Genomic DNA, 55,277 nt, shown 5'->3' with positions numbered 1-55,277 from the left:
GACGACAGTCTGGGATAGGAACCGCGAAAGCGCGCCTCAAACCACAGATGCACCCGCGCCTGGTTGCGCACTTCGACCGGCAGCGTCAGTCCTTCGAACTGCTTCGCCGCCCGGCGGATGACCGTGTCCTCGGCTTCATAGGACAGATCGCTCTCATCGAAATAGAACAGGTCGACATCCCGGATGCCGTACCCCGAGGGCTTTCCGGTCAGGTGATTCCAGACGCTGTTGTAAAGCGCGCCGGAGACGACCAGCCAGTCCGGCAGGCCTAGCGCCCGTACCCGCGACAGCGTCTCGGCAATCAGCGGATCGGCCGAGACGATATCGAGAAAGACTGCACGCTGTTTCTCGAAAGACAGCCCGCAATAGCGCAAATGGTCCATCGCCCTTTGGACGGCGATTCGTCACCTGCCGGCAACCCCTCTAGGTCCTCAGCGCGCCATGGGTTGTGCAATTATCGGAAAGGGCGTCGTGACGCCCATTTCTGCAGGCTAGTTTCCCTCCCGCCCAAGGCTCATTGTTCGGTCGGTCTCGGACCAGAAGACTGGCTCCTCGATTGACCGCCATTCTTCGCCATACACAAAGCCTTCGATCGCATCTAGCTTTCCTTCAATCTCATCGAAGAACAGCACCATGCCGCAAAGAAGCTGGTCAGGTCCAACGCACGCTACCCGAAGCGAACTGAACACTCGACTCTCAAAGCGCAATTCCGGGGGAACCGATGAGGCAACAATTGTGGTCATGAACCCTACAGGATCGCGGCTGCGTTCGTTGACTTTCAGCGCACGCATCATGTCAGGAGAAACGCCGGCGGAACGGCAGAACTCCTTGACGAAAAACACTTCCAGCGGGGTCAGGTGCGTTTAGCTCAGCGGCAGAACGGACAGCGTTTCATTGGCGCTTGTACATCACGTCCGTTCGGATGACGTACTTGCGCCCCGACAGCACCTCGTCGCCGCGATGCTCGATCGGATGGTAGAACGCCAGTGCCATTCCTTTCTTCGGCTTCACCAGAAGACTGCTACCGGCATAGCCCGGCATCTCGCCGCGAAACGAGGTTCCTCCCCCTTCAAATCCATCTGATAGATAAATCATGAACGTGAACTGACTGCGCTCCAAGGAGTGGCGCTCGAAATAGCCGTCATGGTGCCAATCGAACTTCTGGCCCGGCCCATAGCGATAGAAACGGAAACGCTCATTCAGCCCGGTCAAGCGCCAGTCGCCGAGACCACGATAGAGCAGAGGCCGCGCCCGTGCGAAGAGCAAATCCGCAAGGTCCTCGTCATCGAAGACAACCCGGTCGTTATTGCGAAGCTCCTTCAGGACGGTGGCGCCGCCGGCGCTGTTTACCTTGGCTGCCTCAAAACCACGCCGTTCGCTGTCGGCGATCAGATCGGCGCATTCCTGGTCATCCAAGAAGCCGTCGATCGTCCCGATGTGAGTTGCCAGCCAGGTGATGGAGAGTTTGCTGGTGTGAACCATCATCGCATCCGTTCTAGGTTCTGAGCACGCCGCCGGTCTGCTTGCCGACATTCTCGACGATGCGCTTGGCCAGCGCCTCGAAATCCTCGTCGGTCAGCGTCTTTTCGACCGGCTGGATCGACACTTCGATGGCGATCGATTTCTTCGCCGCGCCGAGCGCTGCACCCTCGAAAACATCGAACACCGAGACGCCGGAAATCAGCTTTCGGTCGGCGGCAAGGGCGGCGCGAACGAGTGTGCCGGCTTCGACCGCCTTGTCGACGACGAAGGCGAAATCGCGCTTGACTGCCTGGAAGGCGGACAGATCCAGTCTCGGCTTTGTCCGCGTCGGCTTGGTCTTCGGCTCAGGCACGGCATCGATGAACACTTCGAAGCCGCAAAGCGGACCGGAGACGTCAAGCCCCTCCAGCGTCTTCGGGTGGAACTCGCCAAACGTGCCAAGGATTACCTTCGGCCCGAGCTTGATCGTGCCGGAGCGGCCGGGGTGATACCAGGCCGGGCCGCCGGCCTCGATCTGCAGCCGCTCGACCGGCGCGCCGCAGGCTTCGAGTGCTGCGATCGCGTCCGCCTTGGCATCGAAGACGCCGACGGCGCCGGCGTTGCCGGCCCAATGGCGGCCGGAGCCTTCGAGCTTGGCGGTGCCGCGCCGCACGCCGGCGGCAACACGCCGCTGCTGGTCGGCGCCGTCGCCTTCATAGGTGCCCGACACTTCGAACAGCGCGACATCGCCGATGCCCTTGTCGGCATTGCGTTGCGCTGCCGCGATCAGCCCCGGCAGCAGCGACGGCCGCATGTCCGACATATCGGCGGCGATCGGGTTGGCAAGCTTCAGCGCCTGCTGGCCGCCGCCGAACAATTCGGCGTGTTTTGCCGGAATGAACGACCAGGTGACGGCCTCCATCATGCCGCGCACGGCAAGTGCCCGCTTGGCGGCGCGGGTGCGGATCTGCAGCACAGTCAGGATCCTGGCGTTGACCGCATCGTGCGAACCGAGCGGCTGCGGCGCGATGTTGTCGACGCCGTGGATGCGCATGACCTCCTCGACCAGGTCGGCCTTGCCGTCGACATCCGGCCGCCAGGACGGGACCGCCACATTGACGACATCGCCCGTGCCCTCCGGCCTGAAGCCGAGGCGGGCAAGAATGTCGAGGCTTGTCGAGCGCGGCACTTCGATGCCGGTCAGCCGCTTCACTTCCGACAATGGGAACGAGACGATCTTCGGCTGATGGCCGGCATAGCCGACGACTTCGGTTTGCGCCGGCGTACCGCCGCAGAAGTCGAGTACCAGCTTCGTTGCCAGCTCCAAGCCGGGAACCATCATTTCCGGGTCGACGCCGCGCTCGAAGCGGTAGCGTGCATCCGTAATGATGCCGAGCGTGCGGCCGGTGCGGGCGGTGGTGATCGGGTCCCAAAGCGCCGACTCGATCAGCACGTCGGTGGTGTTCTCGTCGCAGCCGGAATGCTCGCCGCCCATGATGCCGGCAATCGATTCGATGCCGTCCTGGTCGGCGATGACGCACATCTCCGGCGTCAGCGTGTATTCGCGGCCGTCGAGCGACAGCACCTTTTCGCCATCACGCGCCCGGCGCACGGCGAGATTGCCGGTGACCTTCGCAGCGTCGAAGACATGCAGCGGCCGGCCGCGGTCGAAGGTGACGTAATTGGTGATATCGACGAGCGCGCTGATCGGCCTCAAGCCGATGGCGAGAAGCCTTTGCTGCAGCCATTTCGGCGACGGTCCGTTCTTGACGCCGCGCACCAGGCGCAGCGCAAAGCCGGGACAGAGCTCCGGCGCTTCGATCGTCACCTTGACCGGCGTCTCGCCCTTGCCGGGGATCGGCTCTATCGGCGCGCTCTTCAGCCTGCCGAGCCCGCTCGCCGCCAGATCGCGGGCGATGCCATGGACACTGGTCGCATCCGGCCGGTTCGGCGTCAGATTGATCTCGATCAGCGGGTCGTCGAGATGGGCATAGGCGGCGAAGCTGGTACCGACCGGCGCATCGGCCGGAAGGTCGATGATGCCGTCATGCTCCTCGGACAATTCGAGCTCGCGCTCGGAGCACATCATGCCGTGGCTTTCAACGCCGCGGATCTTGCCGACGGTCAGCGTCACGTCGATGCCGGGAATATAGGTGCCCGGTGCTGCAAAGGCGCCGATCAGGCCCGCGCGGGCGTTCGGCGCTCCACACACGACCTGCACCGGCGGCTTGCCGTCGCCGCTGTCGACGGTCAGCACGCGAAGCCGGTCGGCGTCGGGATGCTGGACCGCCGTCAGCACCTTGGCGATGACGAAGGGAGCCAGGCTCGCCCGGTCGTCGACATGCTCGACCTCGAGGCCGATCGAGGTGAGACGCTCGACGATTTCCGCCAGCGAGGCGTCGGTCTCGAGATGATCCTTGAGCCAGGAGAGGGTGAGTTTCATGACTGTGTTCCGTCTGGTCTGGGCACGCTGCACTTGAAGCTATGCGGCCGCGCGTCGGACATGTGCAGGAAGGCGAGCTGCCCGCGGATTTGCTGCGGCCCGGTCGTCACGCGCTCAAGCCCCCGAACAGCGTCGGCATGTCAAGCGGCCTAAAACCGTAATGCGACAGCCAGCGCACATCGGCGTCGAAGAAGGCGCGCAGATCCGGCATGCCGTATTTCAACATGGCGATGCGGTCGATGCCCATGCCCCAGGCGAAGCCCTGGTATTCGTCGGGATCGAGCCCGCCGTAACGGAGCACATTGGGGTGGACCATGCCGCAGCCGAGGATCTCCATCCAGTCCGAGCCCTCGCCGAAGCGCACCTCGCCGGGCCGCGAACGGTCGCACTGGATGTCGACCTCGAGGCTGGGCTCGGTGAACGGGAAGAAGGACGGCCGGAAGCGCATCTTGACGCTCGGCACTTCGAAGAAGGCCTTGCAGAACTCCTCCAGCACCCATTTCATGTTGGCGACGTTGGCCGATTTGTCGATCACCAGCCCCTCGACCTGATGGAACATCGGCGAGTGGGTGGCATCGGAATCCTGCCGGTAGGTCTTGCCGGGAATGACGATGCGGATCGGCGGCTTCTGCATCTCCATGGTGCGGATCTGCACCGGCGAGGTGTGGGTGCGCAAAAGCTTGCGCTCCCCCTGCTCGTCCGGCTGGAAGAAGAACGTGTCGTGCATCTCGCGCGCCGGGTGGCCTTCCGGGAAGTTCAGCGAGGTGAAATTGTAATAGTCGGTCTCGACGTCCGGACCTTCGGCGATGGCAAAGCCGAGATCGCCGAAAATCGCCGCGATCTCGTCGATGACCTGGCTGATCGGATGGATGCGGCCGCGCTCGGCCGGCGATTGCCTGACCGGCAAGCTGACGTCGACCTTCTCGGCGGCAAGCCGTGCCGTGATCGCCACATCTTTCAGCTCGGCGCGGCGCGCCGAAAGTGCCTCGGTGACGCGGTTCTTGAGGCCGTTGATCGCCGGGCCCTTGACCTGGCGCTCCTCGGCGCTCATCGAGCCGAGCGTCTTCAGCATCTCGGAAACCGAGCCCTTCTTGCCGAGGGCCGAGACACGCACCGCCTCGATCGCCTGCTCGTCGGCGGCCGAGGCGATCTCGGCCATCAGGGAATTTTCGAGAGTTTCCATGTCACTCATGTTCCAGATCCGATTGGAAGCAAAGAAAAACCCGCGCCAGCCCTGCCAGCGCGGGTTTCCCAAATCAAGTGTCGAATAGCTTGGGAAGCGCTGGTCTTAAGCGACAGCGCTTTCAAAAGCATTCGGCGTGGTATTCTTCAGGTATTCGAGCGCGACCTTGGCCTTGGCCACGAGTGCGGCGAAGGCCTGCGGCTCGTGGATGGCCATGTCCGACAGGATCTTGCGATCGATCTCGATCCCGGCCTTGTTGAGACCGTCGATGAAACGGCCATAGGTCAGGCCATGCTCATGCGTCGCCGCATTGATGCGCTGGATCCACAGCGCGCGGAACGAGCGCTTGCGGTTCTTGCGGTCGCGATAGGCGTACTGCAGCGACTTTTCCACCGCCTGCTTGGCGATGCGGATGGTGTTCTTGCGACGGCCGTAAAAACCCTTGGCGGCTTTCAGGACCTTCTTGTGCTTGGCGTGCGAGGTGACGCCTCTCTTTACGCGTGCCATGTCATGATCTCCTTAAAAGCAATTCCAAGAAAAGTGCCTGGCGGTTTTCCGTTCGGAATTGCGTAAAACAAATGCGTGTCCAGACCGAATGCCCTTATTTTGGCGCATGATGTTTTCCAAAAAGTCTGCAACTTTTTGGCATCATGCCCTAGAGGCCGTTCGGCAGAAAATTCTTGATGACCTTCTTGCCATCCGGTTCAGCCAGAACCATCGTGCCGCGGGCATTTCGAATGAACTTGTTGGAACGCTTGATCATGCCGTGACGCTTGCCGGCCGCAGCCGACAGAACTTTACCCGTACCTGTGATCTTGAACCGCTTCTTGGCGGCCGATTTGGTCTTCATCTTGGGCATTTTGCTACTCCGTTTATATGCGCACCAATGCGCTCTTTGTTCGCTTCAGGCCGACCAAAGCCCGAAAAGCAAATGAAACCGCCACGGCATGCCCTGCCGGGCGGTTTTTTTGGAACGCCGGTCGTATACGTCAAAGCGAGGGCGCGCGCAACACCCAGTGCTCAGCAACCTTGCAGTGCTCAGGGGAAACGGAACAGCACCGGCAATATGCCGGACTGCTGGGCGCCGTCGATCAGTTCGAAAGCCGGCAAGGCAACGAGGAACACCAGCCCGTCCAGCAGCGTGGTTCGCAGCAGGCGCGGCTTGAAGCTGCCGGTGTCGCCTTCCTGATACAGCGACAGTTTCGGGAAGAAGCGCGGCACTTTCGCCAGGTAGGCCTGGTATTGCGCGCCGAGAGCCTGCTTGAGGAATTTCTCCTCGCGCAGGATAACGATGTAAAAGGCACCCGCGCAGAGCGCTCCAAAGCCGATCGTGGCGGTGATGGAGCCGATCTGTGCGCCGACACCGGCGGCAGCTAAAGTAGAGAAGACATAGAGCGGGTTGCGGGTGATCGAATAGGGTCCGCCGGTCACCACTTCGGAGGATTTGCGACCGCCGATATAGAGCGTCGACCACAAGCGTCCGACGATGCCGAGAAAGATCAGCACGACGCCGACCATTTCGATCGTTTCATGCACAGGCGTATCGGGCGGAAAAACCGACTGCCCGAACAAAAGCATCGCGAACAGGACGACGACGACGACGGCAAGCACCATCCTGCGCGTGTGCTGGTAGCTGCCCAGCCCATATTTGGCTTCCGAATGCTTGACGTCATTGACCATGTCGGGAATCCGATCGTCGAGGGAACCAGAGCGTCTTTGCTCTCGCCGGCGATCGCAGCGTCTGGCCAAGAAAACAGGCGCCCCGCCGATCGCCGGGACGCCTTGCAACATGATTCAGGCGGATTTTATGCACGTCGCCCAAAAGTGCGCAGCGGTTTTGCGACAACGACATGCACAAAACAGAACTAAAGCGCAACGCGCTTTAGCGGGGCGCCAGCACCATCATCATCTGACGGCCTTCGAGCTTCGGTTCGGCTTCGACCTTGGCGATGGGCGCCACTTCCTCGCGAACCTTGTTCAGAAGCTGCATGCCGAGTTCCATATGCGCCATCTCGCGACCGCGGAAGCGCAATGTCAGCTTGACCTTGTCGCCTTCCTCGAAAAAGCGCCGGACGGCCTTCATCTTGGTCTCATAGTCGTGGCTGTCGATGTTCGGGCGCATCTTGATCTCCTTGATCTCGATGACCTTCTGGTTCTTGCGCGCCTCGGCCGCCTTCTTCTGGTTGGCGTATTTCAGCTTGCCGAGATCGAGGATTTTTACGACGGGCGGCACTGCATTGGGCGATATCTCGACCAGATCGAGCCCCGCCTCTTCGGCGAGCAGCAATGCATCGTTGATGGAGACATCGCCGCGGTTCTGGCCTTCGGCGTCGATTAGCTGGACCCGGGGAACCCGGATGTCACGGTTGGAGCGCGGGCCTTCCTTGGTGGGCGCCGCTGCTTTGAAAGGTCTGCGAATGGTCGTGGTCTCCTTGAGCCGTTTCGTTAAGGGGTTCTTCAGTTCAGAATTGCGAACGCGCAATGTGGTGAGCGCGCGGTCGGAGTCAATAGCACAGCATTCTCAGGAAATCACCTGCTCGATGGAATGCTCCTCTGCACCAAGCGAAGAAAGTGGCGGAGCACTTTTCGTTGAATGCCTTGCTGTGTCAAAAGACCGGCGTGAGGGAATACATCATGACCACCACCCCGATCTTTCTGGACGTCGACGGGACGAGCATCGCCGTCAGGCATGCGACAGGTGCCGAGCCCGGCATCGTCTGGCTCGGCGGCTACAAATCGGACATGCTGGGCACCAAGGCCGAAACGTTGTCGGAATGGGCGCGCAAAGAAGGTCGCGCCTTTCTGCGCCACGATTATTCCGGCCACGGCGAATCGGGTGGCGCCTTTGCCGACGGCACCATCTCGAAATGGCTGGGCGAGAGCCTGGCGGTTTTCCGCCGTTTCACCCAGGGCAGGCAAATCCTGGTCGGCTCGTCGATGGGCGCCTGGATCGCACTGCGCATAGTGCAGGAGTTGCGCAAGGCGGGCGAGAACAGCGTCGCCGGCCTTGTGCTGCTGGCGCCGGCGCCCGATTTCACGTTCGAACTGGTGGAGCCGGTGCTGACCGGGGCGCAGAAGCGCGACCTCAGGAAAAAGGGCTTTTTCGAAGAGCCGTCGGACTATTCCGCCGAACCGTACATCTACACGCGCGCACTGATCGAGGACGGCCGCAACAACCGGGTGATGACCGGGCCGATCGACACGCACTGTCCGGTCCACATCCTGCAAGGCCTGGCCGATCCCGACGTGCCATCGAACCATGCGCTGAAGCTGGTCGCCCTGCTGCCGGCCGACGACGTCACGCTGTCGCTCATTCCGGACGGCGACCACCGCCTGTCGCGGCCTCAAGATCTCGACATGCTGGTGCGGGCAGTGGACGCGATGGTGCGGCAGGCGGGGTAGATTCAGCCGTTGCGGAACGCATAAGCATATCCGTTGATGGCCGGAGCGCCGCCAAGGTGGGCGTAGAGCACTTTCGATCCCTTGGGAAAATAACCCTTGCTCACGAGATCGATCATGCCCTGCATGGATTTTCCCTCATAGACCGGATCCGTGATCATGCCTTCAAGACGCGCGCAGAGACGGATTGCTTCCTTCGTCTCCTGCGAGGGGACGCCGTAGACCGGATAGGCATAATCTTCGATCAGGACGACATCGTTCTCATCGAGCTCCTTGCCGAGTTCGACCAGCGTCGCGGTGCTCTGCGCGATCTTGAGCACTTGCGCCTTGGTCTGCGCCGGGGTGCAGGATGCGTCGATGCCGATCACCTTGCGCTCGCGGCCGTCCTTGGCGAAGCCGACCAGCATGCCGGCGTGAGTCGAACCGGTGACGGTACAAACGACGATGTAGTCGAAGGCAAAGCCGAGCTCCTTCTCCTGCGCGCGGACCTCCTCGGCAAAGCCGACATAGCCCAGGCCGCCATATTTGTGTACCGAAGCCCCGGCCGGAATTGGATAGGGTTTGCCACCCTTGGCCTTCACATCCGCGATTGCCTGTTCCCAGCTTTCCCTAATCCCGATGTCGAAACCCTCATCGACCATCTGGACATCAGCGCCCATGATCCGGCTCAAAAGGATATTGCCGACGCGATCGTAGACGGCGTCCTCGTGGGGCACCCAGCTTTCCTGCACGAGGCGGCACTTCATGCCGATCTTCGCCGCGACGGCCGCCACCATGCGCGTATGGTTGGATTGGACGCCACCGATCGACACCAGCGTATCGGCGTTTGAGGCGATCGCGTCCGGGACGATGTATTCGAGCTTGCGCAGTTTATTGCCACCGAAGGCAAGGCCGGAATTGCAATCCTCCCGCTTGGCATAGAGATCGACCTTCCCGCCGAGATGGCCACCAAGCCGCTCCAGTTTCTCGATATGGGTCGGCCCGAATGTGAGCGGATAACGTTCGAATTTCTCGAGCATGAGAGTGCCCTCGCTTGTTCCATTCATTGCGGTGTGGTGCGATGAACACTATCAGCTCTGCCTTGAAATGTGCTCTCAAAGATCGAGCCCACAATATCCAAAATATCGCTTCATGGCATTGAAATGTCATATATATTCGAGTCTTAATCTGAATAACGGAAGAATCTTTCATGCGCGCAGCGCTCGACCGGATCGACCTGAAAATGTTGCGCCTGCTCCAGGGCAATGGGCGACTGACCAACGCGGAGTTGGCGCAGTCGGTCGCTGTTAGCCCGGCGACGTGCCACCGCCGGACGCAACGCCTGTTCGATGAAGGCTACATCAGCCATGTCAGGGCGATGGTGACCCCGCAGAAGGTCGACAGAGGCGCGTTGGTGATGGTTGGCGTCGTACTCGACCGTTCGACCCCGGAGAGTTTCGCGGAATTCGAAAAGGCCGTCGCCAAACTGAAATTCATCCTCGACTGCCATCTGGTGGCAGGCGACTTCGATTATTTTCTGAAGATCAGGGTTGGTGACATGGCGGATTTCAACCGAATCCACGGGGACCAATTGATCGCACTGCCCGGCGTTCGCCAGACGAGAACCTTCTTCGTGATGAAAGAGGTCGTCGACAATGCGCCTCTGGATTTTTGAACGGACGGCTTCGAAGCGTCAAACCATTGCACTCAGCCAGCAGACGCGATCGGCGCTGGATTTTCACTGCAGAACCGTCGGCGGCATTGCCCCCTTACGGGGCCTAGCTGCTCTTTTCCTCGAAAAGCTCAAAAAGCGATAATCATTTCAGCCGCTTGTCCGGTTTTGGCGGCTGCTGTCTTGAATCGCCGTTTTCTTCATCCCATTTCGATTCCACGCAGCCGGATTTGGCTGTCTCCAACTGAAGGATTGGAAGAAATGAACACATCTGCATTGATCCGTCCGGCCTGGACGCCGGCGACCATCGCGTTGATGGTGATCGGGTTCATGGTGTTCTGGCCGCTCGGCTTAGCCATGCTCGCCTACATCATCTGGGGCGATCGGCTCGAGGGCTTCAAGCGCGACGTCAACCGCGCCACCGACGGCATCTTCGCCGGTTGCCGCCGCGGTTCCGACAGGGCCGCGCGCTGGGGCCATGGCTCTGCACGCACCGGCAACGTCGCTTTCGACGACTGGCGCGAAAAGGAACTCGAGCGGCTTGCCGAGGAACGCCGCAAGCTCGACGAGATGCTGAGCGAGTTCGATGAATATGCCCGCGAATTGCGCCGCGCCAAGGACCAGGAAGAGTTCGATCGCTTCATGGCCAACCGCAACAAGTCGAAGTCGCCCACGACGGGTGGGTCAACCGGCTCGACGACGAACAACAAACGCGGCGGCAACTCCACGCCAGGCCTGCTCGACGAGTAAGGTCCCGTGCCCAGATAGATAATCCAACGGCGTCGCGTCAGCGGCGCCGTTTCTTTTTTGTTCTAGTCGTTTCCCTCGAATCACGTATCGTCCCGGAATGTCCTTCGGCTTCTTCCGCACCCCGACGAAACCCAAGCCCACGCCCGTCGTGGAGCGCGAGCATTGCGTTGCCGGCCGCACGCTGCCGCTCAAGATCGTCGAGAACGACCGGGCGCGGCGCCTGACGCTGCGCATCGATTCCGGCGGCCGCGGTTTGCGCATCACCGTGCCGCCGGGGCTGCGCCGCGGCGAGGTGGAAAAATTCCTCGACCGCCATCAGGACTGGCTGGAGCAAAGGCTGGCCAAGGTACCCAACCGGCCGCAGGTGCGGCCCGGCATCAAGGTACCGGTGCGCGGCGTGCCGCATCGCATCGTCCATGAACCGTCGAAACGCGGAACCGTCACGCTGTCGCGCGACGAGCGCGGGCCGCTGATGATCGTGCATGGCGAACGCGTGCATCTGCCGCGCCGCATCGCCGATTTCCTCAAGCGCGAAGCCAAGCGCGAGATCGAAGCGCTGGTGACCAAGCACAGTGCGGCGGTCGGCAAGCGCGCCAAGGCGATCCGCTTCAAGGATACGTCGAGCCGCTGGGGATCGTGCACGTCGGACGGCAATCTGTCGTTTTCCTGGCGCATCATGATGGCGCCGCGGCCGGTGATAAACTACCTCGTCGCGCATGAGGTGGCGCATCTCAAGGAGATGAACCACGGCCCGAAATTCTGGAAATTATGCGAGCAGCTTTGCCCGGATACCGAGCGCTGCAAGGACTGGCTCAAGCGCAATGGCGGCGCGCTGCAGGCGATCGCGTTCGAGTGATTGATGCCTGCGCGGATCGAATACCGGCTGATTGGAGCGGGCTGGGCGATGTGCGATGTCACGGTCGGGGACCTTCAGGCGACCGTGGCGGCGTCTTATCTGGGCGATGCCCTCAACGAGCTGCTTGGCGCTACGCTGAACGCGCTGAAAGGCACCAGGTATTCGGTCGCACGCTTCTGTGATGAACCCGGTGAGTATCGCTTCGTACTGGTGCCGGAAGGCGCTTTTGTCAGAGTGCAGATACTGGAATTTTCAGAAATCTGGTCTGACGAGCCAGACGACTTCGGCGAGGTGAAACTTGAAGCCACATGCGGGCTGCGAGAGTTCGCAGAAGCAGTTCTCAGTGCCGCGCGTGAGGTTTTGAACACACATGGCCTCGAAGGTTACAAGGAAAACTGGCGCAAACATGACTTTCCGTTGGAGGCCATGAACAACCTAAGTCGCGCGTTGAGAGGAGGAACACTCCATTGACAGTGTGCGCTTTTGATCAGGGCTCAATTGCTCAATCGTCATTCGCCGCGTTCAACTCCTCCGGCCGCAACCCCTCATCGACATGGCGCGGCCAGGGCAAGAAATCCTTCTCGAAGCCATCGTTGCTGAAATAAGCCAGCGCCCGGTGCGCCTCGGCGCCGTTGAAGGCTGCCTTGTCCATCAAATGAGCGATGACCTCATGGGCCTGCGCCAGCTTTTGCCTGAGTTCCGCGACGGTCTTTTCCGGCATGATCTTTGTTCTCCCGCCTTTGTGCCTGAGCAAGGTAGCGCGTTGCGCTCTTATATTAGCAAGGTAGCGCGTTCCGCGCTTACATTAGCAAGGTAGCGCGTTCCGCGCTGGCGGCAAACGGGATGCTTTTTCTCGACTCTTTGGCCGTTTCGTGCCAATCCCGCGCCATGGCGCTAGACATCAAGATATGCGGGTTGAAGACCGACAAGGCACTGGCCGCGGCATTGGCCGGCGGCGCCAGCCATGTCGGCTTCATTTTCTTTGCCAAAAGCCCGCGTTATATCGAGCCGGCGGAAGCCGGCCGCCTGCGCGAAGCGGCGCGCGGCAGGGCCAAGGCGGTTGCGGTGACGGTCGACGCCGGCGACGCGTTTCTGGATGAGATCGTCGAAAAAATGCAGCCCGACATGCTGCAGCTTCACGGCGCCGAAACCCCTGAGCGGGTGGCCGAGGTGAAGGCCCGCTACGGCTTGCCGGTGATGAAGGCGCTGCCGGTCAGCGAGGCCGCCGATCTCGGGCGGGTCAAACCCTTCATCGGCATTGCCGACCGCTTCCTGTTCGATGCCAAGCCGCCTAAGGGTTCGGAATTGCCGGGCGGCAACGGTCTTGCCTTCGACTGGCGCATTCTGGCTGGCCTTGACGCCGGCGTTGATTACATGCTTTCCGGTGGGCTCAATGCCGGCAATATCGGCGACGCCCTTCGGCTGGCGAACCCGCCCGGAATAGATGTTTCCTCGGGCGTGGAGAGCGCGCCGGGCGTCAAGGAACCGGCGCTGATCGAACAATTTTTCCGGGCCGTCGGGGCAGCACGCGACAACCGCGCCGCCTGACCGCGTTTCAAACCACAGACCAGGAGATCGGCGATGGATAAGCCGGCGATACCGAATTCCTTCCGCACCGGCCCCGACGAGCAGGGCATGTTCGGCATTTTTGGCGGTCGTTTCGTTGCCGAAACGCTGATGCCGCTGATCCTCGAGCTGGAGCGGCACTGGAACGAGGTCAAGAACGATCCGGATTTCAAGGCCGAACTGACCGATCTCTCGACGCATTACGCCGGGCGGCCGTCGAAGCTCTATTTCGCCGAAGGCCTGACCCGGCATCTTCGCGGGGTTTCCGCGGCTAAGGGCCTCGGGGGCGGCGCAAAAGTCTATTTCAAGCGCGAGGACCTGAACCACACCGGCTCGCACAAGATCAACAACTGCCTCGGCCAGATCCTGCTCGCCAAGCGCATGGGCAAGACGAGGATCATCGCGGAGACCGGCGCCGGCCAGCATGGCGTCGCGTCCGCTACAGTGGCGGCGCGCTTCGGCCTTCCTTGTATCGTCTATATGGGTGCAACCGACGTCGCCCGGCAAAGCCCCAACGTCTTTCGCATGAAGCTTCTGGGCGCCGAGGTGCGGCCGGTGACCGCCGGCCACGGCACGCTGAAGGACGCCATGAACGAGGCGCTGCGCGATTGGGTGACCAATGTCGAGGATACCTATTACCTGATCGGCACCGCCGCCGGCCCGCACCCCTATCCGGAGCTGGTGCGCGACTTCCAGTCGGTGATCGGCACCGAGGCGCGTGCCCAGATCCTCGAGCAGGAAGGCCGGCTGCCGGACACCATCATCGCTTGTGTCGGCGGCGGCTCGAACGCCATCGGCCTGTTCCATCCCTTCCTGGATGACAGGCAGGTGCGCATCATCGGCGTCGAAGCCGGCGGCCGCGGGCTCGACGGCATCGAGCATTGCGCCTCGATGAGTGCCGGCGCGCCCGGCGTGCTGCATGGCAACCGCACCTACCTCCTGCAGAACGCCGACGGCCAGATCATGGACGGCCACTCGATCTCGGCCGGCCTCGACTATCCCGGCGTCGGGCCGGAGCACTCATGGCTGCGCGATTCCGGCCGCGTCGACTATGTGCCGATCCTCGACGACGAGGCGCTGGAGGCGTTCCAGCTGACGACACGCGTCGAGGGCATCATTCCGGCGCTGGAATCGGCCCATGCCATCGCGCAGGCGGTGAAGATCGTGCCTGATATGGACAAGGACCAGATCGTCATCGTCAACCTGTCCGGCCGTGGCGACAAGGACGTGCACACAGTGGCCAATATGCTGGGCATGGAGATCTGATCATGGCCACTCGCATCGATCGCCGCATGGCAAAGCTGAAGGCCGAAGGCCGACCGGCGCTCGTCACCTATTTCATGGGCGGCGACCCCGACTACGACACGTCCCTGTCGATCATGAAGGCGCTGCCTGGCGCCGGCAGCGACATCATCGAGCTCGGCATGCCGTTTTCCGATCCAATGGCCGACGGTCCGGCGATCCAGGCGGCCGGCCTGCGGGCACTGAAGGGCGGCCAGACTCTCGTCAAGACGCTGAAGATGGCCTCGGAATTCCGCGCCGGCGACAATGAGACGCCGATCGTCTTGATGGGCTATTACAATCCGATCTACATCTACGGCGTCGAGCGCTTCCTGAGCGACGCGCTGGCCAGCGGTATAGACGGGCTGATCGTCGTCGACCTGCCGCCTGAGATGGACGAGGAGCTTTGCATCCCGGCGCTCAAGGCCGGCATCAATTTCATCCGGCTGGCGACGCCGACCACCGACGACAAGCGCCTGCCCAAGGTGCTGCAGAACACGTCGGGTTTCGTCTACTACGTCTCGATGACCGGCATTACCGGTTCGGCGCTGGCCGATACCGGCAAGGTGGCGGCAGCGGTCAAGCGCATCAAGAGCCATACCGACCTGCCGGTCTGCGTCGGCTTCGGCGTCAAGACCGCCGAGCAGGCGCGCATCATCGGCGCGTCGGCCGACGGCGTCGTCGTCGGCACCGCGATCGTCAATGCCGTCGCCAACGTGCTCGGGCCGAAAGGCGAAAAGACTGCCGATCCGGCCGAGGCCGTCGCCACGCTGGTCAGCGGGCTGTCGCAAGGGGTTCGAGCGGCTCGCCTTGCTGCCGCCGAATAATCTTCCTACGTCTTCGTAAGGACAGGAGCCGAAGCGATGAACTGGATCACCAATTACGTCCGCCCGAAGATCAATTCGATGCTCGGCCGGCGCACCGACATGCCGGAAAACCTGTGGATCAAGGATCCCGAGACCGGCGAAATGGTGTTCCACAAGGATCTGGAGCAGAACCAGTTCGTCATCCCGTCCTCCGGCCACCACATGAAGATCTCGGCCAAGGAACGGCTGAAATTCTTCCTCGACGACGGCAAATACGAGACGCTGGAAAACCCCAAGGTGGTGCAGGATCCACTCAAGTTCCGCGACGAAAAGCGCTACATTGACCGGCTGAAGGATGCCAAGGCCAAGACCGGCCTGGAAGATGCCATCATCAATGCGCTGGGTACGGTCGAAGGCCTGCCGGTGGTGGTGACGGTGCAGGATTTTGCCTTCATGGGCGGCTCGCTCGGCATGGCGGCCGGCGACGCCATCGTGCATGGTTTCGAGGTCGCCTTGCAGCGCAAGCGGCCGCTGATCCTGTTTGCGGCCTCCGGCGGCGCCCGAATGCAGGAAGGCATCCTGTCGCTGATGCAGCTGCCACGGACCACGATCGGCGTTGACAGGCTGAAGGAGGCCAGCCTTCCCTATATCGTCGTCCTGACCAACCCGACAACCGGCGGCGTCACCGCCTCCTACGCCATGCTGGGTGACGTGCATATTGCCGAGCCCGGCGCCCTGATCGGCTTTGCCGGACCGCGCGTCATCGAGCAGACGATCAGGGAAAAGCTGCCCGACGGCTTCCAGCGTGCCGAATATCTGATGGAACACGGCATGGTCGACATGGTGGTGTCACGGCTGGAGATGCGCCAGACGATTGCGCGGCTGCTGAGAATGCTGCTCAAGCTGCCGGAAGAGCAAAAACCGCAGGAGCCGGAAATCCTGCCGCCGTCGGTGATCCCGGTCGAAGCCCGGCCGCACGCCTGACGCATTCGCCACGAACTGCGATTGCGCGCCGTCCGTGGCGCGCCTAGGATTCGCCATGACCACGCTTGCCGCCGACCGCGAAATCGAAAGCCTGATGGCGCTTCACCCGAAGGGCTTCGACCTTTCGCTCGACCGCATTTCGCGGCTTCTCGAGCGGCTCGGCAATCCGCAAGACCAGCTGCCGCCGGTCATCCACATCGCCGGCACCAACGGCAAGGGCTCCTGTGCTGCTTTTTCACGGGCGCTGCTCGAAGCCGCCGGCTACCGCGTCCACGTCCACACCTCGCCACATCTGGTGAACTGGCACGAGCGCTACCGGCTGGCCGCAGATGGCGGCGGCAGGCTGGTGGACGACAAGGTCTTCGCCGAAGCCATCGCCCGCGTCGCCAAAGCCAATCAAGGCCAGAAGATCACCGTCTTCGAAATCCTCACCGCCGTCACCTTCCTGCTGTTTTCCGAACATCCGGCCGATGCCGTCATCCTCGAGGTTGGCCTTGGCGGCCGCTTCGACGCCACCAATGTCATCGCCGAGCCGGCCGTGTCGGTGATCATGCCGGTGTCGCTCGACCACGAAGCCTATCTCGGCGACCGCGTCGAGCTGATCGCCGCCGAAAAGGCCGGCATCATCAAGCGCGGATGCCCGGTCGTCATCGGCGCGCAGGAAAGCGAGACGGCCCAGCAGGTGCTCATCGAAACCGCCGAGCGGCTCGGCTGCCCCGCCTTCGTCTATGGCCAGGATTTCCTTGCCTATGAGGAAAACGGCCGCATGGTCTATCAGGACGAAGACGGATTGATGGACCTGCCGCCGCCGCGCCTGCCGGGGCGCCATCAATTCGCCAATGCGGCGGCGGCGATCGCGGCGGTCAAGGCGGCGGGCTTCGAGATCAGCCACCGCGCTGCCGAGAAGGCGATGGCGAATGTTGCCTGGCCGGGCCGCATGCAAAAGCTGCCGCAAGGGCGGCTGAGCGAACTGGCGCCGAAGGGCGCCGACATCTGGCTCGACGGCGGCCACAATCCCGGCGCCGGCGTGGTCGTCGCCGAGGCGCTGGCCGAGCAAGAGGAAAAGAACCCGCGTCCGCTGTTCCTGATCTCGGGCATGATCAACACCAAGGACCAGAGCGGCTATTTCCGCGCCTTCAAAGGGCTGGTCCGGCATGTCTACACCGTGCCGGTGAGCCTGAGCGACGCGGGCGTGCCGAACGACGAGCTGGCGACCCGCGCCATCGAGGCCGGCCTGTCGGCCGAACCGGTCAGTTCCGTCGCCAATGCGCTGATGCTGCTGCGCGACACATGGGACGGACCGCCGCCGCGCATCCTGATTGGCGGGTCACTTTACCTGGCCGGCGCGGTATTGGCCGAAAACGGCACGCCGCCGGTTTGAGGCGTGCTTCAGCCGGGCCACGGTGACGCCACACTTGTCAGACCACCGCGAGGAGCCAATCATGATCAAGGTAAAGCAGCTCGCTCACGTTTGCATTTTCGCGAATGACCTGGAGATGACGCGAAGCTTCTATCGGGACGTCCTCGGCATGGACACCCAGTTCAATTTCCTGCGCGACGGGAAGATTTTCGGCTTCTACCTCAATTGCGGCAGCCGTAGCCATGTCGAGGTGTTCCAGAAAGACGGCGCCAGCTATGGCGACTTGAACCAGATCAACCACTTCTGCCTCGAAGTGGAAAACATCGACGCCGCGATCGCCCATCTGAGGTCAAGGGGGGTTGATGTCACTTCAAAGAAACGCGCGTGCGATGACACCTACCAGGCTTGGATCCGCGACCCCAACGGCGTGAAGATAGAACTGTTCGAATATACTGAGAAAAGCGCACAATTCGTCGGCGGCGATCGTATCGCGGATTGGTGATCGCGCCTCGCCGGACAATTGTAGCGGCGCAGCCGATGGTTGGTGGACTACTTCAGCTCGACCTCGATGAAGGCGAATTCGCCATCGTTTGCGCTGATGACGTCATGTTCGACGCCCTCGTTGCGGAAATACGGCGAGCCCTTCTTCATCTCGGCAAAGGATTCGCCATCCTTGGTCAGGAGCTTCACCTTGCCGTCGGTCAACGGCACGATCACATAGTCGTGGCCATGGCGATGCCAGCCGGTGTTGTCTCCCGGGGCGAAGCGGTATTCGGTGACGATGACGCGCTCATTGTCGATGAAGACGGTGGCCTTGGCGGATCCGGTCATATCGCTTCTCCTTTGAATTCAGAAGAGAAGAATACCGGGCGGCAAGCCGCGAGTGCCAGAGCGGCCCACCAATGACGCCAGCAAAAGAAGGCCCGGCGCGAGACCGGGCTTTTCTGCAAAATTGATCGGATCAGGCGAGGCTGCCGTTGATCCAGTGCGACAATGCCGTTTTCGGCGCAGCACCGACCTTCATGTCGGCGACTTCACCGCCCTTGAAAATCATCAGCGTCGGGATCGAGCGTACGCCGAACTGCGCGGCCAGCTCAGGATTCTCGTCGATGTTGAGCTTGGCGATCTTTATCTTACTGCCGAGTTCGATGGCGATGTCCTCGAGCGCCGGGGCGATCATCTTGCACGGGCCGCACCATTCCGCCCAGAAATCGACCACGACCGGCTCCTTGGCGTTGAGCACGTCGGCCTGGAAATTGCTCTTGTCGACCTTGACGGTGGCCATGCTGAGATCCTTTCGATTTGTTCGTCGCACCAAATGTGGTGGTGATCGCGTCCGTCTTCAAGCAAGTGTTGTGTCACGCTCCCGTGAGTCTAGCAAGCGCATCGTCCATGGCCGCCGCCGGCAGCTCGATCAGCCGCGGCGCCTCGGTGAACAGCAGCGCCGCCGAGACCTCGCGTCCCGGATAGAGCGGCTGAAGCAGCGCGCGATAAAGTGCGAGCTGCAGAACATAGGCTTGCGGCACTTCGGCGAGCGTAGCTGGCGCTGGCCGATTGGTCTTGTAGTCGACGATCGAAACCTTGTCCGGCGTTACTGCCAACCGGTCGATCTTGCCGGAAATCGAGCGCAGTTTGCCCCTTACCTCCAGGCTGCCCATGATGGCGACTTCGGCGCGCGAGTTTGGCGCAAACAGCGGCGCGAAGCGGCTGTCGGCAAGAATTCTGAAAACGCCAGCCAAGGCCTTGTCGTGCTCGTCGTCGGGCCATTCCGCGCCGGCTCTTGCCAGATAGCGTTCGGCGGCATCCCGGCGTTTTCCCTCGGCGATGCCGGGCAGCATCTGCAGCAATTTGTGCAGCGCCAGCCCGCGCATAACGGCAAAGCCGGGCTCGGCCTCGGCATCCAGCACCGGCGAACGCGTGTCGACTACGGCTTGCCTCGCTTCGTCGATCAGCACCGAGGCGCCGGATGGCGAGAGCGGCCGCGGCAATTCCTCGAAGGGCGGCAGAGGCCGGAACAGGGTTTCAGGCAGTGGTGCAAAGCGTTCCGCCTGTCGTGCCTCATTCACTGCCGCCAGTGGCATGGGCGGCAGTTTCGTCATCTGGAAACGATGCACGGTCTCGCCAGTGGCGGGATGCCGGCGTTCTTCGCTCTCCGCGGCACCGACCAGTGCGCGGCTGACGATCGAATGCCAGGTGCCGGTATTCGGCGCCCGCTTGCCATGGTAGCCGCAGACGATCAGCCGATCCTCGGCGCGGGTCATGCCGACATAGAGCAGCCGGCGGTATTCGTCGTCGGCGAGCTCGCGGGCGCGGGCCGATGCGGCGCGTGAAAACCCATTGGCGACATCGCTGGCCGAACGCCAGAGATAGCCCTTGCCCGCCCAGCAGTCGCCCGAGCCTTCGAATGGCATCAATCTCGGCAGATGCTGGTCGCTGAACGGCGCGGAGCCGCCATCGACAAGGAATACCACCGGCGCTTCCAGGCCTTTGGCGGCATGCACGGTCATGACGCGAACCTCGTCGCGGGTCTGGTCCATTTCGCGCTTGATCTCGGGGCCGGCGTTTTCCAGCGTCGACAGGAAGGATTCCAGCCCAGGCAGGCCGGTTCGCTCCTCGGCCAGGCAGAAATTCAGGAATTCGTCGAGGATATCGCCGGCCTCCGGACCGAGCCGCGCAATCATCTTCTTGCGCAGGCCGTCGCGGGCGAGAGCTGCGGCATAGAATTCGAACACCGGCTTGAATGCGGCCTCGTTCGACCATGTGTCGAGCCGGCTGACGACGGCGGCCAACGCCTCGCTTTCGCCGGCATGCCGGCGCAGCGAGGCGATCAGCGAGACGCCCGACGGCCTCTCGGCAGCAAGCGCGAAAAGCTGCTCTTCCGAGACATCGAAGATCGGGCTGCGCAGCACGGCGGCCAGCGACAGATCGTCCTCGGGCTGGATGAGAAAATGGCCAAGTGCGATCAGGTCTTTCACCGCGACGTGGCCGGGCAGGCTGAGCCGGTCGGCGCCGGCCACCGGAATGTCGCCGCGCTTCAGCGCCCGCGTCAGCGCATGGACGAAGCGATCGCGCTTGCGCACCAGCACCAGCACGTCGCCGGGGCGGAGTTTCTTGCCGCGGCCTTCGATGACCTCACCGTTGCCGATCCAGCCGGCAATCGTTGCGGCGACGTTTTCAGCGACGCGGACTGCCGGCGCGTGGGCATGGTCGACCGCTTGCGTCCAATCGTCTGGTTCGTCGACGACGTCGGCGCCGATCGACGGCCAGACCTCGACATGACCCGGCGCATCGGTGCGGATCGCCTTGTGGTCGAGCGGATCAGGATCGTGGCTGATGCCGCGCCGCACGTTCGGGTCGGCAAAGACCCGGTCGACGGCGGCAAGAACATCTTCGGTCGAGCGGAACGACCAGGTCAGCTTGAGATCGGCGAACGCGGCGGCGGCGGATCTAACTTTGCCGGCAAACAAAAGCCGGCTGTCGGCAAAGGAATCCGGGGCGGCTCCCTGGAAGGAATAGATCGACTGCTTTTCGTCGCCGACAGCAAAGATGGTGCGGTGGACCGCGTCGCGTGCGCCGAGCCCGGCAAAGAACTCCTCTGCCAGCCGCTTGACCACCTCCCACTGGTCGGGACTGGTGTCCTGCGCCTCGTCGAGCAGGATGTGGTCGATGCCCTGGTCGAGCTTGTACTGCACCCAAGGGCCGGCATCGGGCCGTGCCAAAAGGTTGACCGTACGGGTGATCAGGTCGTTAAAGTCGAGGAAGCCGCGGGCGCGCTTCAATTGCTCGTAACGGGCGATCAGCCAGTCGGCGATGGTCAGCGCCGCACGCGTGCCTTCCAGCATCCTGAACAAGGCCAGCCGGTCGGAGATTTCGAGAATGGCGTCGACCGCCGCCAGATAACGTTCGGCAAGATCGGGCAGCCGGTCAAGCAATGCCCTTTTAAATGTCTTTGCCGGATCGTAAGGCTCGCCGTCGGCCCTCAGGAAAGCCTTGGAAAGCAAATTCAGGCGACGTACCGGATCCTCCTCGGTAAAGGCAAGGCGGGCGTATGGCAGCAGATTGTTCAGCACGATGCGCGCATCGGCGGCCTCGGCCGCCCGTGAAAAGGTGACGAGATAATCCGGCAGGAAGCCGGGCAGCGGCCAGACCGAGGCAGCTATACCTTCGGCCGTCTGGCCGGCGCGGAAATGGAACTCGTCGAACAGCGCCTGAAAACCATCGCCGCCGGCCGCGGCGATGAACGCACGCAAACCATCGCGCTTGCGCACGATCTCGGCCAGCAGTGCGTCGAGCCCATGCTCGCCGCCGCGCTCCAGCACGGTGGCGAAGGCCTCGGACAATGCCGCATCGCCTGCAACGCCGCCCGAAATCATGTCGCGGCGGGCGGCGGCAAACAGCGAAGCCTCCATTTGCGGATCGAGCATTTCGAAATGCGCAGGGATATTGGCTTCCAGCGGGAACTGATGCAGCACCGATTCGCAGAAGGCGTGGATGGTCTGGATCTTCAGCCCGCCCGGTGTTTCCAGCGCCTCGGCAAATAACCGCCGCGCCCGGCGCATGGTTTCGCGGTCGGGCTGGCGGCCGTCCAGCGCCTCTATCCGTGTCGAGAGCTCGGTATCGCCCAGGGCCGTCCATTGCGACAGGGTCGAAAACACCCGGTTCGACATGTTGGCGGCGGCGGCACGCGTATAGGTCAGGCACAGGATCTTGGACGGATCGGTGCCGCGCAGCAACAGCCGGATAACGCGCTGGGCGAGTACATGGGTCTTGCCGGATCCGGCGTTGGCCGACACCCAGGCGGAATTGCGCGGGTCGGACGCGCTTGCCTGGCTCGCGGCAGTGTCGCTTGGAATGGGGTAGGCCTTTTTCATGCCTCCCCTCCCTCGTTGTCGGCATCGCCGCCGGCCGACCATTCGAGCACGCGGGCGAGATGGTCGTAGTCGCCGTCGGTCTCACCCTCGCGGAACGGCAGCGCCCGCGACAGATAGCCGGTCGCCGGGTCGGCGTAGTGGATCAGCAGTTTTTCCAGCCGCGCCCACGCCTCTTCGCTGAGATCGGCGGCGGTTCGCGGCTTGCGGTTGTATTCGAGGATGGATTCCTCGAATACTTCGCCATTTGGCTTCAGCCGCACGAAGGCCAGTTGCGACGGCTCGCACGCGCCAAGCTCCGCAAAAGCGCCACGCCTGAGCAGCGCGCCCTCCAGCGCCAGTTGCGGCGCGAGCAGCGTGTGCGCCTGTGCCTTAGATGGCGAGGAGCCGGTCTTGTAATCGAGGATGTCGGCCATGCCGCCGGCCAGCAGATCGATGCGATCGGCATAGCCGGACAGGGTCACACCGGATCGGCCCACACCGGTCTTTTCGGCGCGTTCCTCGGCGTGCCGCCGTGCCACGGCTGCGGCCCGGCCGCGCTCCCATTCGATGATGCCGGCGGCAAGCTTTTCAAAACGCGGCCACCACACCGCCTCGACATCGGCGGGCAGGGCCGCGTCGGCAAAGCAGGAGCGGCCTGCGGCGATGAGCCCGTCCAGCGCCTCCGGCGCGCGCGGGTCGGCCACCCTCGCCGAGAAGAGGTGCAGAATGGCGTGAAACAGCGTGCCACGCTCGGCGGCGCCCGGATCGCGAATGACGGGATCGAGCGGCATCAGGCCGAGTATCCTTCTGGCATAAACCGCATAGGGATCGCGGCGTAGCGTTTCGATCTCGGTGACCGAGAAGTGGTGCGGCCGCGCGGCGAGCGGCGGTTTCGGCTGCGGCCTCGGCGCAAAGTCCTGCTTTTCGCCGGCATCGAGCGCACGCGCCCAGGCAAGCAGTTCGTCGCCGCGCCGGCGAAGTGCAGCAGCGTGGTCCTCGCCGACGAATGTAAGGATGCGCTGCAGCCAGCGCGAAGGTACCGACGGTGCGTCGCCGGAGCGGCCGGAGCGAGCCAGCACCACTTTTTTGGCGCCCATGGCCATCTGGAAATCATGGGCAGCAAGGCCGATGCGCCGCTCGGGCGGTTCAAGATCGATGCCGGTCTTCATCAGCCGCGACATGAAGCGGTCGCTCTCCGGCTTGCGCGGCCACACGCCTTCGTTGAGCCCGCCGACGACCAGCGTGTCGACATCCTGAAGCCGCGCTTCCAGCGCACCCCAGATGGCGATGTTCCTGTCGGTGCCCTGCGCCGGCTTGACCGTCTCGGGCGCGATCAGCGCCTCCATCACGTCAGGCCATTCGTCAGCCGCGAAGGAGAACGACACCGAGGCCGCGACCAGCCCGCGCAAGAGCTCGGCGAGCTTTTCGCCGGCATCGCCCGCATAGAGTTCGCTCAGGCTGCCGTCACCGGCGCGGCCGAGACTTTCGAGCGCAACGACGCTGGCGCGCACAAGGGTGGCAAGATCGGCATTCTCGTCGCCGCGAAAAGCAACCAGCGGCGCCAGCGCGGCCGTTAGCCGGATCAACAGGTCGCGCGCCTGTTCGATGCGCCTGACCGAAAGCCGCAGCCACCAGAAGGGTGGGCGGCGATTGCCGCCGCCGTCGAATTCGAGGAGCCGGGTGTCGAAGAGCTGCGGCAGCGACGCCACGTCCGGACCCCCTGTGCCGCCGCGCAGCCCCACGAGTTCGACGATTTCGGCCGCATGGCGCACGCTTGCCCGCTCCAGGCCGAGGCCAAGCAGGGGATGCTTGAGCAGCGACAGCAGGGCGACGGGGTCGCCCGGGCGGAAGGCTGCCTGAAGCGCCAGCCTGAGCAGGCTGGCGGCTGGTGTGTTGATCAGCGGCGTGCCGCCGGAATCATCGGCGGCAACGCCGAAGCGCAGCAGCTCGACTGAGACGCGCCGCGCCAGAGCGCGGTCGCCGGTGACGAGTGCGGCGCGCTGGCCGGGCCGTTCGACGGCCTGTTTGAGCGCGACGGCGATCGCCACGGCTTCGTCGCGTTCGCTGGCGGCTTCGAGAAGCGTCACATCGGCGAAGGCCTCGGCAATATCGCCGGCCCTAAAGCGGGCGCGCGTCTCGGCCCAGAGCTCGGTGGTCTCCGCCGGGCGCAGCGCTTCGCCGACAAGTGCGGCGCGCAGCGCAAGCGGTCGCGGCGCAACGGCAAGCTCCTCGACATCGGCGCGCGGCACGCCGATCTTGCCGATCAACTTTGCCAGGCCGTATTGCGGGTGGCCAAGCACGGCTGGGCGCGCGCCCGGTGTGGTGATCGCGGCAAAGGACGGCTCGTCCAACGCCCGGTCGAGCCCGGGCAGCACGACGGCGCCATTGGGCAGACCGGCGATCACGGCAAGCAGCTCGGCCGTGGCGGGAATGGAGCCGGTGGAACCGGCGGCGATCACCGGTCCGGCCGGCGGATTACGCTTCAGCCCCGCCGCCTCCAGCCTTATCAGGGCATTGCGATGCGCGGCCGGATTGGAACGATGGCGTTCCTTGAGCAGGTTCGGCCAGTTCTCCGTCACGATGGTCAGGAAGTCGAGTGTCACCTGCCACCAGCCTGCAAGATTGCCGGTTACAAGGTCGGCGAGCCTTGCCCAATCCGTACCTTCGGTGTCGATCTCATCCATCAGGCGTGCAAGGTCGCGCGCCAGCCAGATGGCGTCGGCGGTGGAGGCCGGTATGACGATCTCCTCGTCGAACAATGCCGCGACATGTGCCGGCAGGCGGCGTTTCCACGCCCGCACCAGCGGCGCAAGCAGCAGAAGACGCTCGACCGCGGCGATCGGCGGCGCAAGGTCGATGGCGACCGAACCTCCTGCCTCGAAGGCGGCTTCATCTTCATCGAACTCACCAAGCGGGCGGATGACCGGCAGGATCGCCGAGCGGCTTCCCGAGCGCGAGAGAGCATCGACGAAGACGCCGCGAAGCGCCCGCGCCGCACGGCGCGTCGGCACATAGATGGTGAGATCGGCCAGCGCCAGCGGATCGCCGTCATAGGCGAAGCCGGGAACCAAGCGCCCCGCAAGCAGCGCCTCGGCCAGCGTCGGCAGGAACGGCGCTCCAGGCGGGATCGAGAAAACGCGGCGTGAGCCGCTCATTTCGACTCGGTAAGAGCGCCGGGTGCCTCAGCAACAGCATTGGGCGTGCCGGCAAGTGCGGCGGCGACCGCTGCTTCCGCCCGCGGGATCGCGTCAGGTGTGCCGACAGTAATCCAGTGACCATGCATTTTCATGCCGAACAGGCGGCCGGCGGCGATTGCCGCATCGAAATAGGCGTTGAGAGAGTGTGGACCGGCCGGCGCATCCTTGAAGATGCGCGGATGGACGATTGCGGCGCCGGCATAGATCAGGCCGGCCGGATCGTTGTTCGCACGCCGCAAGGCGCCGGCCGGCGCCATCAGGAAATCGGTGCCGCCGCTATGTCCGGTTGCCGACTGGAGATCCGCAAGCATCAGCAGAATGTCCATCGTCGAGCCCTCCCATGCAAGGGCAAGACGCCTGAGATTGGAAACGCCGCTGTCGATCCAGAAGGTGTCGGCGTTGAGCACATAGAAGGGCGCCCCTAACCTGGGCAATGCCTTGACGATACCACCGGCGGAGTCAAGCAAGCCCCTACTCTCATCCGAGATGACGATTCTCGGCGCACTGCGGCGGGCTACATGGTCCACGATCTGTTGCGGGAGGTAATGGACGTTAACGACGGCCTTGGCGACGCCGGCTCCGGCTAGGCAGTCCAGCCCCCAGTCGAGCAATGTCTTGCCGGCGACCTTGACCAGCGGCTTCGGCATGGTGTCGGTGATCGGCCGCATGCGCTTGCCGAGCCCGGCGGCGAGCACCATGGCGGTCGTCGGCATCGGCTGCTCATCCGACGCCTTCAGGCCCAAATCCTTAGCCGTCAAATCGAGCGTTCCTCCAGCAAGCCGTGGGCGATGTAGAAATCCTGCAGCCCGGCCAGCGCCGGATGCGCCAGTGCCCGGCGAAGATAGTCGCGGATGCGCGGCAGATGCTTCAGATAATAAGGCTTGCCGTCGCGTTTTTCGAGCCGCACGAAGATGCCGAGGATCTTGGAATTGCGCTGTGCGGCCATGATTGCATAGGTTTCGCGGAATTCGTTCTCATCGAAGGCACCGGCAGCGCGTCGCGCGGCGATGTAGGCGGCGAGCGTGTGCTTTTGGATTTCGGGTGAGATAGTGACGCGCGCGTCCATGGCGAGCGAGGCGACGTCGTAGGCGGACGGCCCGATCAGCGCGTCCTGGACATCGACGACGCCGAGGCGATCGTGACCGGAACGGTCAGCGCGCCAGATCAGGTTGGGTGAATGGAAATCGCGCAGCATCAGCGTGTATTCGCGCCCCTCCAGCCGATCGAGCACCGCACTCCATTCGCTGCGGTAACCGGCGCGCAGCCCCTCTCTAGGCGGAGCGCCTGATATCGCCGGGACATACCAGTCGACCAACAATTCGGCCTCGATCATCATGGCGTCGCGGTCGAAAGGCGGCACCTCGTGGAAGACGCCGGGGCCGGCCTGCATGCGGGTCGGCCATGTTTTGCCGTGCATCATGGCAAGCAGTTCGGCCGCCGCAGCGTAGCGCTCGGCCACCGGCTGGCCGCGCTTGTCGAGAAACCCTTGGGAACCGAGATGCTCCAGCAGGAGAAAACCCTGGTCGAGATCCTGGGCATAGATTTCCGGGACGCTGACGCCGCCGGCCCGCAAGGCCCGGTCGATGGCGACGAACGCCGAAACGGATTGCGCGGTGTGAGCGATCTCGGCATAGGGTTTGCCGTCGCGGACTGGCCGTCCGAGCACCAGCCTTGGCGAGTTCATCAGCACCCGCGGCGGAAATCCGGCGAGCGTGACGATCTCGTAGGAGCGAGCCGAGGCATCACCGATGAAATATCGTCGCTGCGCTTGGCCCCAACCGGCCTGCCCGAGAAAATCGCGCATTGCCAGCGATCGCGCCGCGCGCTCGAAGGCGGCGCCCTCTCCCGATAGTCTCGCCAGTCGGCCGTCGCCCTGCTGGAGAAGTTCGACCAGCACCGAGGTTTTCGGCAGATATGCCTCTGCCCGCTCCGGCCATTCGACCAGCGCGGCGCCTTGCGTCAGCGCCTCGTCGAAGCCCAGCTCGTCCAGCTCGGATGCCGTGCCCAAGCGGTAGAGATCGAAATGATGAACCGGCACACGCGTGTCGTAGCTCTGGACCAGCGTGAAGGTCGGGCTCGGCACGTCGAGTCCGGCATCGTCGGCCAGTGCCCTGATCAGCGCCCGTGCCAAGGTCGATTTGCCGGCGCCGAGATCGCCCTTGAGGGCGAGCACGTCGCCAATGCGCAGCGACATGGCGAGATCCTCGCCGAACCTTGCCGTCGCAGCCTCGTCGGCGAGAAAACGCTCCAGCACCAATACCGCCATCGAACGCGCTACTCGGCCGCCGCGCGGATGCCGGACGGCGTGTCGGGAAAGGTGCAAACAACCGTGGTGCCCTTATCCCTGCCGGTCTCGATGCGGACGCTGCCGCCATGCAGTTCGACAAAGCTCTTGACGATCGACAGGCCGAGCCCGGCGCCACGGCGGCGGCCGCCATTGGTGCGCGGCTCGAAGCGCCGGAACACTGAGTCAAGCAGGTCCGGCGGCATGCCGGGGCCGTCATCGTGAACGGAAAATTCCACGCCGTCAGCAAGTTGGCGGCAGGCGAGCGTTATGGTGCTCGCCTCCGGCGCGTAATTGGCGGCATTGCTGAGCAGATTGTAGAGGATCTGGCGGACGCGGATCTCGTCGCCGTGGAAGGTTTTCGGCGCGGCCGCCGCGTCGATCCTAAGCTTGATCGCATGTTCCTCCAGCCGGTCGGCGACCAGTTCGGCGGCAGCCGTAATGGTTCGATCGATGTGAACTTCGGAAATGTCGAGTTCCATGATGCCGGCATCCACCGTCGCCAGGTCGAGGATGTCGTTGACGATGGTGAGCAGGACCGAGGAGGACGAGCCGACATGCCCGATATATTCGCGTTGCTTCTGGTTCAGCGGACCAGTCGACGGCAGTGAAAGAAGCTCGGTAAAGCCGATGATGTTGGTGAGTGGCGAGCGAAGCTCATAGGAGACGTGCTGCACGAATTCGTTCTTGATCTGGTCGGACTTTTGTAGCGCCTCATTCTTGTCCTTCAGCGCCCGCTCGACATTGACGCTGTCGGTAACGTCGACGAAGGTCATCATCACCTGGCCGTTGGGCAAAGGGATGACGGCGTAGCGCAAAACGGTGCCGTTGTTCAATTCGGTTTGGCCGTGGCGGTCGCGGCGCTCGTCGTCGAAGCCGGTGATGGCGGCAACGAACCCGCCCCACGGACTGTCGACGGCACGGCGGTCGCAAAGGTCGCGGATGGTCGAGACATGGACGTTGGGTTTTGAGGCATCGGCATTCAGCCCCCACAATGCCGCGAACGCCGGGTTCGACAATCTCAGCCTGCCGTCGGGGCCGAACACAGCGACGCCTTCGGCGAGGTTGTCGAGCGTCTCGCCCTGGACCCGGACGGCGGTCTGGTAGCGGCTTTCAAGGTCCATCTTCTCGGTCAGGTTCTCGAACACCCAGGTGACGCCGCCCTTGGGCTGCGGATTGGCGACGACGCGAATGGTCTTGCCGTCCGGCAGATGCCACCAATGCTCCTGCGATTCAACCGCGCGGTAAGCGCCGAGCAGGCTCTCTTTCCAGCGCCGCCATTCGGGCTGCTCGGCGATCTTGCCTTCGCTGCGCAGGCGGTCGAGCAGTAAGGCGTTGTCCGGCGCGCTGTGCAGGAAGCCGCTGTCGAGGCCCCATAGTTTCTGGAACGCTTGATTGAAAAACCGCAATTTCTCGTCGGTGTCGAAAATCGCCACGGCGGTGTTGAGCTGATCGAGCGTGTCGGCGTGGCTCTGCATGGTCCGCTCATATTCGGCGCGAATGGCCTCGATAGCGCTGATGTCGCAGGCAAGACCAGCCGAACCATCCGCCCCGGCAAAATCGGTCACGGCAAACATACGGCGGTCGCCTTCGATGACCGTGGAGAGCGTCTGTTCAAAGACCGCGCGCGACTTGTGCTGCGCAGCGATCGTGTCGCGCGCCTGGCCGCCGAGGAATTCCTTGCCATCGCGGACCGCCGCTTCGGCATTCTCGGCCTCGACCGCTTCGGCATAGGCGCGGTTGACCCATTTCAGCCGCCCGTCGACAGTACGCAGCCATGACGGCATCTTGAGCGCATCCAGAAGACCGATCAGCGTCTCATGGTCGGCGGCTAAGCGCTGGTTCTCGATCTTCAGCCTGGCCTGGCTTCGCTGTGTCTCCGAAAGCGAGACGAAGCGAACCAGCACATGCGCAGCACTCTTGCGGCCGTGAACCTCGAGCGGCTGGCCGGCCTGCGATTCGATGACCAGATCGAACGGCTTTGCCTTGTCCCGCAGTGCCGCGACGGCATGTTCGAGTGCGGCCGCCGAACGCGGCATCAGCCAGCGGCCGAAAGCCAGGAAGGCCGCCCGGTCCTCCGGCGCGCCGCTCTCGATCGGCAATGTCCCGACAAGCTCGGGCTTCTTGTTCTCGGCCGCCCATACCACCACGCGCTGATCGCGGGAATGGAGCAGCGCCTCCGAGCGCTGCAGCGCGGCATTGACGTCGGCGATACGGGTCCTGAGCTCGGCATTTTCCGCCGCGGTGCGCGCTCGTTCGCGGATCAGAAAGATGGCCGACAGCAATGCCGCCCCCATGACGCCGACGAACATGGCGAGTTGCATGACCTCGACCGTGCTGACCGACAGCCCGGCCTTTTGCGCCACGCGGGTTTGGGCATGTGCAGTAAAGCCAAGCAGCGGACCAACCAGCGCGGAAGAAGCAAGCAGCACCCCGACACGGCTGCCGGCGCGCCATAGAAGGCTGCCGCCTCTGGCAGCGGAGCCCGTGATCGAATCGTTATGGCCGCCGGAAACGGCCTGTCCCGCGCAAGGCGGGTTATCCCCCGGCATGTCTTGGTCCTCTTCGCCGCCTGAATGCAAGACCGCCCTGATGCGTGCGCCCGGGCCTCGTCCCCGGACCGCGAATCAGCACCATAGCGCTTGCGCGAATCGGCGTGAAGAATCAATCAGCGCAAAAATAAAGCCGGGCGAAAAGTCAATCGCCCGGCTTCAATATCTAGTGGCAAGTTTCGCCGTGGTTAATAGCGGTAGTGTTCCGGCTTGAACGGTCCCTGCTGAGTGACGCCGATATAGGCGGCCTGTTCGCCGGACAGTTCGGTCAGGCGGGCACCGAGCTTGTCGAGATGCAGGCGCGCGACCTTTTCGTCGAGATGCTTCGGCAGGACATAGACCTGGTTCTCGTACTGGCCGGGCTTGGTGTACAGCTCGATCTGGGCCAACACCTGGTTGGTGAAGGACGCCGACATGACGAAGCTCGGGTGGCCGGTAGCGTTGCCGAGGTTGAGCAGGCGGCCTTCCGACAAAAGGATCATCCGCTTGCCGTCCGGGAAGGTGATCATATCCACCTGAGGCTTGATGTTGGTCCATTTCAGGTTGCGCAGCGAGGCCACCTGGATCTCGTTGTCGAAGTGACCGATGTTGCCGACGATCACCATGTCCTTCATCAGGCGCATGTGGTCGAGGGTAACGACGTCCTTGTTGCCGGTGGTGGTGATGACGATGTCGGCCGTCGGCGCTGCGTCTTCGAGCGTGACCACCTCGAAACCGTCCATCGCCGCCTGCAGCGCGCAGATCGGATCGACCTCGGTGACCTTGACGCGGGCGCCGGCGCCCTTGAGCGAAGCCGACGAGCCTTTGCCGACGTCGCCATAGCCGCAGACAACCGCGACCTTGCCGGCCATCATCGTGTCGGTGCCGCGGCGAATGCCGTCGACAAGCGATTCCTTGCAGCCATATTTGTTGTCGAATTTCGACTTGGTGACGGAATCATTGACGTTGATCGCCGGGAACGGCAGCAGGCCTTTTTTCTGCAACTGATAGAGCCGGTTGACGCCGGTCGTCGTCTCTTCGGTGACGCCGCGGATCGCTTCCTTCTGCTTGGTGAAGAAGCCGGGCGATGCCTGCATGCGCTTCTTGATCTGGGCAAACAAGATCTCTTCCTCTTCGCTGCCCGGATTGGACAGCACATCCTCGCTGGCCTCGGCGCGGGCGCCGATCAGGATGTACATGGTGGCATCGCCACCGTCGTCGAGGATCATGTTGGAGGTGCCGCCATCGGCCCACTGGAAGATCTTGTCGGTGTAGACCCAATAATCCTCCAGCGTCTCGCCCTTGACGGCAAACACCGGAATTGCGGCCTCGGCAATGGCCGCGGCAGCGTGGTCCTGGGTCGAGAAGATATTGCAGGAAGCCCAGCGGATATCGGCGCCGAGCGCCTTAAGCGTTTCGATCAGCACCGCCGTCTGGATGGTCATGTGCAGCGAGCCGGTGATGCGCGCGCCCTTGAGCGGCTTCTTGTCGCCGAATTCTTCGCGGCAGGCCATCAGGCCCGGCATTTCGGTTTCGGCGATCTCGATCTCCTTGCGGCCCCAGCCGGCAAGCGCGATGTCTGCGACCACATAGTCCTTGCTACCCGTCATGGCAGTGCTCCGATGCGAATTGATTGCGGGACGCGCCCGCCCCGAAAGCGTGTCGGAGGGCGCGAGGTGCCGGCCTGACTAGCAGATCGGGAGTCGGACGACAATGGGATATAAAGAAATCTTTATCCGTGCATGTCTTCAGAAGCGATCAGCACGTCAGCATTCCTCGCCAAAACGGGAAGCAACCAGTTGCTCCAGCGCATCGATGACCTCTTCGGCCTCCGGGCCGGTGGCGGTGACGCGGATCGAATAACCGGGGCTCGCCGCCAGCATCATCAGGCCCATGATCGAGGTGCCGCCGACCTTGACGCCGTCCTTCTCGACCTGGACCGTGGCGTTGAAGCCGCTGGCGATTTGAACGAACTTGGCCGAGGCGCGTGCGTGCAGGCCGCGCTGGTTGACGATCGGAAAGTCGCGAACGATCTTGTCCTTTTCCGGCAACAGCGCGCTCATTTGCTGCTCAGGAGTTGACTGGCGACATTGATGTATTTACGGCCGGCAGCCTGCGCCTCATCCAGCGCGGCCGTCATGTTGTCGCCCTTGCGAACGCTGGACAGCTTGATCAGCATCGGCAGGTTCATGCCGGCAATGACCTCGATACGCCCGGATTCCATCACGGAAATGGCGAGGTTAGAGGGCGTGCCGCCGAACATGTCGGTCAAAACGATGACACCTGATCCCGTATCGACGCGGCCGACTGCCTCGATAATGTCGCGGCGGCGCTGTTCCATATCGTCGTCGGCACCGATCGCCACGGTCTCGAAATTGTCTTGTGGCCCAACGACATGTTCCACGGCATTGCGGAACTCGGCGGCCAGTTGACCGTGCGTTACAAGCACGAGTCCGATCATTCTTTGGTGGCTCCCGTCATCGCCGCTTCACAGGCGCATTTTATGCTCGCCGACCGTTCCAGGTGGCGGGAGCGCTATCTTGTCGACGCAAGGCCCGTTGACAAGCCCAAAATTGCGCCGGCCCAAGCCAATTTGACGCATTGCAGCAAAAAATCGAAATCGGATCACAGGAAAGGCGCAATCGACAGGCGCGACATCACTGCCGGCAAGGCCGCCGCTACATTGCGCCCGGCAAGATCGATGCGCGGCACTGGTATGCCGACAACGAGTTCGCTGCAGTCTTCCTGGAAGTGGGCCATTTTGCCGGCTGGCACCAGCCGGATAATGAGGTCGATCACGCAGCTTGGCTGGAACTGTATCGGTTTGGGGCCGAATCCCGGCACCTCGACGAGGCCGGCTATGCTGGCTGGTGCGCGGCAGACCAGCCGCCCGTCGCAATCTGCAGCATAGAGCTGGTCATCGCCGATCAGCCGGGAAAACAGCCCACGCTGGCTGCAATGATCGATCAAGGCGAGCGCCAGCGTCGTCTTGCCCAAGCCGGACGGTCCGGTGATGAGAATGCCGCAATCCCCTATCAGGATCGCGGTGCCGTGAATGTTTTCAGGCTGCACAATAGGACCAGGCGTGATTGGAATTCATCCGTCAGCCTTCCGCCGGCAGCGTCACCACGAAGCGCGCGCCCTTGATCTCGCCAGGCTTGGTGGCCGGGATGTTCTCGGCGCTCAGCGTGCCGCCATGGGCTTCAACGATCTGCCTGGATATCGACAGGCCAAGGCCCGAGTTCTGACCGAACGCCTCGCCGGCCGGCCGATCGGTATAGAACCGCTCGAAAATGCGGTCGATGTTATCGGCACGGATACCGGGTCCATTGTCGTCGATGGTGACGATGTTGAACTTGCCGGCGCGCGCCAGCGATATGGTGATGTGGCCACGTTCCTCGGGAACGAACGAGCGGGCATTCTCGATCAGGTTGGTGATCACCTGGCCGATCCTCAGGTCATGACCGACGACGAAGTAGCCTTTCACGCCCTGTGGCAGTTTGGCGACCTTGAATTCGATCTCGACCGCCTTCTTGTTGCGCGTGGCCTCGCGCGAGACGGCGACCAGATCGGTGATGAACTTCTTGAGGTCGACGGTTCCCGCATCTTCCCGCGCCAGCTCGGCATCGAGACGGGAGGCATCGGAAATATCGGTGATGAGACGGTCAAGCCGCCTCACATCGTGCTGGATGATATCCATCAGCCGGCTGCGCGAATTGTCGTTCCTGGCCAGCGGCAATGTCTCCACCGCGCTGCGCAGCGAGGTAAGCGGGTTCTTCAACTCGTGCGAGACATCCGCGGCAAAACTTTCGATCGCCTCGATGCGGGCGTAGAGCGCATTGGTCATGTCGCGCACGGCGATCGACAGATTGCCGATCTCGTCCTGGCGGTCGGAGAAGTCGGGGATTTCCTCGCGGTTCTTGACGCCGCGGCGAACCCTGACGGCCGCCGCGGAAAGCCGGCGCAGCGGGTTGGCGATGGTGGAGGCCAGCAGCATCGACAGGATGGCGGTAACCAGGGCGGCAATGCCGAACACGCGCAGGATCGCCTTGCGCTCGGCCGCGACGATCTTGTCGATGTCGCCGCCTTCGGTCGACAGCATCAGCACGCCGAGAACGGCACGGAAGCGCTGGATCGGCACCGCCACAGAAACGATCTGCTCGCCCTGCTCCGAGATCCGCACGATCGTCGACGGACTGCCGGTAAGCGCCTTGACCACTTCCGGAAACGCGGCGCCGTTGCCACCTGGCTGCTCGCGATAGACAGGCAGCTGCTTGTTGCGAAAGAAATCAAAGACGAATTTCTGGATGCGCTCCAGAAGGTCCGGCTGCTCCTCTTCGACCGGCGGCAGGTCGTAGCGAAGGATCTGGCCGCGCGAATAGAGATGGCGGGAATCGAGCAGCAGGTTGGCGTCGCGGTCGTAAATGCGGGCTCGGGTCCGCGTCGGCGAGATCAACCGCCTGAGCACCGGCGCCACGCGCTCCGGATTGATCGGGAAATCGAGATTGTCGAGCTGATCGGAGCCCGGGCCGAGGCTTTCGCCGGCCTGCAACTCGAGCAGCTTCTCCGGATCGATGCTGATCGAATCGGTCTCGACCGTCGCCGAGGCGGCGATCGCGCCGGCGATGATCTCGCCTTGAGTCATCAGGCTCTCGACACGGGCGTCGATCAGCCCGTCGCGAAAGGTATTGAGATAGAGAATGCCGGTGACCAGGACGGCAAGGCCGGCAAGGTTGAGAAAGAGGATACGCCGCGTCAGGCTGGAAAAGATGTGATGGCCGAGAAACCGGCGCATCGGCACCGTAATTTTCGACACGAAGGCGGGCAGAATCCGCGGCGGGCGCCTGGCGGCGCCCGACCGTCTCACTCGCTCTACTTGCACTGCCATCGAATAGCAGCTCCCGCTCGACTCAAGCTTCGCGGAACCGATATCCGACTCCGTAAAGGGTTTCGATCATTTCGAAGTCATCATCAACGGCCTTGAACTTTTTGCGTAGCCGCTTGATGTGACTGTCGATGGTGCGGTCATCGACATAAACCTGCTCATCATAAGCCGAATCCATCAGCGCATCACGGCTTTTTACAACGCCCGGACGCTGGGCCAGCGAATGCAGGATGAGGAACTCGGTGACGGTAAGCGTCACCGGCTCGCCCTTCCAGGTGCAGGTGTGGCGCTCCTGGTCCATGACAAGCTGGCCGCGCTCAAGCGACCGAGCCTGCTGGTTGGGCGCCTTGGCAGCCGCCTCGCGGGTGCTGGCGCGGCGCAGCACGGCGCGGACGCGTTCGACAAGAAGACGCTGCGAGAAGGGTTTGCGGATGAAGTCGTCGGCGCCCATCTTGAGGCCGAACAGTTCATCGATCTCGTCGTCCTTGGAGGTCAGGAAGATCACCGGCAGGTCGGATTTCTGACGCATCCGGCGCAGCAACTCCATGCCGTCCATGCGCGGCATCTTGATGTCAAGGATGGCGAGGTTCGGCGGGCGCGCCGCCAGTCCCTCCAGCGCCGATGCCCCATCCGTGTAGGTTTCGACCCGATAACCCTCGGATTCGAGGGCGATCGAAACCGAAGTCAGAATGTTGCGATCGTCGTCGACAAGCGCGATTGTTGCCATTTCAAGCGGCTCCCTCATGAGCTGTCCCTTCTTTCGTCGAGAAGGGGCTTTTGCAGGACAAATTAGGTACAAAATGTGGCATAGGCTGTATCCGCTGTCACGCGCGGCATGTCGACGGCCACAATTGTACCTCGATATGGATTGGACGAATGAACATCGCCAATCCTTTGGGCAACCATCAGTGTTTTTGCACATATAAACGATTTAAACAACTTTCAAAATATTTAAATCGATTAATGATTTGATATCATTCGTCTTTTCTGGTTTTGACGTTTTTAGCTCCTGCAATGGGGGTTCCGGAATTCGCCGGTAAAGACGCGGTAAATCGAAGAAGGGACACCCATGTCGGAAGCCGGCAAACGCAATCCTGCATGTGCAATCGATCGGATCGGCCTAAGAACCACGGGCGTGGTGCGCTATAATTTCGGCGCGGCCGCGCTCTACGAGGAGGCAATCCGCCGTGGCGAGGCCCGACTCACCGCGCATGGCGCGCTTGCCGCCGAGACCGGGCAGCACACCGGCCGCTCGCCCAGGGACAAATTCATGGTGCGCGACGAAAGCACCGCGCCGCATGTATGGTGGGACAACAACAAAGCGATTTCGCCGATCCAGTTCGATACGCTGCTTGCCGATTTTCGCGCCCACGCGGCTGGAAAGGACCTTTATGTGCAGGACCTGGTCGGCGGCGCCGACGAGGAGCTGAAGCTCCCGACCAGGGTGATCACTGAGCTTGCCTGGCACTCCTTGTTCATCCGCAATCTGCTCATCCGACCGGCCGCCGCCGAACTCGAGCATTTCATGCCCGATTTGACGATCATCGACCTGCCGTCGTTCCGCGCCGATCCCGCCCGCCACGGCACGCGCGGCGAAACGGTGATTGCCGTCGATCTTTCGCACATGATCGTGTTGATCGGCGGTACCTCGTATGCCGGCGAGATGAAGAAGTCGGTGTTCACCGTGCTCAACTATCTGCTGCCGGCAAAAGGTGTGATGCCGATGCACTGCTCGGCCAATGAAGGGCCCGTCGGCGACGCGGCCGTTTTCTTCGGCCTTTCCGGGACTGGCAAGACGACGTTGTCGGCCGACCCGTCGCGCACGCTGGTCGGCGACGACGAGCATGGCTGGGGACCGCACGGCATCTTTAATTTCGAGGGCGGCTGCTATGCCAAGACGATCAAGCTTTCGGCCGAAGCCGAGCCGGAGATCTTCGCCACCACCCAGCGCTTCGGCACGGTGCTGGAGAATGTGGCGCTCGACGCAGGCCGCGTGCCGGATTTCGACGACGGCGGGCTGACCGAAAACACACGCTGCGCCTACCCGCTCCACTTCATCCCCAACGCCAGCAAGACGGGGCGCGCCAGCCACCCGAAGAACATCATCATGCTGACCGCCGACGCATTCGGTGTGATGCCGCCGATCGCGCGGCTGACCCCGGCGCAGGCCATGTACCATTTCCTCTCCGGCTATACCGCCAAGGTGGCGGGGACCGAGAAGGGCGTTACGGAACCCGAAGCGACATTTTCGACATGCTTCGGCGCACCGTTCATGCCGCGGCATCCGTCGGAATACGGCAATCTGCTGCGCGAGCTCATCGCCCGCCACGGCGTCGATTGCTGGCTGGTCAACACCGGCTGGACCGGCGGCGCCTACGGCACCGGCAAGCGAATGCCGATCAAAGCAACGCGGGCGCTGCTTGCGGCGGCGCTCGACGGCTCGCTGAAAGCGGCCGACTTCCGCACCGACGCCAATTTCGGTTTCGACGTCCCGGTGACGGTTGCCGGCGTCGACCGCGCCATTCTCGACCCTAGATCGACCTGGATCGACAAGCCCGCCTACGACCGGCAGGCGGCAAGGCTGGTCGGCATGTTCGTCGACAATTTCGAAAAGTTCGAAGCCCATGTCGACGCCACCGTGCTCGGCGCCGCACCGCGCATGCAGGTAGCGGCTGAATAGCCGTCGCCCCTGGTGATGCTTCAAGGCCCGGCTTCGATCGGGCCTTTTCTTTTTTCGCCTGCCGCGCCATGAGTGCGGCATGAACGCCGACGACAAGATCATCATTACCGACGATGCGGTGATTAATCCGGGCGACCTGCACGAGGACTTCATCCGTTCGTCCGGCCCGGGCGGCCAGAACGTCAACAAGGTGGCGACGGCAGTGCAATTGCGCTTCGATGCCGCCAATGCGGCTGGCCTGTCGGAGCGGGTGCGCGAACGGACCATCAAGCTTGCCGGCCAGCGCGCCACCAAGGACGGCGTCATCGTCATCGAAGCCGGACGCTTCCGCACCCAGGAGCAGAACCGGGCGGACGCCCGGGCGCGGCTGACGGCACTGGTCGCCAAGGCCGCCGAACCACCACCACCGCCGCGCAAGAAGACCAGGCCGTCTAAAGGCGCGGTCGAAAGACGGCTCAAGAGCAAGGCCGGGCGCGGCTCGATCAAGAAACTGCGCGGCCGGGTCGGGGATGAGTGACAGCCGAAGCGGCTTCGGATCTCAGATCGCCGGTTAAAGCGCGCAGCCACCGTCGGAGGCGGCTTTCGGGTCGCCGTTTTCATTTGACGGTGGCATTCTGATTTCTCCAGACCAACGGATTAAGCGACGCGATGCTCGTACTGCCCAAAGGCGTCCGCCATATGCCCGGCTACCTGTCGCGCGCCATGCAGGAAGTGCTGGTGGAAGATATCAGGCAGGTCGTGCAGAAGGCGCCGCTGTTCGTGCCGGCGATGCCGCGTACCGGCAAGGAGATGAGCGTGCGCATGACCAATTGCGGTCCGCTGGGCTGGGTCACCGACAAGGAGCACGGCTATCGCTACCAGCCGACCCACCCGGTGACCGGAAGGCCCTGGCCGCCGATCCCGGAGATGCTGCTCGAACTGTGGCGGGATGTATCTGCCTATGCGCACCCGCCGGAAGCCTGCCTGGTCAATTTCTATTCGCAGGATGCCAAGATGGGTCTTCACCAGGACCGCGACGAGAGCGATTTCTCCGCGCCTGTCGTCTCGGTGTCGCTCGGCGACGATTGCCTGTTCCGGGTCGGCCAGACGACGCGCGACGGCGCCACCAAATCGTTCAGGCTGAGGAGCGGCGACGTCGTCGTGCTTGGCGGCGAAGGGCGGCTCTGCTTTCACGGCGTCGACCGTATCTACCCGTCGACCTCGGCATTGCTCAGGGGTGGCGGCCGCATCAATCTGACGCTGCGACGGGTGACGATGCCGAAATAGGCTGTTCGGGTGGCCGGTGGCCCGGGCGGACATAATCGTCGCGCAGATAGATGCGCTCGGTCTCGTCCTCGATAAGAATGCGGTAGTGCGCCAGGATGGCGTCAAAGCCAAAACGCCCCATCAGTTGGCTTGTCCACATTGTGTTGTTTTTCTTGAAGACGACGATATCCGGGCGCAGACGCGCGAACTCTTCGCGTTTGCTTTCGACGTAGCGCGCCATGATGGCTTGGTAACGCATGGCTTCGGGGGTGTCACCCGAGAGAGCTGCCTGCCGGGACAGGGAAAGTGCGAACGCTCCAAGCCAATCGCTGACGTGGGTCGAAACGAACTGCCCATCGATCATACGGTTCAACGGATGTCCCGAGGAAATATCCGAACTGACCAACGCTACGGTCGGCCGATCGGTGGCGGCGCGAATTGCAGCAACCAGCGCCGGCCCTGGTTTCTGGGTGCTCCAGTACGGCAAGAAAGCGATTGCCACCGCCGCCAATGCCCAAGCTCGCGAAGGAGCCGTCACGAACGTCAACTGCTTCGACGGCTGCTGCACGATCCGGGGCAGTGCCAGCAGGCAGAAAATGGCTGCCACAGCGCAAAAGATCGCGGGATAGGCATGATAAGACCAGCCTTTGGCTTGGTAGAACAGGGGAAACATGCCGGCGATCGATGCCGCCAACACTACCGCCGCCAGCTCTGGAAACCGCCTGGCAGGCCACAGCCACCAGATCAGGAAGACAAGGAAACACCACGAGAAACCGTAGCCGATCACAATCGGCCAAAAGATGCCGATCTTTGCATAAACGTCCGCCAAGAGGGGATAGATGTCGCGCACGAATTCCGGATGGATCAGCGTGACTGTGCTGAGATAGACAACGCAGATGCCGCCAATGACCCAGTGTTCCAGGGCGAAGATCGATTTCAGACTGCGCCGGCGCACTGCAACGACCAGCGCCGGCGCCAACACCATGATCGCATAGTAGGGCTTGACCAGCAGCAGAATGCTGCCCGACAGGCCGGCGAGTACGGCGAGCCCGGGGTCTGGTTGGGCAGCTGCATCTCTGCGCGCGCGCCAGGCATGAAGCGCAAGCAGCGGCATGAAAAGTGCCATGCCGATATGCTCCCGCTCGCTGAAGGCATTTCCGGGGAAGACCACCAACATTGCGCAAAACGCTGGCCCCAGTGCAAACAATGATGCAGTTTCGGTGAAACCCGCACGCTTGACGATCACGCCCGAGAGCGAAAGTCCGATAAGCACGGCAAGGTATGTCCAGGCCTCAACCAGGATTTCCGGGGCGGTGCCCAGCAATCTGGCCGCAGCCACTGGCGGCAGATAGAGCCAGACGCTGAATGGGGGATTGGTCTCGTAGATTTGCGAGTAAAGCCGCTCACCGGACAGCATACGCTCGCAGACCGTGATCAGCCAGCTAGTGTCGGGAACAGTCCCCCAACGTCGCTGCCAGAAGATCGAGAAGACGGTGACTGCGGCAATGGCCAGGACATTGCGGCTAGGAAGCAGCGACGCCGCAATATCCCGGTCGCGCCAGCGGCTCAAGCCGCCAATGTCGTTCGAGACGCTCATGCTGTTGCACCGAGGCTCTCGAGATCGAGCCATCTGTCGTCCAGCGGAGCGATTGGATCCAGCCGTGTCATGGGTTTCCGGGGGCTCCTGCTCAATCGGTTTGGAGCGGCGCAGGCGCCGTGTAACGCAGATAGACAGTGATTTCCGGCTCGGCGTGCAGCAGACGATAGTCGGCCAAGGCGACCTGGATCCGCTTGTCCTGCAGCATCAGGGCAGTCCACGCGGGCGAGCCTGACAGCACGATATCGGGCTTCTTCGCTGATATCTCGGCGGCGTTTTCGCCGATCACCCGATCGCGGATGCTTTCAAGTTCCGGTCTCCGTTCGAGATCGCCGGTGATGCGGGCGAGCGTGTCCGCGTTGGAGACCGCCCAGGCGCTCGGATGGCGTGATATGAACCTGCCGCCGACCAGCCTGGCGAGGGGATGGGCAACCTGCATCTGGTCGGCAATCGACATGATGGTCGGGGTTTCGACCGTTGCGCGGATCGCGGCGACAGACCGGGCGATCGGGCCGTTATCGGTCGTCAGCGCCGCGTACTGTGCCCTGACCGCTATTTGCAGCACCAGCACGCAGCCGAAGATCAGGGCGGCCTTGCGAACGAAGCCTGCACTGCCGAATGTGCCGAACCGCACAAGCTGGATGCCAAATGCAAGTGTCGCAACAACGACCATCGGCAGCGCGTGATTGGGCCAACCCTTGCCCATGACGATGAAGGCCGGAATGAACCCCAGGGCGGTCAGGAGCGGAATCCTGACGTCCCAGTTCGTCTTTCTCAGGCCGCCGGCCGCAAGCACGGTGGCGGCGGCCAGAAGCAGCACCACTTTCGGCCAGTTTGCCAGCATATCGGCGGCAGAGGCCCTCAACGGAAGATAGACCTCCCTGACCAAGGGCAGGACGTCGCTGACGTAAGCGCGGTCGAAGAGCGCGATGGACGCGATATAGGCGGCCACGATCGCAGCGCCCACCAGGTTCTCTGCGACGAAGAGCGGTCTCAGCGACCGCCTTTCAAGCGCAAGACAGAGCGACGGCAACATGAAGGCCAGCACAAAATAGGGCGGCTTGACCATGACCACGACCGCCGCGCCGAAGCCCGCGACCATGTGCTCCAGGCGCGAGCCCGCGCTGAAATCCAGGTTCCGCTGACGTGTGCATTGCAACGCCACCCAAGGCAGAATGGCAATCAATGCGAAGTGCTCGCGTTGGCCGAATTGATCCGGCATGAAACACAGGATCAAAAACAGGGCCGCCGCTGCCGCCCACAGCGCATGGGGCTGCCGGTAGACCGGTTCATCGCGCGCGAGAATGCGGACGGAAACGGAAAGACTGGCCAGGCTCAGGCAAACGACGCCAAGCGTCAGCCAGAATTCCGCACGCATGCCAGTGAGCTTTTCCAGGAGCATGAACGGCATGTAGAGCCAGATCGAGAAAGGGGGGTTGGTCTCCACGATGGCGGTGTTGAGCCGCTCTCCGCCAAGCAGGCGGTCGCAGACGACCAGAAGCCACGACACGTCAACATTGGTCGGAATTGCAACGGTCGATAGCCAGACGGCGTATGTGACGACCAGACTGGCCAGCAGCAACGGAGCACCCGCTACGCCCACAAAGGGCGAGAAGCGGTTGGCGCCGGGCAGCAGTTCACTGAGGGATCGCGCGCTAGAGACCACGAAACACCCACCGCCCGAGGACGACATAGTTGATGACCGGCACGGCAATGCAGGTGAGCAGGATCGGGATTGCGGCAGGGACGCCGAGCATCTGGGTCAAAAGCCCCGGCAGGGCGATCGCGACGGCGAGGCCGGAAGCGGTGAGCAGGAGGAAGCGGGGCAATTCCATAGCGTGGCTGCCGCCCGAGGTGAACGTGAAATATTTATGCCCGGTGTAGGAGAACAGCGCGGCGACGGCGTAGGCCGCAAACGATGTGAGCGCCGCCGGCAGGGCCGCCGTTGCCTGTCCACGCGACAGCAGAAAAGCGCAAACGGCGTAGATCAGCGTCGACGCGATGCCAATCAGCGCAAAGCGCGATAGTCGACGATACGAGCCGGTGCCCATGACGCGGTCAAGCTGCCAATTTCTCGTCGAGGCGAGCGGTTTCGACGGCGCTGTCCTTGCGGAATACCGCCAGCAGCGAAACCCCGAAGGGCAAGCTTGCATTTGGTATGATGCGGCCTTCCGCCGAAAACACTGCCTTCATCGCCGCATTCAGTGGTTTTGGCGGCGTGGCATGGCCGGCTGGCAAGGCCGACTTGCGCAACCTGTCCACCAGTCGTGCCAGCGCCGCTACCGGGAAGAGCGCGGCATTTGTGTAGCTCAGCCGGTCGATCGCGAAACCAGCCCTTTCGATTCGTTCACGCAGCAGATTGCGTGAATAGCGCCGCATATGATGCAGCCCCACATCATGCGTGCTCCACAACCATTGGTGTGCGGGCACAGTGAGGACGACGCTGCCGCCCGGTTTCAGCACTTGGCGGATCGCGGCAAGCGACGCCTCGTCTTCGGCGACATGCTCCAGCACGTCGAACAGGCAGACGAGGTCGCAGCTTTGCGGCGCGACAGGAATGTTGTCCGGCAGATGTCCGGCGAGGAACTCGCGGCCGGTCTTTTCCCAGGCAATCCTGCGCGCGAGATCGCTCATCTCGACTGCCGTCACTGCGCCAAACTGCTCCAGCATCCGGATGTTGCCGCCGGTGCCGGCGCCGATCTCGACGATGCGCGCGTTTTCAGGCAGGCCGATGCTGCGAATGACCGCCTCGGCGATGGCGCGACGCCCGCAGAACCACCAATGCTCGTCTTCGGTGGCGGCCATCTGTCGGTAGGCGTCGATCTCCATCAGCTCATTCCCTCATATTTGCGGCGCACGATGTAGATCGGACGCTGCTTGATCTCGGCGTAGACCCTGCCGAGGTATTGTCCGATGATGCCGATGCCGAGTAACTGGATGCCGCCAAGGAAAAGAACACTGACCAGCAGGGAGGCGTAGCCGGGCACATCAACGCCAAAGATCATTGTCTTGGCGACGATCAGCAGGCCGTAGAGGAACGACAGCGCGGAAATCGTCGCGCCGACATAGGTCCAGATTTCAAGCGGAGCGGTGGAGAAGCTGGTGATGCCTTCGAGCGCGAAGTTCCACAGCTTCCAGCCGGAGAATTTCGACTGGCCGGCGATGCGCTGATCGCGGACATATTCGACGCTTGCGGTGCGGAACCCGACCCAGGCGAACAGGCCCTTCATGAAACGACGGCGTTCCGGCAAAGACCGCAGCGCCTGGATGACCTGGCGGTCGATCAAACGGAAGTCGCCGACATCGTGCGGGATCTTCTGCTGCGCGATCCAGTTGTGAACGCGGTAGAACATCGAGGCGGAGCGCTGCTTGAGAAAGCTGTCGCTCGACCGATTGGCTCGCTTGGCCAGAACAACCTCAAAACCCTCGCGCCACTTTTCCACAAGCAGCGGAATGACATGCGGCGGATCCTGCATATCGACATCCATCGGGATCGCTGCATCGGCATCGCAGCTGTCGAGCCCCGCGGTCATCGCGGCTTCCTTGCCGAAATTGCGTGAAAGGTCGATTACGTGGATGCGTGGATCGGTTTGTTGGGCTTCGATCAGCTTTTCGAGCGTCGTATCGCTGCTGCCGTCGTTGACGAAGATGAACTCGAGGGCAACGCCTTTGTCCTTCAGCGGCGCGGTGCTTTCGCATACCGCCTTCAGGAATGGAGCAATTGCGCCTTCCTCATTGTGGACAGGCACGATCAGGGCAATCGTTGCGCCGCCGCTGCCCGGACGTGCGATGCGGTCAGCTGCCGGCCGATCGATGTTTAGGAATGGCGCGTTCATTTGTTTGCCGAGCCCGCAGATCAGGCCCGACAATAGAAAGACTGGGTTAAGATGACTTTAAGGAATGTCCCGGGATTTCACAGTTTCCTGAGCGCCACTTCCTCGACCAGATGGTTGGCGCCCTTGCGCAGGATGAGATCGGCTCGGGCGCGGGTCGGCAATATATTCTCGCGCAGATTCTTCAGGTTGATGTTGGTCCACAGGCCCTCGGCGATGGCGCGGGCCGCATCCTCGGAAAGTTGCGAATAGCGGTGAAAGAAGGAGGCCGGGTCGCGGAAGGCGGTTTCGCGCAACCGCATGAAGCGGGCGATATACCAGTGATGGATCAGCGCCTCCTCGGCATCGATGTAGATGGCAAAGTCGAAGAAATCCGACAGGAAAGGCACGATCTTGCCGTCCTTCGGCAGCTTGCCCGGCTGCAGGACATTAATGCCTTCGAAGATCAGGATGTCGGGCCGGTCGATGGTCTGGAACTCGCCCGGAATGACGTCATAGGTCAGGTGCGAATAGACCGGCGCGCGGACGTTGCGCTGCGCCGATTTGATGCCGGACAGGAAGCGCAGCAGCGCGCCGACGTCGTAGCTGTCCGGAAAGCCCTTGCGCTCCATCAGATTGTTGCGGCGCAGGACTTCGTTCGGCAGCAGGAAACCATCGGTGGTGACCAGGTCGACCTTGGGACTCGACGGCCAGCGCGCCAGCAGCTCCTTTAGCACGCGCGCCGTGGTCGATTTGCCGACCGCGACGGAACCGGCAATGCCGATGATGAACGGTGTCTTGGCCGCGTCCAGCGCGTTGAAGAAGGCCTGGCGCTGCCTGAACAGGAGTTGACTGGCTTCGACATGAGCCGACAACAGCCGCGACATCGAAAGATAGATGCGCTCGACCTCGTGGAGATCGACCGGATCGTTCAGCGACCGCAGACGACGGACCTCGTCCTCGGTGAGCGTCATCGGCGTATCGGCGCGGAACCGCGACCATTGCTCGGCCGAGAAGAAACGATAGGGTGAATACTTCTCGGTAGGAGCGAGCTGGTCCATCGAGTTCCTCCGCAGCGATCAGCCCCGGTCCAGCCGAGACGCCTTTTCGGCGATGCCCGAACGACCGGTGCGGCGTTCAAGCTCGTTGAGCACATCGCTCAGCGGAATGTCCGCTATGCCGAGAACGACAAGCCAATGATAGATGAGATCGGCGCTTTCCGAAACAAGCGCGTCCCGGTCGGCGCTGACGGCTGCGATCACCGTTTCGACTGCCTCTTCGCCGAGTTTCTGCGCTGCCTTGCTCATGCCACGCTGAAAGAGCTTGGCCGTCCACGAATCCGGATCGCCGGAACGTGCGCGTTCGCCAATAATCTTCTCCAGATCGGAGAGCGAGAACTCGGTCATGACGGCGTTTACAGCCTCTTCTTAGCCGGAAAGGCTCTAGGACCGATTACCCGGCGAGTCCAGCCGCATCGGCAGTCCGGCCTGAGCCATGTGCAGCTTGGCTTCGGCGATGCTGTAGGTGCCGAAATGGAAGATCGACGCCGCCAGCACCGCGCCGGCATGGCCGTCGCGAATGCCTTCGACAAGGTGGTCGAGCGTGCCGACGCCACCGGAAGCGATGACCGGCACGCGTACGGCATCGGCGACCGCGCGGGTAAGGGCTATGTCGTAGCCGGCCTTGGTGCCGTCGCGGTCCATCGATGTTAGCAGGATCTCGCCGGCGCCGAGATCGACCACTCGCCGAGCGAACTCGACGGCGTCGATGCCGGTCTTCTCGCGGCCGCCATGGGTGAATATCTCCCAGCGATCAGCCTCGCTCGCAGCGGACACTTTCTTGGCATCGATGGCGACGACGATGCACTGGTTGCCGAATTTGTCGGCAGCCTCGGCGACAAAATTTGGGGTCTTCACCGCCGCCGTGTTGATCGACACCTTGTCGGCGCCGGCCAGTAGCAGCTTCCTGATGTCGGCGACCTGACGGACGCCACCGCCAACGGTCAGCGGCATGAAACATTGTTCGGCGGTGCGGGCGATGACATCGAAAATGGTCTCGCGGTTTTCCGACGAGGCGGTGATGTCGAGAAAGCAGAGCTCGTCGGCGCCGGCCGCGTCATAGGCTTTTGCCGCTTCGACGGGATCGCCGGCGTCGACCAGGTCGACGAAATTGACGCCCTTGACGACACGGCCGTTCTTGACGTCGAGACAGGGGATGACGCGGGCTTTCAGCATCAGATCCTCTCGATCGCCGCAAGAAAGTCGACAAGCAGCTGGCCGACGACGCGCGGAACTTCGGACTGGGAATCAAAGGCCGGGTCGTAGGCCGAGAGCGTCACGCCGACGATTGGGATTGACCTGGCCAGTCCGCAGGCAAGCTGCCGTAGCTGTTCCGGACTCGGGCCGCCCGGGTGCGCGTAGCGGTTCACCTGCAACACATCCGGATCGAGGACATCCAGGTCGAGATGCAGATGCGCCCGCACAGTCCCTGTCGCCGTGAGCTTTCCGATCATATCGAGTGCACCGGCACATTCGGTGCGCACGATCGGCAAAGTTTCCAGCAGTCGCTTTTCGTCGGGATCGAGGTCGCGGGCATCGACCAGCATGCAGCGCGCCGGGTCTATCGGCCGGAACCCCGGAATTGCTGCCGCCATCGGATGCCAGCAGAGCCCGAGCGTCGCCGCCAGCGCCATGCCGTCGAGAAAGCCGTAGGAGGACGTCTCCGGCGTGTTGAGATCGCCATGCTGGTCGATCCAGATGATCGAATCCGCAACTTCACCGGCGACCGCACCGGCGGCGGTCAGGCAATTTCCAGCAAGGATAATGGGGAAGCGCCCTCCATCGCGGGCGAGGTTAACCTTGGTCGCGACGGCGTTGCAGACGGCGAAGCCGGTTGCAATTTCGCGCCCCTGCTCGTCTCCGACCTTGCCGATATCTTCGACGGCGACGTCATGGCCAGCCACGGTCAGGGCTTCGACCAGCCCACCGCCGATGATGGCGTCCGGCCCCTGGCCGCACCCTTCGTGATAGTGCCCGCTGTCGTAGGGAGCAACGATAATCGAGACCTTCACGTTTCACACCCCTGCCATCGGTTTGCCACGCAGGATCGCCAATGCCTCGGCCGGGTCGATGCGGCCGTCGTAGAGGGCGCGTCCGGAGATCGCGCCTTCGAGCTTGCGGGCATCGGGCATGGTCATGCGCACGATGTCGGCGATCGAGGCGAGCCCGCCCGAGGCGATAACCGGGATCGACACCGCGTCGGCGAGATCGATGGTGGCGTCCCAGTTGATGCCGGTCAGCACACCGTCGCGGTCGATATCGGTGTAGATGATGGCGGCGACGCCGGCACCCTCGAATTTCCTCGCCAGTTCAATGACGCCGAGGCTCGAGGCTTCAGCCCAGCCTTCGACCGCGACCTTGCCGCCCTTGGCGTCGATGCCGACGGCGATCTTGCCCGGGAATGCCTTGCAGGCCTGCCTGACCAGATCCGGATCGCGCACCGCCACGGTGCCAAGAATGACGCGGGCCAGCCCACGGTCGAGCCAGTCCTCGATCTGCGCCAGGGTGCGGATGCCGCCGCCGAGCTGCACCGGATTGCTCGTCGCCTTCAGGATAGCGCCGACCGCGGCGCTGTTGACGCTCTGGCCCTTGAAGGCGCCGTTGAGGTCGACGACGTGCAACCATTCGAAGCCCTGCTCTTCGAAGGCGCGCGCCTGAGCGGCGGGATCGTCATTGTAGATGGTGGCGGTCGCCATGTCGCCATGCCTGAGGCGCACGCATTTGCCGTCCTTGAGGTCTATCGCCGGAAACAGAAACACCTTCAGGCGCCTTCGACGATGACAAAGTGGCCGGTCGAGCCGGCGAGCCTGTACTTCGAGGCCTCCTGGTATTCAGGCGAGCCGTAGCATTCCAGCGCCTTTGCATAGGATTCGAATTCCACCAGCACGTGGCGATTGCCTGCCGGTCCTTCCGGGCTGGTGTACCGCCCGGCGCGCACCGGGAACTTCGCGCCGTATTTCGCGAAAGCCGCGGCATTGGCCTCGATGTACTGCTTGTAGATCTCGGGATCGTGGACATCGACCATTGCCATCCAATAGCCCTTCTTGCTCATGGTTCAGGGCCTCCAGCCTAGGAAATTGGTGATCAGCGCCAGGCCCAGCGCCTGGCTCTTCTCGGGGTGGAATTGCGTTCCGGCTAGGTTGTCGCGGGCGACAGCGGCCGTTACCGGGCCGCCATAGTCGGCAACCGCCAGCACCTCATCCTCCTTCCGTGCATCGAGATGGTAGGAGTGGACGAAATAGGCGTGCAGTCCCTTGCCACCCGTCGCAATGCCGGAAAACAGCGGATGCTTGCGCTTCAGGTCAATTGTGTTCCAGCCGATCTGCGGGATCTTCAGTGTCGGATCGGCCGGCGTGATCTCCTTGACGTCGCCGGCGACCCAGCCAAAGCCCTTTGTGACGGTCTTTTCCAGGCCTCGCTCCGACATCAGCTGCATGCCGACGCAGATGCCGAGGAACGGCCGAGCCTTGGCGATCGCCACCTCCTCGACCGCTTCCCACATGCCGGCGACCGCACGCAGTCCAGCGGCGCAATCGGCATAGGCACCGACGCCGGGCAGGACGATGCGGTCGGCGGTCCTGACCCGCTCGGCATCGGCGGTGAGTTCGATCGCGGCGGCAATGCCGGCTTCATGCGCGGCACGCTCGAAGGCCTTGGTGGCCGAGCGCAGATTGCCCGACCCGTAATCGATGATCGCAACCCTCATCTCAGGGCTTTCCCGGAATATGGTTCAGCCCCAGCGCCAGGCCCATCTGCGCCGACCGGGCATGTGCTGCGTCTGGGACGATGCGTTGCACCGTCGGTTGTTCATCCGACTGAGCATCGGCTTCCAATGCATAGCGGACGTCTGCGTCGTCGAGCCTGTCGGCCTCGACCACGCCCCATTCATGCCAGCCGCGACGGCGCAAGGCTGCGATCCGCAAGCCCTGCCCTTCCAGTCCGACAAAGAGCATGACAAGCAGGGATAAAAGCGAGCCGGCTGTTTCCAGGTCCAGCCTTTCGCCCAGCATCGAGAGCAGGCCCATGGCGACAAACGCCAATGCCGCCTCGACCCACAGCCGGTGCCAGGCCAGCCACAGCGGCGGCACCAAGAAGCCGAGCCAGGCAAAGCCTTCACGGATAAAGGTAGTGTCCACGCTTTCGCTGCGGCCTGGCGGCTCCATTACGACATAGATGGCCATGGCGTTACCCTTTCAGGGATCCCTTGGTGGAGGGAACCGCGTCCGGCTGGCGCAGGTCGCGCTCAAGTGCCGAACGCAACACACGCGCCACGGCCTTGAAGCAGGTCTCGGCGACGTGGTGGTTGTTGGCGCCGTAATGATTGGTGACATGCAGCGTGATGCCGGCATTCTGCGCCAGCGCGTGGAAGAATTCGCGCACCAGCTCGGTGTCGAACGTACCGATCTTCGGCGACGAGAATGAAACATTCCAGACCAGAAAAGGCCGGCCGGAGACATCGATTGCCGCCCGCGTCAGTGTCTCGTCCATGGCGAGATCGATCGAGGCGTAGCGCATGATGCCGCGCCGCTCGCCCAATGCCTTGGCCAGCGCCTGGCCGAGCGCAATGCCCGTATCCTCGACCGTGTGGTGGTCGTCTATGTGCAGGTCGCCCTTGGCCTTCACGGTCATGTCGATCAGCGAATGGCGCGACAACTGGTCCAGCATATGGTCGAAGAAGCCGACGCCCGTCGAAATGTCTGATTTGCCCGAGCCGTCGACCTGAACCGATACGGCGATGTCGGTTTCCCTGGTCTTGCGGCTTATCTCGGCGGAACGGGGCGCCATGACCTCATCCTTGTCTCAGATTTTGCACGATTCAGGCGTTCACATGCCTGAAAACGAAAGCCTTCTAGCAGCATGATCCGGCGATTGCCAGTTACCGCTGCGGAGCACAGTCCGGCCCGGCGGATGGCCGGTTTGCAATCGTCCGGCCTATGCATACATATGGCCGATCAAGTCACTCGTAACGCGCCGATCGCCTCGATGGGATCGGTGCTTATCGGAGCAGAAAATGTCGAATGAACTGACCATGCATGCCACGACCATCCTGACCGTGCGCAAGGGCGGCAAGGTGGTGATCGCCGGCGACGGCCAGGTCAGCCTCGGCCAGACGATCATGAAAGGCAACGCCAAGAAGGTGCGCCGCATCGGCAAGGGCGGCAACGTCATTGCCGGTTTCGCCGGCGCCACCGCCGATGCCTTCACTCTGCTCGAGCGGCTTGAAGCCAAGCTCGAACAATATCCCGACCAGCTGACACGCGCCTGCGTCGAGCTTGCCAAGGACTGGCGCACCGACCGCTATTTGCGGCGGCTGGAAGCGATGATGCTGGTGGCCGACAAGTCGGTGTCGCTGGCGCTGACCGGCACCGGCGACGTGCTGGAGCCCGAATTTGGCGTCATGGCCATCGGCTCGGGCGGCAATTACGCGCTGGCAGCGGCACGCGCGCTGGTGGACAGCGACAAGGGCGCAGAGGAGATCGCCCGCAAGGCGATGCAGATCGCGTCAGACATTTGCGTCTACACCAACAACAACTTCGTCGTCGAAACCCTCGATGCCGCCTGAGCGGAGCCTCCGCTATGGTTTTCGGCCGGTGACCCAGAGGGACCTGCCGATGATCGCCGGCTGGCTTGCCGAGCCGCATGTCGCCAAATGGTGGAACGACCCAGAGACCGAGATTGCGGAGATCCGCGAGCATATCGACAGCATTTCGGTCGAGCCGCTGATTATCGAGCTCGACGGAAAGCCCATCGGCTATTTGCAGAGCTACGATCCGCATCTGGAGGACGGCCATCCCTATAGCGACCAGCCGTTCGGCACGCTCGGCATCGATCTGTCGATCGGCGTGCCGGAGCTTGTCGGGGTCGGCCACGGCTCGGCGATCGTCCGGCAGTTCGTCGAGCAGCTTTTCGAGGAAGGTACGCCGCGCGTCATCATCGACCCGGACCCCGCCAATGCACGGGCTATCCGTGCCTATGAAAAGGCCGGTTTCACGGCTATCGATCGCAGGAAGTCGGAATATGGCGATGCCGTGCTGATGGCGATTGATGCCCCAGAGGGTGATGCCGGACAGGGTGACGCAGAAGAGGGGCAATAGCAGCATGAGCGTATCCAGCGACAAAACCGTCTCGGCCTACTACGACAGTTGGCGAATGGGGCTTCTGCTGGTTCTCGGCCTGGTCATCTTCCAGGCCGGGGTTCTTTACGGCATGGGGCGGACGCCGATCTGTACCTGCGGCTATGTCAAGCTGTGGCACGGCATCGTGCAAAGCTCGGAGAATTCCCAGCATATTTCCGACTGGTACAGCTTCTCGCACATCATTCACGGTTTCCTGTTCTATGCGCTGGCGTGGTTCCTTTTCCCGCGCTCGCCGATCGGGCTCAGGCTGGCCTTTGCGGTGGTTATAGAGGGCGGCTGGGAGCTGCTCGAGAACAGCCCTTTCATCATCGATCGCTATCGCGCCGGCACGATCTCGCTCGACTATTATGGCGACAGCATCATCAATTCGGTGTCGGACACGCTGGCCATGGTGCTGGGGTTTGTCATGGCGCGAAGGCTTCCTATATGGGTGGTCGTAACCCTCGCCCTCATCTTCGAATTCGGTGTCGGCTATCTCATCCGGGACAATCTGACACTCAACGTGATCATGCTGCTGCATCCGTTCGAGTCCATTCGGCAGTGGCAAAGTGGAATTTAGTGACATGAGCACCTTCTCTCCTCGCGAAATCGTTTCGGAACTCGACCGCTTCATCATCGGCCAGAAAGACGCCAAGCGTGCCGTGGCGATTGCCTTGCGCAACCGCTGGCGCCGCCAGCAGCTCGAGGGCCAGATGCGCGAAGAGGTGATGCCGAAGAATATCCTGATGATCGGCCCGACCGGCGTCGGCAAGACCGAGATTTCGCGCCGCCTGGCACGCCTTGCCGGTGCGCCTTTCGTTAAGGTCGAAGCCACCAAGTTCACCGAGGTCGGTTATGTCGGCCGCGATGTCGAGCAGATCATCCGCGACCTGGTCGAGATCGCCATCGGGCTGGTTCGCGAGAAGATGCGCGAGGACGTCAAGGCGCGTGCCCACATCAACGCCGAGGAACGGGTGCTCGAAGCGCTTGTCGGCAAGACGGCGAGCCCGGCCACCCGTGACAGTTTCCGCAAGAAGCTGCGCGACGGCGAGCTCGACGACAAGGAGATTGAGATCGAAGTGGCCGATACCGGCAATGGCGGCATGCCCGGCTTCGAGATCCCCGGCATGCCGGGCGCCAATATCGGCGTGCTCAACATCAACGACATGCTGTCGAAGGCAATGGGCGGCCAGAAGACCAAGATGCGCAAGACGACCGTCAAGGAGTCCTACGGGCTGTTGATCAGCGACGAGTCCGACAAGCTGCTCGACCAGGACGAGGTGGTGCGCAGGGCACTCGAATCGACCGAGAACGACGGCATTGTCTTCCTTGACGAGATCGACAAGATCGCCTCGCGCGAAGGCGGCATCGGTGCCGGTGTTTCGCGTGAAGGTGTGCAGCGCGACCTGCTGCCGCTGGTCGAAGGCACCACGGTTGCGACCAAATACGGACCGGTGAAGACCGACCACATCCTGTTCATCGCCTCGGGTGCGTTCCACGTCGCCAAGCCCTCCGATCTGCTGCCGGAATTGCAGGGCCGCCTGCCGATCCGCGTCGAGCTGCGGGCGCTGGAGAAGGGCGATTTCGTCCGCATCCTCACCGAGACCGAAGCCAGCCTGATCAAGCAGTATATTGCGCTGATGAAGACCGAAGGCGTCGATCTGGTCTTCACCGACGACGCCATCGATTCGTTGGCCGGCATCGCCGTGGACCTCAACGCCAGCGTCGAGAATATTGGCGCCAGGCGGCTGCAGACGGTGATGGAACGGGTGCTGGACGAAATCTCCTATGACGCGCCGGACCGCAACGGCACCTCGGTGACAATCGATGCCGCCTATGTCGAGAAGCATGTCGGCGACCTCTCCAGAAACACGGACTTGTCGCGTTTCATCCTGTAGGAGACGCTTCATTCTCGAAGAGGGTCGGGGAATTGCTCCCGGCCTCCCCAATTTGGCCCAGCATTCCCGATGTGTGGCCAAATGGAAGCATCCGGCAAGCTTTCGTCCCGTCGGGTGCAGGCGTCTCTCGACTCCCGGTGGAGCATTACCTAGTTTGCCGGCGACTATTTGGGCGGCGGCGCATGAAAAAACTGATCCTCGTCATTTTGGGGCTGACGCTGGCGGCAGCCATGTTCGCCGCGCAAGCGGCAACGATGGTGCCGCCGGGCAACCGCAACACCGAGCAGCCCGACATACCGGGCGCTTCGAGCCGGCGCACCCAGGCGACCAACACCACCTTCCAGGCGAAATACCGCAAAGTCTTTGCGCTGCTCCAGAACGATGCCGAGCTGCGCGGCAAGATCAAGCAGGCAGCCGCGGCCTATGACATCGACCCAATGCATATCGTTGGAGCCATCGTCGGCGAGCATACCTATAATGTCGATGCCTATGACCGGCTGCAGACCTATTACGTCAAGGCGATCTCGTATCTGTCGAGCAAGCTCTCCTTTGCCTATGATGGCGAGGACATCACCGATTTCGTGCAACGGCCGCAATTTGCGAAATGCGCAGGGAAGTCCGACAGCTACGATCTGTGGGAGTGCCGCGAACAGGTGTGGAACCGGTCGTTCCGCGGCAAAACCGTCAACGGCGAGAGCTTTCCCAACGACCGCTTCGGCGCCACTTTCTTCCAGCCTTATTATGCCGGCCAGACTTTTGGCCTTGGCCAGCTCAATCCGCTGACGGCACTGCAGATGAGCGATCTCGTGCACAAGGTTTCCGGCCTGCCGGAACTCGACGTCGGCGACCCCAATGCGGTCTACAAGACGATCATGGACCCTGACCTGACACTGCCTTATGTCGCGGCGACGATAAGGAAGTCGATCGACGCCTATAAAAGCATTGCCGGCTTCGACATCTCAGGCAATCCCGGCATCACGTCGACGCTCTACAATGTCGGCAATCCCGAACAGCGCGCCTATGCGCTGAAAGCCGAGAACGACAAGCGCCGCGCTGCGGGCGAGCCGGAAAAGCTGCCCGAGGAAAATTACTATGGCTGGCTGGTCAACGACAAGCTGCCGGAGCTGAAAGCGCTGTTTTAGCGGAACGCGTTCGGCCAATTATCCACGCGGCGGATCAAGCCGCCAGCAGCGATTTTAATTTGACCGCCTGCGAGACTAGCGATTCGGGCGCCGGCCTTGCCTGCTTTGCAATCAGCATCTCGGCCAGCCTTATGTCGCGGGCGACCGCGTTGCCGGGGCCGATGCCGCTTGCCGCAACCAGCCTGCCGTCCTCGGCGAGGTGGAACAGGATGAAGGCGCCGTCGCCGAGGTCGCGGCGCACG

At 62.7% G+C, this 55,277-nt stretch carries 58 protein-coding genes (2 of these 58 cut by a window edge); 19 read left to right on the top strand and 39 right to left on the bottom strand.

Features of this window, described 5'->3' with window-relative positions:
* The 9 genes from NKJ23_RS23370 to infC all read right to left on the bottom strand — a co-directional run.
* Nucleotides 1–383, bottom strand: the 5' portion of a protein-coding gene (locus tag NKJ23_RS23370; RefSeq protein ID WP_352682671.1) for a nucleotidyltransferase family protein. It extends 220 nt beyond the left edge of the window; the window shows 383 of its 603 coding nt (coding positions 1–383); the start codon lies at nt 381–383; its stop codon lies off the left edge, out of view.
* 108 nt (nt 384–491) lie between these two features.
* A complete protein-coding gene (locus NKJ23_RS23365) occupies nt 492–842 on the bottom strand; it encodes a hypothetical protein (protein WP_352682669.1) in 351 nt (116 codons plus the stop codon).
* A 49-nt stretch (nt 843–891) separates the two neighbouring features.
* On the bottom strand, nt 892–1,485 hold the full coding sequence (locus NKJ23_RS23360; RefSeq protein WP_352682667.1) for a prolyl hydroxylase family protein: 594 nt from the start codon (nt 1,483–1,485) through the stop codon (nt 892–894).
* Between the two features lie 10 nt (nt 1,486–1,495).
* Nucleotides 1,496–3,904, bottom strand: coding sequence for a phenylalanine--tRNA ligase subunit beta (pheT, locus tag NKJ23_RS23355; protein WP_352682665.1), 2,409 nt, complete (start codon nt 3,902–3,904; stop codon nt 1,496–1,498).
* A 106-nt stretch (nt 3,905–4,010) separates the two neighbouring features.
* Nucleotides 4,011–5,096: a phenylalanine--tRNA ligase subunit alpha gene (gene pheS / locus NKJ23_RS23350; protein ID WP_352682663.1), complete on the bottom strand. Its 1,086-nt coding sequence runs from the start codon at nt 5,094–5,096 to the stop codon at nt 4,011–4,013.
* A 96-nt stretch (nt 5,097–5,192) separates the two neighbouring features.
* The gene (gene rplT / locus NKJ23_RS23345) at nt 5,193–5,594 is read right to left on the bottom strand and encodes a 50S ribosomal protein L20 (protein ID WP_006201247.1); all 402 of its coding nucleotides are present in this window, start codon (nt 5,592–5,594) and stop codon (nt 5,193–5,195) included.
* Nucleotides 5,595–5,742: 148 nt separating this feature from the next.
* On the bottom strand, nt 5,743–5,946 hold the full coding sequence (gene rpmI, locus NKJ23_RS23340; RefSeq protein WP_006201248.1) for a 50S ribosomal protein L35: 204 nt from the start codon (nt 5,944–5,946) through the stop codon (nt 5,743–5,745).
* 179 nt (nt 5,947–6,125) lie between these two features.
* Nucleotides 6,126–6,767 carry a methyltransferase family protein gene (locus NKJ23_RS23335; RefSeq protein ID WP_352576306.1) on the bottom strand — a complete coding sequence of 214 codons (642 nt, stop codon included), beginning with the start codon at nt 6,765–6,767 and terminating at the stop codon, nt 6,126–6,128.
* Nucleotides 6,768–6,969: 202 nt separating this feature from the next.
* Nucleotides 6,970–7,506, bottom strand: coding sequence for a translation initiation factor IF-3 (infC, locus tag NKJ23_RS23330; RefSeq protein ID WP_023677573.1), 537 nt, complete (start codon nt 7,504–7,506; stop codon nt 6,970–6,972).
* Nucleotides 7,507–7,721: 215 nt separating this feature from the next.
* Here infC and NKJ23_RS23325 point away from each other — a divergent pair, with 215 nt between their 5' ends.
* A complete protein-coding gene (locus NKJ23_RS23325) occupies nt 7,722–8,489 on the top strand; it encodes an alpha/beta hydrolase (RefSeq protein WP_352682661.1) in 768 nt (255 codons plus the stop codon).
* 2 nt (nt 8,490–8,491) lie between these two features.
* Here NKJ23_RS23325 and NKJ23_RS23320 read toward each other — a convergent pair whose 3' ends face one another.
* On the bottom strand, nt 8,492–9,505 hold the full coding sequence (locus tag NKJ23_RS23320; RefSeq protein WP_023677571.1) for a 1-aminocyclopropane-1-carboxylate deaminase: 1,014 nt from the start codon (nt 9,503–9,505) through the stop codon (nt 8,492–8,494).
* A gap of 170 nt (nt 9,506–9,675) precedes the next feature.
* On the opposite strand from NKJ23_RS23320, the gene NKJ23_RS23315 reads away from it, so the two are divergent.
* From NKJ23_RS23315 to NKJ23_RS23300, 4 genes are all read left to right on the top strand, one after another.
* A complete protein-coding gene (locus NKJ23_RS23315) occupies nt 9,676–10,140 on the top strand; it encodes an Lrp/AsnC ligand binding domain-containing protein (RefSeq protein ID WP_352454794.1) in 465 nt (154 codons plus the stop codon).
* A 258-nt stretch (nt 10,141–10,398) separates the two neighbouring features.
* On the top strand, nt 10,399–10,887 hold the full coding sequence (locus NKJ23_RS23310; RefSeq protein WP_352682659.1) for a DUF2852 domain-containing protein: 489 nt from the start codon (nt 10,399–10,401) through the stop codon (nt 10,885–10,887).
* A 97-nt stretch (nt 10,888–10,984) separates the two neighbouring features.
* Complete coding sequence (locus tag NKJ23_RS23305) at nt 10,985–11,743, top strand: M48 family metallopeptidase (RefSeq protein WP_352451640.1); 759 nt, start codon at nt 10,985–10,987, stop codon at nt 11,741–11,743.
* Nucleotides 11,744–11,746: 3 nt separating this feature from the next.
* On the top strand, nt 11,747–12,214 hold the full coding sequence (locus NKJ23_RS23300; protein WP_352568476.1) for a hypothetical protein: 468 nt from the start codon (nt 11,747–11,749) through the stop codon (nt 12,212–12,214).
* A 31-nt stretch (nt 12,215–12,245) separates the two neighbouring features.
* Here NKJ23_RS23300 and NKJ23_RS23295 read toward each other — a convergent pair whose 3' ends face one another.
* Nucleotides 12,246–12,464, bottom strand: coding sequence for a hypothetical protein (locus NKJ23_RS23295; RefSeq protein WP_023718294.1), 219 nt, complete (start codon nt 12,462–12,464; stop codon nt 12,246–12,248).
* Between the two features lie 167 nt (nt 12,465–12,631).
* Here NKJ23_RS23295 and NKJ23_RS23290 point away from each other — a divergent pair, with 167 nt between their 5' ends.
* From NKJ23_RS23290 to NKJ23_RS23265, 6 genes are all read left to right on the top strand, one after another.
* Nucleotides 12,632–13,291 (top strand): phosphoribosylanthranilate isomerase, encoded by a 660-nt coding sequence (locus tag NKJ23_RS23290; protein WP_352682686.1) that lies wholly within the window; start codon nt 12,632–12,634, stop codon nt 13,289–13,291.
* 33 nt (nt 13,292–13,324) lie between these two features.
* Nucleotides 13,325–14,575, top strand: a complete 1,251-nt coding sequence (trpB, locus tag NKJ23_RS23285) for a tryptophan synthase subunit beta (protein ID WP_352576311.1) — start codon at nt 13,325–13,327, stop codon at nt 14,573–14,575.
* A gap of 2 nt (nt 14,576–14,577) precedes the next feature.
* The gene (gene trpA, locus NKJ23_RS23280; protein ID WP_352682657.1) at nt 14,578–15,417 is read left to right on the top strand and encodes a tryptophan synthase subunit alpha; all 840 of its coding nucleotides are present in this window, start codon (nt 14,578–14,580) and stop codon (nt 15,415–15,417) included.
* A gap of 36 nt (nt 15,418–15,453) precedes the next feature.
* Nucleotides 15,454–16,380, top strand: coding sequence for an acetyl-CoA carboxylase, carboxyltransferase subunit beta (gene accD / locus NKJ23_RS23275; protein ID WP_352682655.1), 927 nt, complete (start codon nt 15,454–15,456; stop codon nt 16,378–16,380).
* 55 nt (nt 16,381–16,435) lie between these two features.
* On the top strand, nt 16,436–17,761 hold the full coding sequence (locus tag NKJ23_RS23270; protein WP_352682653.1) for a bifunctional folylpolyglutamate synthase/dihydrofolate synthase: 1,326 nt from the start codon (nt 16,436–16,438) through the stop codon (nt 17,759–17,761).
* 61 nt (nt 17,762–17,822) lie between these two features.
* Nucleotides 17,823–18,242 (top strand): VOC family protein, encoded by a 420-nt coding sequence (locus NKJ23_RS23265; protein WP_352682651.1) that lies wholly within the window; start codon nt 17,823–17,825, stop codon nt 18,240–18,242.
* A gap of 47 nt (nt 18,243–18,289) precedes the next feature.
* Here NKJ23_RS23265 and NKJ23_RS23260 read toward each other — a convergent pair whose 3' ends face one another.
* The 13 genes from NKJ23_RS23260 to NKJ23_RS23200 form a co-directional block, all read right to left on the bottom strand.
* A complete protein-coding gene (locus NKJ23_RS23260) occupies nt 18,290–18,571 on the bottom strand; it encodes a cupin domain-containing protein (protein ID WP_254815949.1) in 282 nt (93 codons plus the stop codon).
* Nucleotides 18,572–18,701: 130 nt separating this feature from the next.
* Nucleotides 18,702–19,025 carry a thioredoxin gene (gene trxA, locus NKJ23_RS23255; RefSeq protein WP_023677558.1) on the bottom strand — a complete coding sequence of 108 codons (324 nt, stop codon included), beginning with the start codon at nt 19,023–19,025 and terminating at the stop codon, nt 18,702–18,704.
* Between the two features lie 73 nt (nt 19,026–19,098).
* Nucleotides 19,099–22,611, bottom strand: a complete 3,513-nt coding sequence (gene addA, locus NKJ23_RS23250; RefSeq protein WP_352682649.1) for a double-strand break repair helicase AddA — start codon at nt 22,609–22,611, stop codon at nt 19,099–19,101.
* Nucleotides 22,608–25,745, bottom strand: coding sequence for a double-strand break repair protein AddB (gene addB / locus NKJ23_RS23245; protein ID WP_352682647.1), 3,138 nt, complete (start codon nt 25,743–25,745; stop codon nt 22,608–22,610). The genes addA and addB overlap by 4 nt, the downstream gene beginning before the upstream one ends.
* Nucleotides 25,742–26,500: a nucleotidyltransferase family protein gene (locus NKJ23_RS23240; RefSeq protein WP_352682645.1), complete on the bottom strand. Its 759-nt coding sequence runs from the start codon at nt 26,498–26,500 to the stop codon at nt 25,742–25,744. The genes addB and NKJ23_RS23240 overlap by 4 nt, the downstream gene beginning before the upstream one ends.
* 41 nt (nt 26,501–26,541) lie before the next feature.
* The gene (gene tsaE, locus NKJ23_RS23235) at nt 26,542–28,053 is read right to left on the bottom strand and encodes a tRNA (adenosine(37)-N6)-threonylcarbamoyltransferase complex ATPase subunit type 1 TsaE (protein WP_352682643.1); all 1,512 of its coding nucleotides are present in this window, start codon (nt 28,051–28,053) and stop codon (nt 26,542–26,544) included.
* An 8-nt stretch (nt 28,054–28,061) separates the two neighbouring features.
* Entirely contained in the window at nt 28,062–30,623 is a 2,562-nt protein-coding gene (locus NKJ23_RS23230) for a sensor histidine kinase (protein ID WP_352682641.1), read from the bottom strand.
* Between the two features lie 188 nt (nt 30,624–30,811).
* Nucleotides 30,812–32,212 carry an adenosylhomocysteinase gene (gene ahcY, locus NKJ23_RS23225; RefSeq protein ID WP_352682639.1) on the bottom strand — a complete coding sequence of 467 codons (1,401 nt, stop codon included), beginning with the start codon at nt 32,210–32,212 and terminating at the stop codon, nt 30,812–30,814.
* A gap of 156 nt (nt 32,213–32,368) precedes the next feature.
* Complete coding sequence (locus tag NKJ23_RS23220) at nt 32,369–32,665, bottom strand: HPr family phosphocarrier protein (RefSeq protein WP_023677551.1); 297 nt, start codon at nt 32,663–32,665, stop codon at nt 32,369–32,371.
* Nucleotides 32,662–33,063, bottom strand: coding sequence for a PTS sugar transporter subunit IIA (locus NKJ23_RS23215; protein WP_023677550.1), 402 nt, complete (start codon nt 33,061–33,063; stop codon nt 32,662–32,664). Before NKJ23_RS23215 ends, NKJ23_RS23220 begins: the two co-directional genes overlap by 4 nt.
* Nucleotides 33,064–33,227: 164 nt before the next feature.
* On the bottom strand, nt 33,228–33,674 hold the full coding sequence (locus tag NKJ23_RS23210; protein ID WP_352682637.1) for an HPr kinase/phosphorylase: 447 nt from the start codon (nt 33,672–33,674) through the stop codon (nt 33,228–33,230).
* Between the two features lie 31 nt (nt 33,675–33,705).
* On the bottom strand, nt 33,706–35,490 hold the full coding sequence (locus tag NKJ23_RS23205; protein ID WP_352682635.1) for a sensor histidine kinase: 1,785 nt from the start codon (nt 35,488–35,490) through the stop codon (nt 33,706–33,708).
* Nucleotides 35,491–35,512: 22 nt separating this feature from the next.
* On the bottom strand, nt 35,513–36,214 hold the full coding sequence (locus NKJ23_RS23200) for a response regulator transcription factor (protein ID WP_023677547.1): 702 nt from the start codon (nt 36,212–36,214) through the stop codon (nt 35,513–35,515).
* A 342-nt stretch (nt 36,215–36,556) separates the two neighbouring features.
* On the opposite strand from NKJ23_RS23200, the gene NKJ23_RS23195 reads away from it, so the two are divergent.
* The 3 genes from NKJ23_RS23195 (at nt 36,557) to NKJ23_RS23185 (ending at nt 39,433) form a co-directional block, all read left to right on the top strand.
* Nucleotides 36,557–38,167, top strand: coding sequence for a phosphoenolpyruvate carboxykinase (locus tag NKJ23_RS23195; protein WP_352682633.1), 1,611 nt, complete (start codon nt 36,557–36,559; stop codon nt 38,165–38,167).
* Between the two features lie 79 nt (nt 38,168–38,246).
* Nucleotides 38,247–38,684: an alternative ribosome rescue aminoacyl-tRNA hydrolase ArfB gene (gene arfB / locus NKJ23_RS23190; protein WP_023677545.1), complete on the top strand. Its 438-nt coding sequence runs from the start codon at nt 38,247–38,249 to the stop codon at nt 38,682–38,684.
* A gap of 131 nt (nt 38,685–38,815) precedes the next feature.
* Nucleotides 38,816–39,433, top strand: a complete 618-nt coding sequence (locus NKJ23_RS23185) for an alpha-ketoglutarate-dependent dioxygenase AlkB family protein (protein WP_352682631.1) — start codon at nt 38,816–38,818, stop codon at nt 39,431–39,433.
* On the opposite strand, the gene NKJ23_RS23180 is transcribed toward NKJ23_RS23185, so the two are convergent.
* The 14 genes from NKJ23_RS23180 to hisB form a co-directional block, all read right to left on the bottom strand.
* Nucleotides 39,396–41,009, bottom strand: a complete 1,614-nt coding sequence (locus NKJ23_RS23180; protein ID WP_352682629.1) for a hypothetical protein — start codon at nt 41,007–41,009, stop codon at nt 39,396–39,398. The genes NKJ23_RS23185 and NKJ23_RS23180 overlap by 38 nt on opposite strands.
* A gap of 91 nt (nt 41,010–41,100) precedes the next feature.
* Complete coding sequence (locus NKJ23_RS23175; protein ID WP_352682627.1) at nt 41,101–42,675, bottom strand: hypothetical protein; 1,575 nt, start codon at nt 42,673–42,675, stop codon at nt 41,101–41,103.
* Entirely contained in the window at nt 42,665–43,060 is a 396-nt protein-coding gene (locus NKJ23_RS23170; RefSeq protein WP_023677541.1) for a GtrA family protein, read from the bottom strand. Before NKJ23_RS23170 ends, NKJ23_RS23175 begins: the two co-directional genes overlap by 11 nt.
* A gap of 7 nt (nt 43,061–43,067) precedes the next feature.
* Entirely contained in the window at nt 43,068–43,838 is a 771-nt protein-coding gene (locus NKJ23_RS23165; RefSeq protein WP_352454813.1) for a class I SAM-dependent methyltransferase, read from the bottom strand.
* Nucleotides 43,838–44,845 carry a glycosyltransferase family 2 protein gene (locus tag NKJ23_RS23160; protein WP_352454814.1) on the bottom strand — a complete coding sequence of 336 codons (1,008 nt, stop codon included), beginning with the start codon at nt 44,843–44,845 and terminating at the stop codon, nt 43,838–43,840. Before NKJ23_RS23160 ends, NKJ23_RS23165 begins: the two co-directional genes overlap by 1 nt.
* 77 nt (nt 44,846–44,922) lie before the next feature.
* Nucleotides 44,923–45,882, bottom strand: a complete 960-nt coding sequence (gene coaA, locus NKJ23_RS23155; RefSeq protein WP_352451662.1) for a type I pantothenate kinase — start codon at nt 45,880–45,882, stop codon at nt 44,923–44,925.
* A gap of 18 nt (nt 45,883–45,900) precedes the next feature.
* Nucleotides 45,901–46,227: a phosphoribosyl-ATP diphosphatase gene (locus tag NKJ23_RS23150; RefSeq protein WP_254815934.1), complete on the bottom strand. Its 327-nt coding sequence runs from the start codon at nt 46,225–46,227 to the stop codon at nt 45,901–45,903.
* A gap of 36 nt (nt 46,228–46,263) precedes the next feature.
* Nucleotides 46,264–47,058, bottom strand: coding sequence for an imidazole glycerol phosphate synthase subunit HisF (gene hisF / locus NKJ23_RS23145; protein ID WP_023677537.1), 795 nt, complete (start codon nt 47,056–47,058; stop codon nt 46,264–46,266).
* Nucleotides 47,055–47,891, bottom strand: a complete 837-nt coding sequence (locus tag NKJ23_RS23140; protein WP_352568490.1) for an arginase family protein — start codon at nt 47,889–47,891, stop codon at nt 47,055–47,057. Before NKJ23_RS23140 ends, hisF begins: the two co-directional genes overlap by 4 nt.
* Nucleotides 47,892–47,894: 3 nt before the next feature.
* Nucleotides 47,895–48,638 (bottom strand): 1-(5-phosphoribosyl)-5-[(5-phosphoribosylamino)methylideneamino]imidazole-4-carboxamide isomerase, encoded by a 744-nt coding sequence (gene hisA, locus NKJ23_RS23135; RefSeq protein ID WP_352454816.1) that lies wholly within the window; start codon nt 48,636–48,638, stop codon nt 47,895–47,897.
* Nucleotides 48,639–48,640: 2 nt separating this feature from the next.
* Entirely contained in the window at nt 48,641–48,931 is a 291-nt protein-coding gene (locus NKJ23_RS23130) for a DUF1330 domain-containing protein (protein WP_352568491.1), read from the bottom strand.
* A 3-nt stretch (nt 48,932–48,934) separates the two neighbouring features.
* On the bottom strand, nt 48,935–49,585 hold the full coding sequence (hisH, locus tag NKJ23_RS23125; protein ID WP_023677533.1) for an imidazole glycerol phosphate synthase subunit HisH: 651 nt from the start codon (nt 49,583–49,585) through the stop codon (nt 48,935–48,937).
* 1 nt (nt 49,586) lies between these two features.
* Nucleotides 49,587–50,060, bottom strand: a complete 474-nt coding sequence (locus NKJ23_RS23120) for a DUF2628 domain-containing protein (protein WP_352682623.1) — start codon at nt 50,058–50,060, stop codon at nt 49,587–49,589.
* A 4-nt stretch (nt 50,061–50,064) separates the two neighbouring features.
* The gene (gene hisB / locus NKJ23_RS23115; RefSeq protein ID WP_023677531.1) at nt 50,065–50,664 is read right to left on the bottom strand and encodes an imidazoleglycerol-phosphate dehydratase HisB; all 600 of its coding nucleotides are present in this window, start codon (nt 50,662–50,664) and stop codon (nt 50,065–50,067) included.
* A 226-nt stretch (nt 50,665–50,890) separates the two neighbouring features.
* Between hisB and hslV the strand changes: the two genes are divergently transcribed.
* The 5 genes from hslV to NKJ23_RS23090 all read left to right on the top strand — a co-directional run bounded on the left by hslV (nt 50,891) and on the right by NKJ23_RS23090 (nt 55,035).
* Nucleotides 50,891–51,442: an ATP-dependent protease subunit HslV gene (gene hslV / locus NKJ23_RS23110; RefSeq protein WP_023677530.1), complete on the top strand. Its 552-nt coding sequence runs from the start codon at nt 50,891–50,893 to the stop codon at nt 51,440–51,442.
* On the top strand, nt 51,432–51,974 hold the full coding sequence (locus NKJ23_RS23105) for a GNAT family N-acetyltransferase (RefSeq protein WP_352568494.1): 543 nt from the start codon (nt 51,432–51,434) through the stop codon (nt 51,972–51,974). The genes hslV and NKJ23_RS23105 overlap by 11 nt, the downstream gene beginning before the upstream one ends.
* Nucleotides 51,975–51,978: 4 nt before the next feature.
* Complete coding sequence (locus NKJ23_RS23100) at nt 51,979–52,575, top strand: DUF2585 domain-containing protein (RefSeq protein ID WP_023677528.1); 597 nt, start codon at nt 51,979–51,981, stop codon at nt 52,573–52,575.
* A gap of 4 nt (nt 52,576–52,579) precedes the next feature.
* Nucleotides 52,580–53,893 carry an ATP-dependent protease ATPase subunit HslU gene (hslU, locus tag NKJ23_RS23095; protein ID WP_352568495.1) on the top strand — a complete coding sequence of 438 codons (1,314 nt, stop codon included), beginning with the start codon at nt 52,580–52,582 and terminating at the stop codon, nt 53,891–53,893.
* A gap of 182 nt (nt 53,894–54,075) precedes the next feature.
* Nucleotides 54,076–55,035, top strand: coding sequence for a DUF1402 family protein (locus tag NKJ23_RS23090; RefSeq protein ID WP_352576350.1), 960 nt, complete (start codon nt 54,076–54,078; stop codon nt 55,033–55,035).
* Nucleotides 55,036–55,069: 34 nt separating this feature from the next.
* On the opposite strand, the gene NKJ23_RS23085 is transcribed toward NKJ23_RS23090, so the two are convergent.
* Nucleotides 55,070–55,277, bottom strand: the 3' end of a protein-coding gene (locus tag NKJ23_RS23085; RefSeq protein ID WP_352682684.1) for an NAD(P)/FAD-dependent oxidoreductase. The gene runs 1,022 nt beyond the window's last position; 208 of the gene's 1,230 nt are visible here — the last part of the coding sequence; its start codon lies beyond the right edge, outside the window; the stop codon is at nt 55,070–55,072.

Origin of the sequence: Mesorhizobium sp. M0184, assembly GCF_040322215.1 — a bacterium.
Classification (GTDB): Bacteria; Pseudomonadota; Alphaproteobacteria; order Rhizobiales; family Rhizobiaceae; genus Mesorhizobium.
The sequence above is the reverse complement of the archived record's forward strand: the minus strand, read 5'-3'. Positions and strand labels throughout refer to the sequence as shown.

What these genes read in the sequence shown, in the direction of transcription:
- NKJ23_RS23360 (WP_352682667.1), bottom strand. Translation starts at nt 1,485, where the DNA reads ATGATGGTTCACACCAGCAAACTCTCCATCACCTGGCTGGCAACTCAC.
- pheT (WP_352682665.1), bottom strand. Translation starts at nt 3,904, where the DNA reads ATGAAACTCACCCTCTCCTGGCTCAAGGATCATCTCGAGACCGACGCC.
- pheS (WP_352682663.1), bottom strand. Translation starts at nt 5,096, where the DNA reads ATGAGTGACATGGAAACTCTCGAAAATTCCCTGATGGCCGAGATCGCC.
- rplT (WP_006201247.1), bottom strand. Translation starts at nt 5,594, where the DNA reads ATGGCACGCGTAAAGAGAGGCGTCACCTCGCACGCCAAGCACAAGAAG.
- rpmI (WP_006201248.1), bottom strand. Translation starts at nt 5,946, where the DNA reads ATGCCCAAGATGAAGACCAAATCGGCCGCCAAGAAGCGGTTCAAGATC.
- NKJ23_RS23335 (WP_352576306.1), bottom strand. Translation starts at nt 6,767, where the DNA reads ATGGTCAATGACGTCAAGCATTCGGAAGCCAAATATGGGCTGGGCAGC.
- NKJ23_RS23325 (WP_352682661.1), top strand. Translation starts at nt 7,722, where the DNA reads ATGACCACCACCCCGATCTTTCTGGACGTCGACGGGACGAGCATCGCC.
- NKJ23_RS23320 (WP_023677571.1), bottom strand. Translation starts at nt 9,505, where the DNA reads ATGCTCGAGAAATTCGAACGTTATCCGCTCACATTCGGGCCGACCCAT.
- NKJ23_RS23315 (WP_352454794.1), top strand. Translation starts at nt 9,676, where the DNA reads ATGCGCGCAGCGCTCGACCGGATCGACCTGAAAATGTTGCGCCTGCTC.
- NKJ23_RS23310 (WP_352682659.1), top strand. Translation starts at nt 10,399, where the DNA reads ATGAACACATCTGCATTGATCCGTCCGGCCTGGACGCCGGCGACCATC.
- NKJ23_RS23305 (WP_352451640.1), top strand. Translation starts at nt 10,985, where the DNA reads ATGTCCTTCGGCTTCTTCCGCACCCCGACGAAACCCAAGCCCACGCCC.
- NKJ23_RS23300 (WP_352568476.1), top strand. Translation starts at nt 11,747, where the DNA reads ATGCCTGCGCGGATCGAATACCGGCTGATTGGAGCGGGCTGGGCGATG.
- NKJ23_RS23295 (WP_023718294.1), bottom strand. Translation starts at nt 12,464, where the DNA reads ATGCCGGAAAAGACCGTCGCGGAACTCAGGCAAAAGCTGGCGCAGGCC.
- NKJ23_RS23290 (WP_352682686.1), top strand. Translation starts at nt 12,632, where the DNA reads ATGGCGCTAGACATCAAGATATGCGGGTTGAAGACCGACAAGGCACTG.
- trpB (WP_352576311.1), top strand. Translation starts at nt 13,325, where the DNA reads ATGGATAAGCCGGCGATACCGAATTCCTTCCGCACCGGCCCCGACGAG.
- trpA (WP_352682657.1), top strand. Translation starts at nt 14,578, where the DNA reads ATGGCCACTCGCATCGATCGCCGCATGGCAAAGCTGAAGGCCGAAGGC.
- accD (WP_352682655.1), top strand. Translation starts at nt 15,454, where the DNA reads ATGAACTGGATCACCAATTACGTCCGCCCGAAGATCAATTCGATGCTC.
- NKJ23_RS23270 (WP_352682653.1), top strand. Translation starts at nt 16,436, where the DNA reads ATGACCACGCTTGCCGCCGACCGCGAAATCGAAAGCCTGATGGCGCTT.
- NKJ23_RS23265 (WP_352682651.1), top strand. Translation starts at nt 17,823, where the DNA reads ATGATCAAGGTAAAGCAGCTCGCTCACGTTTGCATTTTCGCGAATGAC.
- NKJ23_RS23260 (WP_254815949.1), bottom strand. Translation starts at nt 18,571, where the DNA reads ATGACCGGATCCGCCAAGGCCACCGTCTTCATCGACAATGAGCGCGTC.
- trxA (WP_023677558.1), bottom strand. Translation starts at nt 19,025, where the DNA reads ATGGCCACCGTCAAGGTCGACAAGAGCAATTTCCAGGCCGACGTGCTC.
- addA (WP_352682649.1), bottom strand. Translation starts at nt 22,611, where the DNA reads ATGAAAAAGGCCTACCCCATTCCAAGCGACACTGCCGCGAGCCAGGCA.
- addB (WP_352682647.1), bottom strand. Translation starts at nt 25,745, where the DNA reads ATGAGCGGCTCACGCCGCGTTTTCTCGATCCCGCCTGGAGCGCCGTTC.
- NKJ23_RS23240 (WP_352682645.1), bottom strand. Translation starts at nt 26,500, where the DNA reads ATGCCGACGACCGCCATGGTGCTCGCCGCCGGGCTCGGCAAGCGCATG.
- tsaE (WP_352682643.1), bottom strand. Translation starts at nt 28,053, where the DNA reads ATGGCGGTATTGGTGCTGGAGCGTTTTCTCGCCGACGAGGCTGCGACG.
- NKJ23_RS23230 (WP_352682641.1), bottom strand. Translation starts at nt 30,623, where the DNA reads ATGCCGGGGGATAACCCGCCTTGCGCGGGACAGGCCGTTTCCGGCGGC.
- ahcY (WP_352682639.1), bottom strand. Translation starts at nt 32,212, where the DNA reads ATGACGGGTAGCAAGGACTATGTGGTCGCAGACATCGCGCTTGCCGGC.
- NKJ23_RS23220 (WP_023677551.1), bottom strand. Translation starts at nt 32,665, where the DNA reads ATGAGCGCGCTGTTGCCGGAAAAGGACAAGATCGTTCGCGACTTTCCG.
- NKJ23_RS23215 (WP_023677550.1), bottom strand. Translation starts at nt 33,063, where the DNA reads ATGATCGGACTCGTGCTTGTAACGCACGGTCAACTGGCCGCCGAGTTC.
- NKJ23_RS23205 (WP_352682635.1), bottom strand. Translation starts at nt 35,490, where the DNA reads ATGGCAGTGCAAGTAGAGCGAGTGAGACGGTCGGGCGCCGCCAGGCGC.
- NKJ23_RS23200 (WP_023677547.1), bottom strand. Translation starts at nt 36,214, where the DNA reads ATGGCAACAATCGCGCTTGTCGACGACGATCGCAACATTCTGACTTCG.
- NKJ23_RS23195 (WP_352682633.1), top strand. Translation starts at nt 36,557, where the DNA reads ATGTCGGAAGCCGGCAAACGCAATCCTGCATGTGCAATCGATCGGATC.
- arfB (WP_023677545.1), top strand. Translation starts at nt 38,247, where the DNA reads ATGAACGCCGACGACAAGATCATCATTACCGACGATGCGGTGATTAAT.
- NKJ23_RS23185 (WP_352682631.1), top strand. Translation starts at nt 38,816, where the DNA reads ATGCTCGTACTGCCCAAAGGCGTCCGCCATATGCCCGGCTACCTGTCG.
- NKJ23_RS23180 (WP_352682629.1), bottom strand. Translation starts at nt 41,009, where the DNA reads ATGAGCGTCTCGAACGACATTGGCGGCTTGAGCCGCTGGCGCGACCGG.
- NKJ23_RS23170 (WP_023677541.1), bottom strand. Translation starts at nt 43,060, where the DNA reads ATGGGCACCGGCTCGTATCGTCGACTATCGCGCTTTGCGCTGATTGGC.
- NKJ23_RS23165 (WP_352454813.1), bottom strand. Translation starts at nt 43,838, where the DNA reads ATGGAGATCGACGCCTACCGACAGATGGCCGCCACCGAAGACGAGCAT.
- NKJ23_RS23160 (WP_352454814.1), bottom strand. Translation starts at nt 44,845, where the DNA reads ATGAACGCGCCATTCCTAAACATCGATCGGCCGGCAGCTGACCGCATC.
- coaA (WP_352451662.1), bottom strand. Translation starts at nt 45,882, where the DNA reads ATGGACCAGCTCGCTCCTACCGAGAAGTATTCACCCTATCGTTTCTTC.
- NKJ23_RS23150 (WP_254815934.1), bottom strand. Translation starts at nt 46,227, where the DNA reads ATGACCGAGTTCTCGCTCTCCGATCTGGAGAAGATTATTGGCGAACGC.
- NKJ23_RS23130 (WP_352568491.1), bottom strand. Translation starts at nt 48,931, where the DNA reads ATGAGCAAGAAGGGCTATTGGATGGCAATGGTCGATGTCCACGATCCC.
- hisH (WP_023677533.1), bottom strand. Translation starts at nt 49,585, where the DNA reads ATGAGGGTTGCGATCATCGATTACGGGTCGGGCAATCTGCGCTCGGCC.
- NKJ23_RS23120 (WP_352682623.1), bottom strand. Translation starts at nt 50,060, where the DNA reads ATGGCCATCTATGTCGTAATGGAGCCGCCAGGCCGCAGCGAAAGCGTG.
- hisB (WP_023677531.1), bottom strand. Translation starts at nt 50,664, where the DNA reads ATGGCGCCCCGTTCCGCCGAGATAAGCCGCAAGACCAGGGAAACCGAC.
- hslV (WP_023677530.1), top strand. Translation starts at nt 50,891, where the DNA reads ATGTCGAATGAACTGACCATGCATGCCACGACCATCCTGACCGTGCGC.
- NKJ23_RS23105 (WP_352568494.1), top strand. Translation starts at nt 51,432, where the DNA reads ATGCCGCCTGAGCGGAGCCTCCGCTATGGTTTTCGGCCGGTGACCCAG.
- NKJ23_RS23100 (WP_023677528.1), top strand. Translation starts at nt 51,979, where the DNA reads ATGAGCGTATCCAGCGACAAAACCGTCTCGGCCTACTACGACAGTTGG.
- hslU (WP_352568495.1), top strand. Translation starts at nt 52,580, where the DNA reads ATGAGCACCTTCTCTCCTCGCGAAATCGTTTCGGAACTCGACCGCTTC.
- NKJ23_RS23090 (WP_352576350.1), top strand. Translation starts at nt 54,076, where the DNA reads ATGAAAAAACTGATCCTCGTCATTTTGGGGCTGACGCTGGCGGCAGCC.